This window comes from Actibacterium mucosum KCTC 23349 (genome assembly GCF_000647975.1).
Taxonomy (GTDB): Bacteria; Pseudomonadota; Alphaproteobacteria; order Rhodobacterales; family Rhodobacteraceae; genus Actibacterium; species Actibacterium mucosum.
Genome location: NZ_JFKE01000001.1, coordinates 54,530 through 109,226, shown reverse-complemented (window position 1 = coordinate 109,226; position 54,697 = coordinate 54,530). Strand labels below are relative to the sequence as shown.

General features: G+C 61.7%; 60 protein-coding genes and 1 pseudogene (2 of these 61 cut by a window edge). 36 read left to right on the top strand and 25 right to left on the bottom strand.

From position 1 onward, the window contains the following. The 14 genes and pseudogenes from ACMU_RS00605 to ACMU_RS00545 all read left to right on the top strand — a co-directional run. Positions 1-197, top strand: the 3' portion of a protein-coding gene (locus tag ACMU_RS00605) for a zinc-dependent alcohol dehydrogenase (RefSeq protein WP_152544469.1). The gene continues 853 nt to the left of window position 1, outside the view; only the last 197 of its 1,050 coding nucleotides appear in the window; the start codon falls outside the window, past its left edge; its stop codon occupies positions 195-197. Next, positions 194-1,720 (top strand): sugar ABC transporter ATP-binding protein, encoded by a 1,527-nt coding sequence (locus ACMU_RS00600; protein ID WP_035255210.1) that lies wholly within the window; start codon positions 194-196, stop codon positions 1,718-1,720. Before ACMU_RS00605 ends, ACMU_RS00600 begins: the two co-directional genes overlap by 4 nt. Further along, the gene (locus ACMU_RS00595) at positions 1,698-2,681 is read left to right on the top strand and encodes an ABC transporter permease (protein ID WP_035255209.1); all 984 of its coding nucleotides are present in this window, start codon (positions 1,698-1,700) and stop codon (positions 2,679-2,681) included. The genes ACMU_RS00600 and ACMU_RS00595 overlap by 23 nt, the downstream gene beginning before the upstream one ends. Before the next feature lie 70 nt (positions 2,682-2,751). Then, positions 2,752-3,750, top strand: coding sequence for a substrate-binding domain-containing protein (locus ACMU_RS00590; protein ID WP_081805334.1), 999 nt, complete (start codon positions 2,752-2,754; stop codon positions 3,748-3,750). 116 nt (positions 3,751-3,866) lie between these two features. Next, positions 3,867-4,577 carry a FadR/GntR family transcriptional regulator gene (locus ACMU_RS00585; RefSeq protein WP_035255205.1) on the top strand — a complete coding sequence of 237 codons (711 nt, stop codon included), beginning with the start codon at positions 3,867-3,869 and terminating at the stop codon, positions 4,575-4,577. Positions 4,578-4,594: 17 nt separating this feature from the next. Then, on the top strand, positions 4,595-5,425 hold the full coding sequence (locus ACMU_RS00580; RefSeq protein WP_035255202.1) for an SDR family oxidoreductase: 831 nt from the start codon (positions 4,595-4,597) through the stop codon (positions 5,423-5,425). 178 nt (positions 5,426-5,603) lie between these two features. Beyond that, positions 5,604-7,118: an aldehyde dehydrogenase (NADP(+)) gene (locus ACMU_RS00575; RefSeq protein WP_035255199.1), complete on the top strand. Its 1,515-nt coding sequence runs from the start codon at positions 5,604-5,606 to the stop codon at positions 7,116-7,118. A 45-nt stretch (positions 7,119-7,163) separates the two neighbouring features. Next, entirely contained in the window at positions 7,164-8,276 is a 1,113-nt protein-coding gene (locus ACMU_RS00570) for a capsular polysaccharide export protein, LipB/KpsS family (RefSeq protein ID WP_035255197.1), read from the top strand. A gap of 81 nt (positions 8,277-8,357) precedes the next feature. Beyond that, positions 8,358-9,380, top strand: a complete 1,023-nt coding sequence (locus ACMU_RS00565) for an aspartate-semialdehyde dehydrogenase (protein ID WP_035255195.1) — start codon at positions 8,358-8,360, stop codon at positions 9,378-9,380. A 131-nt stretch (positions 9,381-9,511) separates the two neighbouring features. Continuing rightward, positions 9,512-9,802: a hypothetical protein gene (locus tag ACMU_RS00560; RefSeq protein ID WP_236626155.1), complete on the top strand. Its 291-nt coding sequence runs from the start codon at positions 9,512-9,514 to the stop codon at positions 9,800-9,802. A 125-nt stretch (positions 9,803-9,927) separates the two neighbouring features. Next, positions 9,928-10,314, top strand: a complete 387-nt coding sequence (locus ACMU_RS00555) for a hypothetical protein (RefSeq protein WP_152544468.1) — start codon at positions 9,928-9,930, stop codon at positions 10,312-10,314. Between the two features lie 67 nt (positions 10,315-10,381). Continuing rightward, complete coding sequence (locus tag ACMU_RS00550) at positions 10,382-11,758, top strand: leucyl aminopeptidase family protein (RefSeq protein WP_035255190.1); 1,377 nt, start codon at positions 10,382-10,384, stop codon at positions 11,756-11,758. Further along, positions 11,755-11,910, top strand: a pseudogene (locus ACMU_RS19830) (NLP/P60 hydrolase); the annotation flags it as partial. The gene ACMU_RS00550 and the pseudogene ACMU_RS19830, both read left to right, overlap by 4 nt. Before the next feature lie 84 nt (positions 11,911-11,994). Further along, positions 11,995-12,495, top strand: a complete 501-nt coding sequence (locus ACMU_RS00545; RefSeq protein ID WP_236626181.1) for a C40 family peptidase — start codon at positions 11,995-11,997, stop codon at positions 12,493-12,495. Here ACMU_RS00545 and ACMU_RS00540 read toward each other — a convergent pair. Continuing rightward, positions 12,488-12,832, bottom strand: coding sequence for a DUF2794 domain-containing protein (locus tag ACMU_RS00540; protein ID WP_051587724.1), 345 nt, complete (start codon positions 12,830-12,832; stop codon positions 12,488-12,490). The genes ACMU_RS00545 and ACMU_RS00540 overlap by 8 nt on opposite strands. Positions 12,833-13,129: 297 nt before the next feature. Here ACMU_RS00540 and ACMU_RS00535 point away from each other — a divergent pair, with 297 nt between their 5' ends. The 4 genes from ACMU_RS00535 (at position 13,130) to ACMU_RS00520 (ending at position 15,976) form a co-directional block, all read left to right on the top strand. Continuing rightward, entirely contained in the window at positions 13,130-13,501 is a 372-nt protein-coding gene (locus tag ACMU_RS00535) for a YciI family protein (RefSeq protein WP_035255186.1), read from the top strand. Then, a complete protein-coding gene (locus tag ACMU_RS00530; RefSeq protein WP_081805332.1) occupies positions 13,440-14,717 on the top strand; it encodes an RNA polymerase sigma factor in 1,278 nt (425 codons plus the stop codon). Before ACMU_RS00535 ends, ACMU_RS00530 begins: the two co-directional genes overlap by 62 nt. Positions 14,718-14,803: 86 nt before the next feature. After that, positions 14,804-15,190 (top strand): VOC family protein, encoded by a 387-nt coding sequence (locus ACMU_RS00525; protein WP_051587722.1) that lies wholly within the window; start codon positions 14,804-14,806, stop codon positions 15,188-15,190. 135 nt (positions 15,191-15,325) lie between these two features. Then, entirely contained in the window at positions 15,326-15,976 is a 651-nt protein-coding gene (locus ACMU_RS00520; protein ID WP_035255184.1) for a DUF2461 domain-containing protein, read from the top strand. Here the strand turns inward: ACMU_RS00520 and ACMU_RS00515 are convergent. Both ACMU_RS00515 and ACMU_RS00510 read right to left on the bottom strand, forming a co-directional pair. Then, a complete protein-coding gene (locus ACMU_RS00515; protein WP_035255182.1) occupies positions 15,973-16,626 on the bottom strand; it encodes a pyridoxamine 5'-phosphate oxidase family protein in 654 nt (217 codons plus the stop codon). The genes ACMU_RS00520 and ACMU_RS00515 overlap by 4 nt on opposite strands. 69 nt (positions 16,627-16,695) lie before the next feature. Next, positions 16,696-18,351 carry a DUF6504 family protein gene (locus tag ACMU_RS00510; RefSeq protein ID WP_035255968.1) on the bottom strand — a complete coding sequence of 552 codons (1,656 nt, stop codon included), beginning with the start codon at positions 18,349-18,351 and terminating at the stop codon, positions 16,696-16,698. A gap of 91 nt (positions 18,352-18,442) precedes the next feature. On the opposite strand from ACMU_RS00510, the gene ACMU_RS00505 reads away from it, so the two are divergent. From ACMU_RS00505 to ACMU_RS00495, 3 genes are all read left to right on the top strand, one after another. Beyond that, a complete protein-coding gene (locus ACMU_RS00505; protein ID WP_081805331.1) occupies positions 18,443-18,883 on the top strand; it encodes a c-type cytochrome in 441 nt (146 codons plus the stop codon). A 68-nt stretch (positions 18,884-18,951) separates the two neighbouring features. Continuing rightward, the gene (locus ACMU_RS00500; RefSeq protein ID WP_035255181.1) at positions 18,952-20,064 is read left to right on the top strand and encodes an S-(hydroxymethyl)glutathione dehydrogenase/class III alcohol dehydrogenase; all 1,113 of its coding nucleotides are present in this window, start codon (positions 18,952-18,954) and stop codon (positions 20,062-20,064) included. A gap of 10 nt (positions 20,065-20,074) precedes the next feature. Continuing rightward, positions 20,075-20,668, top strand: coding sequence for an ATP-dependent Clp protease proteolytic subunit (locus ACMU_RS00495; RefSeq protein WP_035255179.1), 594 nt, complete (start codon positions 20,075-20,077; stop codon positions 20,666-20,668). A 3-nt stretch (positions 20,669-20,671) separates the two neighbouring features. Here the strand turns inward: ACMU_RS00495 and ACMU_RS00490 are convergent, their stop codons facing one another. The 3 genes from ACMU_RS00490 to ACMU_RS19390 all read right to left on the bottom strand — a co-directional run bounded on the left by ACMU_RS00490 (position 20,672) and on the right by ACMU_RS19390 (position 23,751). Continuing rightward, positions 20,672-22,816 carry a hypothetical protein gene (locus ACMU_RS00490; protein ID WP_152544467.1) on the bottom strand — a complete coding sequence of 715 codons (2,145 nt, stop codon included), beginning with the start codon at positions 22,814-22,816 and terminating at the stop codon, positions 20,672-20,674. Between the two features lie 65 nt (positions 22,817-22,881). Continuing rightward, on the bottom strand, positions 22,882-23,490 hold the full coding sequence (locus ACMU_RS00485; RefSeq protein WP_035255176.1) for a TetR/AcrR family transcriptional regulator: 609 nt from the start codon (positions 23,488-23,490) through the stop codon (positions 22,882-22,884). A gap of 111 nt (positions 23,491-23,601) precedes the next feature. Continuing rightward, positions 23,602-23,751 (bottom strand): hypothetical protein, encoded by a 150-nt coding sequence (locus ACMU_RS19390; RefSeq protein ID WP_161635600.1) that lies wholly within the window; start codon positions 23,749-23,751, stop codon positions 23,602-23,604. Positions 23,752-23,972: 221 nt separating this feature from the next. On the opposite strand from ACMU_RS19390, the gene ACMU_RS00480 reads away from it, so the two are divergent. The 4 genes from ACMU_RS00480 to ACMU_RS00465 all read left to right on the top strand — a co-directional run bounded on the left by ACMU_RS00480 (position 23,973) and on the right by ACMU_RS00465 (position 26,978). Further along, positions 23,973-24,902 carry an AEC family transporter gene (locus tag ACMU_RS00480; protein ID WP_035255175.1) on the top strand — a complete coding sequence of 310 codons (930 nt, stop codon included), beginning with the start codon at positions 23,973-23,975 and terminating at the stop codon, positions 24,900-24,902. Continuing rightward, positions 24,902-25,348, top strand: a complete 447-nt coding sequence (locus ACMU_RS00475) for a YaiI/YqxD family protein (protein ID WP_201769851.1) — start codon at positions 24,902-24,904, stop codon at positions 25,346-25,348. Before ACMU_RS00480 ends, ACMU_RS00475 begins: the two co-directional genes overlap by 1 nt. A 92-nt stretch (positions 25,349-25,440) precedes the next feature. Further along, complete coding sequence (locus ACMU_RS00470) at positions 25,441-26,070, top strand: HAD family hydrolase (RefSeq protein WP_035255174.1); 630 nt, start codon at positions 25,441-25,443, stop codon at positions 26,068-26,070. Continuing rightward, positions 26,067-26,978 (top strand): alpha/beta fold hydrolase, encoded by a 912-nt coding sequence (locus ACMU_RS00465; protein WP_035255173.1) that lies wholly within the window; start codon positions 26,067-26,069, stop codon positions 26,976-26,978. The genes ACMU_RS00470 and ACMU_RS00465 overlap by 4 nt, the downstream gene beginning before the upstream one ends. On the opposite strand, the gene ACMU_RS00460 is transcribed toward ACMU_RS00465, so the two are convergent. Further along, positions 26,975-28,213, bottom strand: coding sequence for an MFS transporter (locus tag ACMU_RS00460; RefSeq protein ID WP_035255171.1), 1,239 nt, complete (start codon positions 28,211-28,213; stop codon positions 26,975-26,977). The two genes, ACMU_RS00465 and ACMU_RS00460, sit on opposite strands and share 4 nt — an antisense overlap. 118 nt (positions 28,214-28,331) lie before the next feature. Between ACMU_RS00460 and zapE the strand changes: the two genes are divergently transcribed. Next, positions 28,332-29,408: a cell division protein ZapE gene (gene zapE, locus ACMU_RS00455; RefSeq protein WP_035255169.1), complete on the top strand. Its 1,077-nt coding sequence runs from the start codon at positions 28,332-28,334 to the stop codon at positions 29,406-29,408. 117 nt (positions 29,409-29,525) lie between these two features. After that, entirely contained in the window at positions 29,526-30,080 is a 555-nt protein-coding gene (locus ACMU_RS00450) for a carboxymuconolactone decarboxylase family protein (protein WP_035255168.1), read from the top strand. A 41-nt stretch (positions 30,081-30,121) separates the two neighbouring features. Here the strand turns inward: ACMU_RS00450 and ACMU_RS00445 are convergent, their stop codons facing one another. The 4 genes from ACMU_RS00445 to ACMU_RS00430 all read right to left on the bottom strand — a co-directional run bounded on the left by ACMU_RS00445 (position 30,122) and on the right by ACMU_RS00430 (position 34,385). After that, positions 30,122-31,144, bottom strand: coding sequence for an LLM class flavin-dependent oxidoreductase (locus tag ACMU_RS00445; protein WP_035255166.1), 1,023 nt, complete (start codon positions 31,142-31,144; stop codon positions 30,122-30,124). Between the two features lie 78 nt (positions 31,145-31,222). Then, positions 31,223-32,497, bottom strand: a complete 1,275-nt coding sequence (locus ACMU_RS00440; RefSeq protein WP_035255164.1) for a bifunctional folylpolyglutamate synthase/dihydrofolate synthase — start codon at positions 32,495-32,497, stop codon at positions 31,223-31,225. Further along, positions 32,494-33,441, bottom strand: coding sequence for an acetyl-CoA carboxylase, carboxyltransferase subunit beta (gene accD, locus ACMU_RS00435; protein WP_035255162.1), 948 nt, complete (start codon positions 33,439-33,441; stop codon positions 32,494-32,496). Before accD ends, ACMU_RS00440 begins: the two co-directional genes overlap by 4 nt. A 71-nt stretch (positions 33,442-33,512) precedes the next feature. Beyond that, entirely contained in the window at positions 33,513-34,385 is an 873-nt protein-coding gene (locus ACMU_RS00430; protein ID WP_035255160.1) for a CPBP family intramembrane glutamic endopeptidase, read from the bottom strand. 155 nt (positions 34,386-34,540) lie between these two features. On the opposite strand from ACMU_RS00430, the gene ACMU_RS00425 reads away from it, so the two are divergent. The 5 genes from ACMU_RS00425 to ACMU_RS00405 all read left to right on the top strand — a co-directional run bounded on the left by ACMU_RS00425 (position 34,541) and on the right by ACMU_RS00405 (position 39,600). Further along, positions 34,541-35,179, top strand: coding sequence for a hypothetical protein (locus tag ACMU_RS00425; protein ID WP_152544466.1), 639 nt, complete (start codon positions 34,541-34,543; stop codon positions 35,177-35,179). 134 nt (positions 35,180-35,313) lie between these two features. Next, positions 35,314-36,087, top strand: coding sequence for a DUF6478 family protein (locus ACMU_RS00420; RefSeq protein WP_035255154.1), 774 nt, complete (start codon positions 35,314-35,316; stop codon positions 36,085-36,087). A gap of 10 nt (positions 36,088-36,097) precedes the next feature. Continuing rightward, positions 36,098-36,472 (top strand): hypothetical protein, encoded by a 375-nt coding sequence (locus tag ACMU_RS00415; protein ID WP_035255152.1) that lies wholly within the window; start codon positions 36,098-36,100, stop codon positions 36,470-36,472. Positions 36,473-36,543: 71 nt separating this feature from the next. Beyond that, on the top strand, positions 36,544-38,568 hold the full coding sequence (locus ACMU_RS00410) for an NADPH-dependent 2,4-dienoyl-CoA reductase (RefSeq protein WP_035255149.1): 2,025 nt from the start codon (positions 36,544-36,546) through the stop codon (positions 38,566-38,568). A gap of 123 nt (positions 38,569-38,691) precedes the next feature. Further along, the gene (locus ACMU_RS00405) at positions 38,692-39,600 is read left to right on the top strand and encodes a LysR family transcriptional regulator (RefSeq protein WP_035255147.1); all 909 of its coding nucleotides are present in this window, start codon (positions 38,692-38,694) and stop codon (positions 39,598-39,600) included. Positions 39,601-39,603: 3 nt separating this feature from the next. On the opposite strand, the gene ACMU_RS00400 is transcribed toward ACMU_RS00405, so the two are convergent. From ACMU_RS00400 to ACMU_RS00385, 4 genes are read right to left on the bottom strand one after another with little or no spacing between them, the layout of a single operon-like run. Then, the gene (locus tag ACMU_RS00400) at positions 39,604-40,542 is read right to left on the bottom strand and encodes an OmpA family protein (protein ID WP_035255144.1); all 939 of its coding nucleotides are present in this window, start codon (positions 40,540-40,542) and stop codon (positions 39,604-39,606) included. Then, the gene (locus ACMU_RS00395; protein WP_035255141.1) at positions 40,539-41,114 is read right to left on the bottom strand and encodes a peroxidase-related enzyme; all 576 of its coding nucleotides are present in this window, start codon (positions 41,112-41,114) and stop codon (positions 40,539-40,541) included. The genes ACMU_RS00400 and ACMU_RS00395 overlap by 4 nt, the downstream gene beginning before the upstream one ends. Positions 41,115-41,127: 13 nt before the next feature. Next, entirely contained in the window at positions 41,128-41,832 is a 705-nt protein-coding gene (locus tag ACMU_RS00390) for a GNAT family N-acetyltransferase (protein WP_035255139.1), read from the bottom strand. Then, a complete protein-coding gene (locus ACMU_RS00385) occupies positions 41,829-42,557 on the bottom strand; it encodes a competence/damage-inducible protein A (RefSeq protein ID WP_035255963.1) in 729 nt (242 codons plus the stop codon). The genes ACMU_RS00390 and ACMU_RS00385 overlap by 4 nt, the downstream gene beginning before the upstream one ends. 46 nt (positions 42,558-42,603) lie before the next feature. On the opposite strand from ACMU_RS00385, the gene sfsA reads away from it, so the two are divergent. Beyond that, on the top strand, positions 42,604-43,314 hold the full coding sequence (sfsA, locus tag ACMU_RS00380) for a DNA/RNA nuclease SfsA (protein WP_035255962.1): 711 nt from the start codon (positions 42,604-42,606) through the stop codon (positions 43,312-43,314). A 54-nt stretch (positions 43,315-43,368) separates the two neighbouring features. Further along, the gene (gene map, locus ACMU_RS00375) at positions 43,369-44,214 is read left to right on the top strand and encodes a type I methionyl aminopeptidase (protein ID WP_407636975.1); all 846 of its coding nucleotides are present in this window, start codon (positions 43,369-43,371) and stop codon (positions 44,212-44,214) included. A 7-nt stretch (positions 44,215-44,221) separates the two neighbouring features. Here map and ACMU_RS00370 read toward each other — a convergent pair whose 3' ends face one another. From ACMU_RS00370 to ACMU_RS00360, 3 genes are read right to left on the bottom strand one after another with little or no spacing between them, the layout of a single operon-like run. Continuing rightward, positions 44,222-44,872 carry an HAD family hydrolase gene (locus ACMU_RS00370; protein WP_035255137.1) on the bottom strand — a complete coding sequence of 217 codons (651 nt, stop codon included), beginning with the start codon at positions 44,870-44,872 and terminating at the stop codon, positions 44,222-44,224. Positions 44,873-44,879: 7 nt separating this feature from the next. After that, a complete protein-coding gene (gene rsmD, locus ACMU_RS00365) occupies positions 44,880-45,446 on the bottom strand; it encodes a 16S rRNA (guanine(966)-N(2))-methyltransferase RsmD (protein WP_035255134.1) in 567 nt (188 codons plus the stop codon). Beyond that, positions 45,443-46,654, bottom strand: coding sequence for an NAD(P)/FAD-dependent oxidoreductase (locus ACMU_RS00360; protein ID WP_035255130.1), 1,212 nt, complete (start codon positions 46,652-46,654; stop codon positions 45,443-45,445). Before ACMU_RS00360 ends, rsmD begins: the two co-directional genes overlap by 4 nt. 85 nt (positions 46,655-46,739) lie before the next feature. Here ACMU_RS00360 and ACMU_RS00355 point away from each other — a divergent pair, with 85 nt between their 5' ends. Then, positions 46,740-47,228: a peroxiredoxin gene (locus ACMU_RS00355; RefSeq protein WP_035255127.1), complete on the top strand. Its 489-nt coding sequence runs from the start codon at positions 46,740-46,742 to the stop codon at positions 47,226-47,228. 16 nt (positions 47,229-47,244) lie between these two features. Here the strand turns inward: ACMU_RS00355 and ACMU_RS00350 are convergent, their stop codons facing one another. From ACMU_RS00350 to ACMU_RS00320, 7 genes are all read right to left on the bottom strand, one after another. Continuing rightward, the gene (locus ACMU_RS00350; protein ID WP_035255126.1) at positions 47,245-48,102 is read right to left on the bottom strand and encodes a mechanosensitive ion channel family protein; all 858 of its coding nucleotides are present in this window, start codon (positions 48,100-48,102) and stop codon (positions 47,245-47,247) included. Further along, on the bottom strand, positions 48,102-48,398 hold the full coding sequence (locus ACMU_RS00345) for a 4a-hydroxytetrahydrobiopterin dehydratase (RefSeq protein ID WP_035255124.1): 297 nt from the start codon (positions 48,396-48,398) through the stop codon (positions 48,102-48,104). Before ACMU_RS00345 ends, ACMU_RS00350 begins: the two co-directional genes overlap by 1 nt. Then, positions 48,395-49,600, bottom strand: a complete 1,206-nt coding sequence (locus tag ACMU_RS00340) for a GNAT family N-acetyltransferase (RefSeq protein ID WP_035255122.1) — start codon at positions 49,598-49,600, stop codon at positions 48,395-48,397. The genes ACMU_RS00345 and ACMU_RS00340 overlap by 4 nt, the downstream gene beginning before the upstream one ends. Positions 49,601-49,636: 36 nt before the next feature. Beyond that, positions 49,637-50,404 (bottom strand): glycerophosphodiester phosphodiesterase family protein, encoded by a 768-nt coding sequence (locus tag ACMU_RS00335; RefSeq protein ID WP_035255120.1) that lies wholly within the window; start codon positions 50,402-50,404, stop codon positions 49,637-49,639. Further along, the gene (locus ACMU_RS00330; protein WP_035255118.1) at positions 50,401-50,865 is read right to left on the bottom strand and encodes a RidA family protein; all 465 of its coding nucleotides are present in this window, start codon (positions 50,863-50,865) and stop codon (positions 50,401-50,403) included. The genes ACMU_RS00335 and ACMU_RS00330 overlap by 4 nt, the downstream gene beginning before the upstream one ends. Before the next feature lie 71 nt (positions 50,866-50,936). Then, on the bottom strand, positions 50,937-52,238 hold the full coding sequence (locus ACMU_RS00325) for an HlyD family type I secretion periplasmic adaptor subunit (RefSeq protein WP_035255116.1): 1,302 nt from the start codon (positions 52,236-52,238) through the stop codon (positions 50,937-50,939). Further along, positions 52,235-53,983 (bottom strand): type I secretion system permease/ATPase, encoded by a 1,749-nt coding sequence (locus tag ACMU_RS00320; protein ID WP_035255113.1) that lies wholly within the window; start codon positions 53,981-53,983, stop codon positions 52,235-52,237. The genes ACMU_RS00325 and ACMU_RS00320 overlap by 4 nt, the downstream gene beginning before the upstream one ends. Before the next feature lie 130 nt (positions 53,984-54,113). On the opposite strand from ACMU_RS00320, the gene ACMU_RS00315 reads away from it, so the two are divergent. After that, positions 54,114-54,697, top strand: the 5' portion of a protein-coding gene (locus tag ACMU_RS00315) for an MlaA family lipoprotein (RefSeq protein ID WP_051587720.1). Its footprint extends 181 nt past the window's final position; the window shows 584 of its 765 coding nt (coding positions 1-584); it begins with the start codon at positions 54,114-54,116; its stop codon lies beyond the right edge, outside the window.

The window sequence follows — 54,697 nt, the reverse complement described above, 5'->3', positions numbered from 1 at the left end:
ACCTGAGCGTCAAAGGCGCGCTGGGCAGCCCAGGTATCTGGCCCGATGTGATCAAGATGATCGAACAAGGCCGCGTCGACCCACTGGCGATTGTCAGCCACAGCCTGTCGTTGGACCAGTTCGAGCAGGGCATCGGCATGGTCAAGAATCACGAAGGCATCAAGCTGGTCGTGACACAAACGGAGACCGCGTCATGAGCGACACCCCCGCAATCGAAGGGCGCGGCCTGTCGAAAGCCTATAACGGTGTGACCGTTGTGCGCGACATCGATATCGCCGTGCAGCCCGGCCGCATCCGCGCGGTGATCGGCGAAAACGGCGCCGGGAAATCGACACTTATGAAGATGCTGACCGGCATCGTCGCGCCGACCGAAGGCCAGATTTGGCTGGACGGCAAGGAGGTGCGGTTCGACCGCCCGCGCGACGCCATGGATGCCGGCGTTGGAATCGTTCACCAGGAACTGCAGATCGTCCCCATGCTCTCAGTGGCCGACAACATCATGCTGGTGGGCGGGCCGGTGGCACCAAAAACCTATCGCGGTGCTCCGGCCGAAAAAACCTTTGTGCAGGGGCTGTTGGACCGGGTTGGTCTGAACGTACGCCCGGGCACGCTGGCCGCGCGCCTATCTGCGGCCGAAGGACAGCTGCTGGAAATTGCCAAGGCTCTGGCGCTGGACAGCAAAGTAATTGTGTTTGACGAGCCGACATCGGCCTTGCCACCCAACGACGTCGAGCGTCTGCTGACGCTGGTGGAACGCTTGCGCGCCGAGGGTCATGCGATCTTGTACATCTCGCACCACTTGTCCGAGATTAAGCGCATCGCAGACGACATCACCGTATTGCGCGACGGTGGGTTGGTGGGACATTACCTGTGCGCCGATCTGGAAACCGAGGACATGATCCAACTTATGGTGGATCGCCCGGTCTCGCTGTACGGTGCCATGCTGCCCAAGCCAACCAATACCCCGGTATTAGAAGTTACAGGCGTCGCCACCGACGCGGTGACCGACCTCAGCTTTACGCTGAACAAGGGCGAAATCATCGGCTTTGCCGGCCTTATCGGTTCGGGCATGCATGACGCGGCACAGGCTCTGGTCGGCGGCGATCGCTTGCGAGGTGGCACGATCAGGGTAAACGGCAAACCTGCGCGGATCGTGAATCCGGCCAGTGCAGCCGAACATGGAATCGTGATTGTTCCCGAGGAACGTAAGGTTCAGGGAATTCTGCCCAGCCATTCGGTACAGGAAAACTTCCATATCGGCCGTCACCGCAAGTTCACAAATGGTGGCATCTTGTCGCCACGTGCGATGCGGTCGAAAGCCAAGGAATTGGTCGGTGATTTCAAGGTGCGTCTTGCCAACCTGTCACAGCCAATCAGCACTCTGTCCGGTGGCAACCAGCAGAAAGTTGTGGTGGCGCGCTGCGTGCAGTCGAACCCCGATGTGTTGATCCTGGCCGAACCCACGCGCGGCGTGGATGTGGGCGCAAAGGACGATATTCACCAGCTGGTCCTGGACCTCGCGGCGCAGGGCACCGCGGTGGTCGTTGTGTCCTCGGAAATGGACGAGGTTCTGGCCCTGTCGCACAAGGTGGCCGTCTTCTCCGAAGGTCGCATGCAGGGCCTGCTCAGCCACGAAAATGCCTCGCCCACCGAGGTGATGAAACTCGCTACCCCCAAGACATCGAAGGAAAACGGCAATGGCCATGAACGCGCAGCCTGAGACGCAGGAAAACAACAGCCTGCTTGCCAATCTTTGGGAGCGGGCCAAGGATTTCCCTGAATCGCGCCTGATCCTGGCGATCCTGATCGGCGGCGCGCTGTTGGCTTGGCAGGCCGAGGTGTTTTTGTCAGGCCGCAACCTGCGGTCGGTGATGCTGGCCATTTCGTTCTCGGCGATTGCGGCAATGGGGCAGCTTCTGGTGATTCTCACCGGCCGGATCGACCTGTCGACGGGATCAACTATGGCTCTATCAGGAATGATCACGGCTCTATCTCTGGTTGCGGGCGTGCCGGTGCCGATTGCAATGGCCATCGGCATCTGCGTGGGTGGCATCGTGGGGTTCGTGAACGGCTTTATCTCGATGCGGTTTGGCATCTCGTCGTTCATCGTCACCCTGGGCACGTTGCAGGTGGCGCGCGGCATCACCGTGGGCCTGACCGAGGGCGACACGGTATCGGGCTTTGCCGACATATTCCTGTTCATCGGGTCAGGCCGGGTGGCGGGGTTGCCACTGCCTGTGTGGATCATGCTTGTGCTGCTGATCGGTTTCACCATTTTCCTGAAATACACCGCCACCGGCCGCGAGATTTTCGCCATAGGTGGCAACGAAACCGCAGCCCGCTTGGCTGGGGTTAAGGTTTCCCGCCTGCAAGTGCTGGTCTTCGTGATCGCTGGCATGATGGCGGGGCTGGCCGGCGTTTTGCTGACCGCGCGTCTGGGTGCGGCTGTGTCAAATGCGTCGGTCGGTTACGAGCTGATCGTGATCGCATCGGTCGTGATCGGGGGTGCCAGCCTGTCGGGCGGTGCCGGAACCGTGCTGGGTGTTGTTCTGGGTGCGATGCTGATCGGCATCGTCAACAACGCGCTGGTTCTGCTGGTGGTGCCGACCTACTGGCAGCAGACATTCACGGGGGCTGTGATTGTGGCCGCCGCACTGATCGATCAGATGCGGCGGCGCTAGGCGCCCAACAAATTACCAACGCGGCCGAATCTTGGAGGACAGGGCCGCATCAATCCAGTGGAGGACAACCATGACGAAGAAAACTAACATCTCGCGCCGCGATTTCCTAGGCACGATGACAACTGCAACCGTAGCGGGTGCCACGATGACCATGTGGGCCCCTAAAGAGGCACGCGCGGCCGGTAAAATGAACCTGGCATTTGTGCCCAAGGCGCTGAACAATCCGGTATTCGAAGTGACCCGTTGGGGCGCTGAAGACCGTATTGCCGAGCTGGATGGCGATATTTCGTTCCGCTGGGTTGGCCCGACAACCACGGATGCTGCTGCGCAGGCCCAAATCCTGGACGATCTGGTCATTCAGGGCGTGAACGGCATCTGCCTGTCGTGCAACGACCCCGATGCCCTGATCCCCGCGATCAACCGTGCCGTGATGGAAGGCGTGACCGTCATCACCTGGGATGCCGATTCGCCCAGCTCGAAGCGCGCAACCAACGTGTCGATCGACCAGGAAGCTGCTGGTGCCGAAGCCGGCAAAATCATCGCTCAGCTGGCGCCCAAAGGTAAGCTGGCCATCCTGACCGGCACCCCCGGTGCTCTGAACCTTGAGCAGCGTGTGGCGGGCTTCCGTTCGGTCGTGGATCAGCATGCCGACATCGAAGTGATCGCAACAGACCCCTGCAACGACGACGTGCAGCGCGCCGTTGAGATTGTCGAGCAGCGCATCAACGCGACGCCCGACCTGGCCTCGTACTTCTTCGTTGGCATGTGGCCCTTCTTTGCGGACCTGAAAACCATGCCGCAGTTGAAGGCTTTTGTGGATCGTGGCGGCAAATGTGTCTCGCTGGACGCGCTTGAAGGTGCTCTGAATGCAGTTGACCAGGGCTATTGTAACTCGCTTGTTGGCTACAGCTGGTGGGGCTTTGGCCGTACCGCAGTGGACGTCCTGGTCGCCAAGATCCGTGACGGTGTTGATCCGGCTGACCCGATGTTCACCGAGCTGTTCATCGTCGATGAAAGCAACATCGCGGAATACATGACGAAACAAGCCGAAACCGGCGGTCGTTTCTGATATCGTTGCACCGCCACGGGTTTTCCCCGTGGCGGTGTTTCCCCGCACTGCCAAGTATGCGATAGGATAAGCCTACAAACAGGCGAAAGAACGCAAACAACGCGCAGGAAACCAAGATGCCCCAGTTCAAGGAAATTCGTCGTACCGGACAGTTGCCCGATTTAATCGCGTCCGAGATCATGTCTCAGATCCTCGGGGGTGAACTGAAACCGGGTGACGTACTGCCAACCGAGGCTGCGTTGGCCGAGTCCTTCGGTGTCAGCAGAAACGTTGTTCGCGAAGCTATTGCACGGCTGCGCTCGGATGGGTTGATCGAGACCAAGCAAGGGCGCGGCGCCACCGTGCGGCCGCCGTCAGAACGCGAGACCTTCCGTGTCGACCTTTCAGCGTTGGAGGAAACAACCTCGTTGGCTGACCTGTTTGAACTGCGCGGGATACTGGAGATCGAGGCCGCCGGTCTCGCCGCCCAACGCCGTACCGAAGAAGACCTGACCCGCCTGCAAGCCGCCATCGACAACATGGCCGGGCAACAGGAATTCGATGAAAAACGGCTGGAGGCTGATGCTGAATTTCACCGTGCCATGGGCACGGCCACCAAGAACGCTTTTCTGGCGACGATCGTCGATTATCTGTCGTCGCGCCTGAAAGAAACCACCCGCGCCACCAATCGTATCTATCGCGACGGCGACCTGATCGCCGTGACCATTGGCGAACACGAAAAGATCCTTGCCGCCGTCAAGGCGCAGGACGCTCAGGCGGTACGGGAAGCCATGCAAGGGCATATCCGCGGCGCGGCCAAACGGCTGGGCGTGGATTTGCCCGACTAACACATTAGGAGGCCAAGATGCCGAACCACACCCCTGTACCCAACCGCTTCAAAGGCAAAGTGGCCATCGTGACAGGGGGGGCGAATGGCATCGGTCTGGCGATCGTCGAACAGCTGTGCCTTGAAGGCGCGCAGGTGGTGTTTTCCGATCTGTCTGCAGAAGATGGCGAGGCACGGGCGTCCGCGCTTTCTCAGGCGGGCCACGACGTGCGCTTTATTCAGGGCGATATGGGCGACGAAGCGTTTTGCGCAGCACTGGTTGATGGCGCGGTGCAGGCTTATGGCCGTGTCGACCTTTTGGTGAACAACGCTTTTGCCTTTGTCGCGGCTTCACTCGAGGCAAAGACCAGCGAATGGCAAACCTCTTATTTTGTCGGCCCTGTGGGCTTTGCCCGAATGATCCAGAACGCCACCCCGCATATGGCCAAAGCTGGCGGCGGGGCCGTGGTAAATATCGGCTCTATCTCGGGCCATATCGCGCAGAAGGACCGCTGGACTTACAACATGTCCAAAGGTGCAGTTGATCAGCTGACCAAGTGCGCTGCGCTTGATGTGGCCGAACACGGCATCCGCGTGAACTCCATCAGCCCCGGCTGGATTTGGTCGCGCGAGGTTCTGAACGCTGCCAATGCCGATGGCGGTGGACGCGAGAAGTACGAGCCGATCTGGGGCGCCTACCACATGCTGCGACGGTGCGGTGAAACGGTAGAAGTGGCGCGTGCCACGTTGTTTCTGCTTAGCGACGACGCCTCGTTCATCACAGGTACAGACCTGCCGGTGGATGGTGGCTATCTCAGTATGGGGCCCGAAGGGATCGGACAGGCTGGGCTGGTTGTGGGCGGCCAATAGGGCGCAAACGTAACCATTGCTCACATGCTGATCAGCTGGCGGAAATTGTGCGCGGAATGGACCACATGATCACCTGCAGACCCCTCTGTGCATTGTCAAACTGCGACATTTGTCCTACAACCCCACGAAACCCCTATTGGGTTCGGAATCTCCTCCATTATCCGCAAAGGATGCAATCATGACCTTCACCCCTCATGGTAATCACTTTATTGCGGGCGAGCTGGTTGGCGGCACCGCCAAATTCTCCAGCGAGCCGGCCACTGGCGACGCGCATCAGTTCTCGGTAGGCACTGTCGAACTGGTCAACAAAGCTGTTGAAGCTGCGGAAGAGGCGTTCTGGTCGTTCGGATACTCGACCCGCGAAGAGCGCGCTGCATTCCTGAACACCATCGCCGACGAGATCGACCTGCGCGGCGACGCAATCACCCAGATCGGTTCGGAAGAAACCGGCCTGCCCGAAGCGCGCCTGATCGGCGAGCGGGGCCGCACCGTTGGCCAGCTGCGCCTGTTTGCGTCGCATATCCTGGCCGGTGACTATCTGGACCGCCGCTATGACGAGGCGCTGCCTGACCGTGCGCCGCTGCCCCGTCCCGATCTGAAGATGGTTCAGCGCCCCATCGGCCCGGTGGCCGTGTTTGGCGCGTCGAACTTCCCGTTGGCGTTTTCGACTGCCGGGGGCGACACCGCCGCCGCGCTGGCTGCCGGCTGCCCGGTTGTGGTCAAAGGCCACTCGGCCCACCCCGGCACCGGCGAGATCGTGGCCGAGGCCATCCGCGCCGCGGTTGAGAAATGCGGCATCCACCCCGGCGTGTTCAGCCTGATCCAAGGCGGCAAGCGCGACGTGGGCACCACGCTGGTGCAGCACCCGCTGATCAAGGCCGTGGGCTTCACCGGCTCGCTGGGCGGTGGCCGGGCGCTCTTTAACCTTTGCGCCGCGCGCCCCGAGCCGATCCCGTTCTTTGGCGAGCTTGGCTCGGTCAACCCGATGTTCCTGCTGCCCGAGGCCCTGTCGGCCCGCGGCGCGGCGATCGCCGAAGGCTGGGCCGGGTCGCTGACCATGGGTGCGGGCCAGTTCTGCACCAACCCCGGCATTGCCGTGGTGATCGAAGGCGACGACGCAAATGCCTTTGCCGCCGCTGCCGTCAAAGCGTTGGAGCCGATGGGTGCACAGACCATGCTGACCGATGGCATTGCCGCCGCTTACCGCTCGGGTCGCGACGCCATTGCCGGTACCACTGGTGTGCAAGAGCTGCTGACCAGCACCTGCGACCTGCGCAACGCCACGCCGTATCTCTTTGAGACCACCGGCGCCGAATGGCTGGAGAACGAGGTTCTGGGCGAAGAGGTGTTCGGCCCCCTGGGTCTGATCGTCCGCGTCAAGGATGCTGACGAGATGCGCGCGCTGGCCAAATCCCTGCAGGGTCAGCTGACCTGCACCCTGCATATGGATGACGGCGACACCGAATTGGCCGGCACCCTGATGCCGATCATCGAACGCAAGGCGGGCCGCCTACTGGCCAACGGCTTCCCGACCGGGGTTGAGGTGTCGGATACCATGGTGCATGGCGGGCCTTACCCGGCCTCGACCAATTTCGGCGCTACGTCGGTTGGCACGCTGTCGATCCGCCGCTTCCTGCGCCCGGTCTGCTATCAGAACCTGCCCGATGCGATCCTGCCCGGCGATCTGAAGTAAGCAAAGCACTGGCATGGGGGCGGCGGCTGCGATAGCACTGCCCCCATGATCACCTACCTGGCGGGGTATTCCCGCAAGAAAGACAGCGTTTTTGAATCTGTGGCCCACGCCGATGGCGGTGGTAAGCGGCTCCGTACGATTCCGCTGAGCTTTCGCGGTTTTCCTGAGACATCCGAACGAACCAATGCGGCGCTGGCCGTGGCCAAGCGGCAACCCAAAGGTCTGGGCCGCGTCCTGAAACGGTGGCTGATCGCGGCGCAGTACAACGGCGCACGGCGGTATTTTACGCGGCATTCGGCGCATGTGGCTGTCTGCTGGAATGGGCTTACGGGATCACGCCGGGCCTTTATGCAAGGCGCGCGAGATGCGGGCGCCAAGACGCTTTATACCGAGCTTGCGCCCTTTCCCGGCCGCGTCACGCTGGACCATACCGGGGTGAACTCCGCCAACAGTCTGCCGCGCGACCCTGCCTTCTACCTGACCTGGGCCGACAGGCCCGACCGCCAAGGCGAAGGCTGGCGAGCGCTTGGCGCAAACCTGACCGCGCGCGCTTCGCGACGGGCCGATGTAGGGCAGGCGGGCGGCGCCGACCTGCAGGCCGCCGGGCCGTTCCTGTTTGTGCCGTTGCAGGTGCCCAATGACAGCCAGATCACCCTGTTTGGCGGTTGGACGGGGTCCGTGCCTGCCATGATCCGCGCGCTGGATGCAGCCGCCGAGGCGTTGCCCGATGGCTGGCACATCCGCATCAAGGAACACCCCTCGGCCAAGACACCTATGACCGAGGTTCTGGCCCAAACCGGCCCGCGTATCGTGGTCGACAACCAGACCGACACTTTCGCGCAGGTCGCTGCCAGCCGGGGCGTGATCACCATCAACTCGTCCGTTGGCCTGCAGGCGTTTTTCTATGACAAGCCCGTGGTCGTGCTGGGACAGGCGTTTTTTGCGCTGCCCGGGCTGGCCACCACGGCGGATGGCCCGGACGCGCTGCGCCAGTGTTTTGCCGGGGCTGATACCCTGACCTTTGACCCGGCCTTGCGTGCCGCATTCATGAATTACCTCGATCAGGTCTACTACCCCCGCGCAGAACCTGCCGATGACGGCGGATTGATCGTGAACCCGGATGATATTGCCGCAAAACTGGCCGCGGCGCGGGCCTAACCGCGCCATGCCCCTTTCCCTTGGCCGCCCTTTGCGCTAAGGCTCCGCGCCGTGTCATCCTGACCGATAGGAGATCCCGAAATGGGCTATAGAGTTGCCGTTGTCGGCGCCACCGGAAACGTGGGCCGCGAAATGCTGAACATCCTGGCCGAGCGTCAGTTCCCCGTGGACGAGATCGCCGCCATCGCCTCGCGCCGGTCGCTGGGGTCCGAGGTCAGCTTTGGCGACGAGACCCTGACCACGGTTGATATCGACACGTTCAACTTCGAAGGCTGGGATATCGCCCTGTTCGCCATCGGGTCCGAGGCCACCAAGAAATATGCCCCCAAGGTTGCCGCTACCGGCTGTGTGGTCATCGATAACAGCTCGCTTTATCGCTATGACCCGCTGGTGCCGTTGATCGTGCCCGAGGTGAATGCCGACGCGATCGAGGGGTACAAGAACAAGAACATTATCGCCAACCCCAACTGCTCGACCGCGCAGATGGTGGTGGCGCTGAAGCCGCTGCATGATCGCGCCAAGATCAAGCGGGTGGTGGTCAGCACCTATCAGTCGGTCTCGGGCTCGGGCAAGGATGCCATCGACGAGCTGTGGAACCAGACCAAGGGCATGTATGTGCCGGGTCAGGAAGTGGAGCCTGACGTTTATCCCAAGCAGATCGCCTTCAACGTGATCCCGCATATCGATACCTTCCTGGAAGACGGCCAGACCAAGGAAGAATGGAAAATGGTCGCCGAGACGAAAAAGATCGTCGACAAATCCATCAAGGTCACGGCCACCTGCGTGCGCGTGCCGGTCTTTGTTGGCCATTCCGAGGCGATCAATATCGAGTTCGAGGAATTCCTGGACGAAGATGAAGCCCGCGACATCCTGCGCGAAGCACCCGGCATCATGGTTGTCGATAAGCGCGAGGATGGCGGCTATGTCACGCCGGTGGAATGCGTGGGCGACTTTGCCACCTTTATCAGCCGTATCCGTCAGGACAGCACATTGGACAACGGCCTGAACCTGTGGTGCGTGAGCGACAACCTGCGCAAAGGTGCCGCCCTGAACGCGGTGCAAATCGCCGAGGTTCTGGCCAATCGGGTGCTGAAAAAGGGCTGAGCCCTTTTCTCGCCTATCGGTTTTCAAGTTGGGGGCTGGTCTTTTGGATCAGCCCCTATGCTTTTGCGCCGGATTCATTTCTTTCGAATCACGCAACCATAATCATGTCCCGTTTGCGAGTGGAGGAGATTATGGACGGACCAGCGACCAAAGAACTGCAGTATCAAAACGCCTGGGCAAGTGCACGTATGGCCAGCCGACTGGATACGGAAATGGCGGCTTTGTTACGCATTTCTCTGCTGCCAAGTTTTGAAACGGCCAATTCCTGGAGCGAGTTGAAACTCGCCTTGGCAAGCAAAGGGTTTTACTTGCGACACGCGCAAGATTTGCTGAAGCTGTGCGACAGTATCAGCCACATAGAAATCTGCACGACTCAATTCCTTGGCGTTCCCGCAGACGAATTGCAACAGCGGCTGCTATGAAGACCCGGCCAATTTCGTGCGAAATTGCAAGAAATTGGCGGTGCTTTTCGTACTCGCAGCAACACTTCGTTGACCGCCTTTGCCTAGGTTGCCCACGTGGGGTGGAATTTGGTGTGGAGGACTGCATGCTGGCAGGAGTCAAAATGCTGTGCTGCGACGAACCGTTGGGGATGGATCCTGAACGTTTGGCGGCACTTTACGTGGAAATGGGCGAAACGGCCGCCAATGCCGCCGTGTCGCGCGCGTTACGTGATCTTTCCGACGCGATGGAACAGCTTCGCTGTGACATGTCATTTCGAGCCCCTGCCGAGGTGTTGTGTCAATCTTCTCACAAAATCCGGGACATTGCCGAGCCACTGGGCCTTACCACTTTGGCCGTATCTGCCGCCAACGTTGCCGATGCCGTGATCAGCGGCGACACCGTTGCAACCTTTGCGACCCTCGCGCGGTTAGAGAAGGTGGCGAACCGTTCCCTCAAAGTGGTTTGGGACATTCACGATCTTTCCGACTGAAACCTGATTGCGTGTGCGGCCCACGCCGGTAAGCTGATCCCAGTTTCAGCAACGAAGATCACACCACATGAAGTTTGCCGCACCAGACTCTCAAGCTATCAGCCTGTACATCCTGACTTCGGACGAGGTGGATGGCTGGAAAGACAGCCTCAGCGATGCCGCCCGTAATTGGGTTGAGGCCAACGGTTTCACTGGCGGCTTGGGGCAACACTGCATTTTGCCGTCTGAAGGCGGGGAAATTGCTGGCGTTGCAATCGGTGTCGGGTCTGAACCGTCCTTGAAACGCGGGCGATTTCCGGTTGCAAAGGCTGCTGCCAATTTGCCCGAAGGGACCTACCGGTTGGCAATGGTGCCGCGCCTGCTGAATGTAGAGAACGAGGCCCTTGGCTGGCTGTTGGCCCAGTATCGGTTTGATCGTTACGCTAAGAAAACTGCAATGCCCGCGCGGCTGATAGCCCCCGAAGATGTCGACGCCGCACGGGTAGAGGCGATTGCTGCCGGCGAGGCCCTGACACGCGACCTGATAAACACGCCGGCATCAGACATGGGGCCCACGGCCCTGCAATCGGCTGCGGAAACACTGGCAGCGGAATTCGGGGCAACGGTCAAGGTGACGACCGGCAAAGCGTTGTTGTCGGAAAACTTTCCCATGATCCACACCGTTGGCCGCGCCGCAGCGGACGCGCCGCGCCTGATTGAAATGAAATGGGGCGATGCTGGCCCCCGGCTGACACTTGTTGGCAAAGGCGTATGTTTCGACACGGGCGGCCTGAACCTGAAACCGGGCGCGTCCATGGGCCTGATGAAAAAGGACATGGGCGGCGCGGCGACTGTTCTGGGGCTGGCGTGCATGATCATGGCGCTGGACCTGCCGTTGCAATTGCGGGTGCTGGTCCCGGCGGTAGAGAACGCGGTGGCGGGCAACGCCTTCCGCCCGCAGGACATCCTGACTTCGCGCAAAGGTCTGACGGTCGAGATTAACAACACCGATGCCGAAGGGCGCTTGGTTTTGGCCGACGCACTGGCGCTGGCAGACGAGGAACCGACAGACCTGATCGTGTCTATGGCCACGTTGACAGGAGCGGCTCGCGTGGCTGTCGGCCCGGACCTTGCGCCGTTTTATACCGACAGCGACGACACAGCACAGGCTTTATCGCAAAGCGGTGCTGCGGTTGCCGATCCTGTCTGGCGTATGCCCTTTCACGCCCCTTACGAAGCAATGATCGAACCCGGGATTGCCGATCTGGACAACGCGCCCAAAGGCGGGTTCGCCGGGTCGATCACCGCGGCACTGTTCCTGCGACGGTTTGTCGAACGCGCGCCGTATCTGCATTTTGACATCTATGGTTGGCAACCATCGGCGGCACCGGCACGCCCCAAGGGTGGCGTTGGCCAAGGTGCGCGCGCCTTGCTGGATGCGCTGCCAAAGCTGTTAGACCTGTGAGGGCGTCGATCACGGTGTCGGTCGCTAACCTTTGCGACACACCCAACGGTCGACGCGAGCGGCAACTGATGCTGGGCGAGATCGTGGAGGTGGGGGCGTCGCGGGACGGCTGGGCGCAGGTTGCAGCCGCTAAAGATGGCTATGGTGGGTGGGTGCAAGACACGGTTCTTGGGCCACCGTTTGACGCCACACACCGCGTCAGCGTATTGGCCAGCCACCTTTACCCTCGTCCCGACATGAAATCTGGAAACGAGACTTGGGTGAGTTTTGGCAGCCGAATGCGTGTTGTTTCGGCTGACGGGAATTTCTTCGAAACCCACGACGGGCGTTACATTCCCAAACCCCATCTAAGGCCCTTAAACGCGCCATTTGCTGATCCGGTAACCGTCGCGCAGATGTTTTTTGGAGTACCGTACCTTTGGGGGGGGAATTCGGCGATGGGGATCGATTGTTCGGGGCTGGTGCAAGCGGCACTCGTTGCTGCCGGTATCGATTGTCCGGGCGACAGCGGTCCGCAGGAAAATGCGCTTGGAACGCCACTTGCGCTGGGTTCAAAACCACAACGCGGTGATCTGCTGTTTTGGAAGGGCCATGTCGCTATTGCCGTTGATCATGACACACTGATCCATGCCAATGCGCATCACATGGCGGTGGCTTACGAGCGGATTCCAGATGCGATTCAGCGAATAGAAAGCCAAGGCGATGGGCCGGTGACGGCCCATAAGCGCCTCATTTGATCGCGCGGATCAGCTTTTTCTCGAGGACCCGCAGCACTGTACGCAGGTCTCCTCCGCGTTTCAGGATCTGCCCGTCCATGCCGATGACGGCATACATGCCCTGTTTGTTCCGCAATTTGGGGCGCTTCTCGATGCGATAAATCGGATGCTCGGCCGTGCGACGAAAGATGGAGAATACGGCCACTTCACGTAAGGACGAGATTCCGTAATCGCGCCATTCGCCTGCGGCCACCATACGGCCATATACCCCCAGGATAATGCCAAGTTCCTTACGGTGGTAATGCACAAGCTCGACCGGTTTGGCAGAGTTCTGCGGCGGCAGTTGTTGAATGGTCATGGGGGAAATTTGCCCACGAATCCCTTCCAAATCAAGCTTTGCCCCGCAATTGCCACAAAAAGACCGCGTGATTTCCCATGGTGCACCCATCGGCTGCCCAGATTGAACGCGATAACATGCCCATAGCAAGATTGTTTGCCCGATACCGTGCGTTTTTAGCCCCCACCCAGTGCGCGGTATCGGGCGGCAAGTTGAAACCGGCCCATCTGAGGCCGGTTTTTCTTTGTCTGTGCTGTCGGGTCTCGCCAAGCTGAAACGTCCTTGGCATGATTGACCCATATTCAGCAGAGGCATGGCATGTATTTTTCGATTTTGATTTACGGTGAAGACGGTGCGTGGGAGCAATTGCCACCCGAAGAACAGCAAAAGGTCATGGAAGGGCACAAAGCGCTGCAAAAAGCACTGGGCGAACGCGGGCCGTTTGCCACGGCCAAGCTTATGGGTGCTTCTGCCGCAGTGACGCTGCAACCGGTGACCGAAGGGGCCGATGCATTGGTGCTGGACGGGCCATTTGCTGACACCAAAGAGCGGTTCTTGGGGTTTTATGGCGCAGAATTCGAAGATTTGGATGAAGCGATCCGGTTTGCTCGGTTCCTGAGCTCGGCCTATGCGCGGATCGAGGTTCGGCCGGTGGAATGGGCCGGCGGCGTGTTGGCTCAGGAGGCCTGAGATTTCCACCTGGCTCGACGCCCAGTTTGCGCGATGCCGTCCTCGCGCCATCGCGGCGCTGACCCGGCAATTTCGCGATATCGACCTGGCCGAGGAGTCGTTCTCTGACGCCTGCCTGCGCGCGGTCACCAGATGGCCGCAAGACGGACAGCCCGACGACCCGTTTGCCTGGCTGCTGGTCACGGCACGCCGGGCGGGGATCGATCGGTTGCGCAAAACGCGGCGTGCCATGGCGCATGTCGAGGCCGAAATGGCAAACGAACCGGAATTCACCATGCCAACCGCCGACGATCTGCGCGATGACGTCTTGCGGTTGCTATTCATCTGCTGTCATCCGGCTCTGCGCCGACAGGACCAGTTGGCGTTGGCCTTGCGGGTTGTGGTCGGGATGAGTGTGGCCGAGATCGCCCGCGCCTTTCTGGTGAACCCCCGCACGATGGAACAACGACTGACACGCGCCAAACGCACCGTTGCCTCGAACCCTGTACCGTTCGAGACACCCGCGCCGGCGGAGCGTCTGAAACGTCTGAACGACGTTTCAACCATGGTCTATCTCCTGTTCTCGGAAGGGTGGTCCACCAGCGCGGACACCGTTCAGGTAAAGCTGCCGCTGTGTCACGAAGCGATCCGTCTGGCGCGGCTGTTGCTGGATCTGTTCCCCGGCATGGCCGAGCAAATGGGCCTGTTGGCGCTGATGCTGTTCCAACATGCGCGGCTGGATGCCCGGACAGATCCGCAAGGCAAACTTGTACCGATCGACGAACAGGATCGCAGCAAATGGGACAAGGTGTTGATCAACGAGGCGCGTGCATTGCTGCAAAAGGCAGCACGCCACGGCCCTCCTGGCGCGATGCAGTTGCAGGCGGCTATCGCCGGTGTCCATGCTGTGGCCGTGTCGGATTCGGAAACCGATTGGGTGCGGCTGGGCGATCTCTATGCCGCGCTTTATGCCTTGCAACCCACACCGGTGGTGCGCCTGAACCAAGCCGCGGTTTTACAAAAAACTGATGGGCCGGCGGCGGCATTGGCAATGCTGGAGCCCCTTGTAGAACCGTTGAGCGCCTATCGCTGGTTTCACAGTATGCGCGGTGCGTTGTTGCTCGAAACTGGCGACAAACCCGCCGCGCGTCTGGCATTTGAGCGGGCAATGGATCTGGGTCCTACAGCGCCCGAAGCACAGAGCCTGCTTGAAAAAATTGCGCTCTGCCAAAAATAATTTCCACCACCTGTCGGAAAGGGCCGATCCGGCGCGTCCTTGGGGTGCTGGCGCGATGGCCAGCGGTACCAACAGGAGAAACTGAAATGCCCGATACGACCATGACCACACCCGGCAATGCAGGCTGGATTGGATTTTCCGGCCCCGACAATGCCAAGGCAAAAGCGTTCTATGCCGATGTTCTGGGTTGGCAGATCAACGAAATGCCGATGCAGGATGGCTCCAGCTATTCCGGGATCTTTGTGAATGACGCCCCCATTGGTGGCTTTTCCCCGATGCCCGAAGACAGCGGCGCCTGGACCATTTTTGTGACCGTGACCGATGTCGACGGGGCCACCAAGAAGGCCGAGGAACGGGGCGCACAGATCCTCAACGGGCCGATGGACATGCCCGGCGTTGGCCGAATGACCACAATCATCGACCCACAGGGCGCGCGGATTGCGATGATCACCTATGAAAGCATGCAAGGCTAATGCATTGGGCCGGGTACAATACCCGGCCCGTTCATCCGCAGAGGACCACATGGTATTTCAACTCACCTATACCTTTCTTTTCACCACCAAATTTCCGCGGCCCATACTCTGGGTGTTCAACACAAGGGGTGCGTCATGAATTTTTCCGCCTTTTCCAAGGATGTTCCCGCCTTTCTGACCGAGCTGAAAGCCAACAACAGCAAGGATTGGTTCGCTGCCAACAAGGCGCGGTACGACGCAGGCATCAAAGCCCCGGCGCAAGAGTTTGGCGCGGCGATGTGCGAGGTGTTGGAGCAAGCGACGGATTTACCGCATAGTGCCAAGTTGTTCCGGGTTTATCGCGATGTGCGGTTTTCCAAGGACAAGACACCCTATAATGCCCATTTGCACATGTCTTTCACGCCCAACACCGGGCAGGAATCGCCACCAATGTGGTTTTTCGGTCTTGGAGTTGATCGGTTGTCGCTGGGTTGTGGCGTGTTTGGGTTCGACAAACAAAGCCTTGGTGCGTTTCGTGACCGGGTCGCAGGGCCGGACGGGGCAGAGTTGCAAACCGCTTTGGACAAATTGGCAGGCGCGGGCGTGCGCTTGTCCGAGCCTGACCTGAAACGCGTGCCCGCGCCGTATGACAAAGACCATCCGCATGGTGCATTGCTGCGCCGCAAGGGCCTGTCCGCCTGGCTGGATGTTGAGGATCGCGCAGTGGTGACGCGGCCGGGGTTGGTCGCGTTCACTTTGCAGAACCTGCTGCTGCTGCGCCCCGTCTTCGACTTCTTGCGCGCTTAGTACATCGTGCGCTGATACTCGTCCTCAAGGTCGGCATCGATCTTGTCCATCTCTGCCTTGTTGTCGGGGGCGCCGGTGGTCTGGTCCAGGATCATTTTGGGCAATGAGGGCATCTCGGCCCGGTCCTGCTGTTGCGTCGGTTCCCACAGTTTCGAACGGCGAAATGCCTTGGCGCAATGCAGGAATACCTCGTCGATCCGCACCACGATTGCAACGGTTGGGGTGCGGTCGTTGACGGCCAGCAAGGCCAGCAACGCGGGGTCGCGGCTGAGCTGCGCCTTGCCGTTCACCCGTACCGTTTCGTCATAGCCGGGCACCATGAACAAGATCCCCACGGCCGGGTTCGCCACGATATTGGCCAGCGTGTCCAGCCGGTTATTGCCGGGCCGGTCGGGGATCAGCAGGGTCTGATCATCCAGTACTTTCACGAACCCGCGCGGATCGCCGCGGGGGCTGACATCGGCCTGACCGTCCGGTGTCTGCGTGCCGATGCACAGGAATGGCGAGCGGGCCAGAAAGTCGCGCATATGCGCATCCAGCTGCGGCAGGGCTTTCTTGATTGCGATGTCATGGGTGGGCGGGAACAGGTCCCGCAGGTCTGTTTCAGACGTCACCAGATATTCCGGCCGCAGGGTCGTTTCGCGTGTCATTCCTCGTGTCCTCCCAGCAAGAGCAATGTGGGAAGTATATTAATTTTGCTGCTAAAGTAAATGACAGTATCAGGCAAATTGCCCTTGGCAAAACCAACCCGAGGACATCGTGCCGCCATGGGCATAATACAGCCACAACCGGGCACCGGTTTCGGTGTCCACACGCCAATAATCCCGTGTGCCACTGCGCCAGTCGGGATCGTCCAGCCACCATTCGGGCGCGATGCGCTCGGGGCCGGTGGCGGCTGTCACGCGGAACGCTTGCCGCCGCCAGCGGAAACTTTCGGGCAGTTGCGGCACATCGGGCGCGGTGACGGGTTCGGGGCGGTTGATCAACATCGGGCGCGGGTTGGGCAGGCGCGGCCAGTCGGTGCAGGGTTCCGACCACGCGGCGGCCAGGGTCTGATACGCCTTTTCGGGGATGTGGCTGTCGCCGGGATGGTGGCGGGTGATGCGTTCCAGCCCCACCCGCGCGCCGATGCGCCCGATCAGGTCGGTCAGCCGGTTGTCCTGTGTCAGGCGCTTTTGCGCGGCGGCGGTGGCCTCTAGGTGGCCAGCATGCTGACGGGCGTGCAGGGGTTCGGTCACATGCGCCTCAAGCCGCATGCGGTCGATCCCGAACCCGGCATCCACATCGCCCAGCTTCATCATCAGCAAGGGGCGGATGCGGTGCGGGTCGGCGCTGGGCCGGGCCAGCCCAACCTCCAGCGCCTGCATGGTGTGATCGGATCGGAACAGCTGCAACCGCACCCGCCGCGCGCCGCGCCCTTTCTGGGTCAGCCGGTCGCAAAGCGGCGGCAGCAGCCGGTCAATGCCGGCCAGCACGTCCTCTTCCAGCCCGATCGGGTCGGGCAGGGTCAGGCGAGTGGCGAAATGATGCGGCGGGCGGGCGGGCGACACCGGCTCGGGCTCGACCCCCAGCGCCTGATCCAGCCGCCGCATCACCGGTTGACCGAACCGCCGGGCCAGCGCGGCGCGCGGCATGCCGATCAGGTCGCCCACCTGCCGCAGGCCCAGCCGGGCCAGCGCGGCCACGTCATCCTCGGCGATGCGCAGCGCGGCCAGCGGCAGCGGCGCGATGGCCTGGCGCGTCTGGCCGGGGGCGGCGATGTGGTGCTGCGCGTTGCCCGGCGCGCCCAGTTGCGGCGGGGTGCCGCCGCGTTCCCAGTTGCGGCGCTTGGCGGCGCGCGACCGGGTGGCGCGGGCCTCTTGCGCGATGTCGTCGCCACTGCGCGCGTTGCCGGCCGCACGGCCCGCGAACCGCGCCAGCGCCCAGGCCGCGCCCACCGTGTCGGCAATGCCCGCCTGCATCGTCAGGCCCAGATCGGCGCAATCCTGTTCGACCTGCTGCACCAACGCCTCTTCGCCGCCAAACAGATGCGCACAGCCGGTCAGGTCGATGATCAGCCCCGCCGGCGGTTCCTCGGCCACCCAGGGCGAGAACTTGCCGGCCCAGCGGCGCAGCGTGGTCAGGAACAGCGCCTCGGCCTGCGGGTTCGACAGCCGCGTGTGCAGCGCGGGGCACAGCGCCTGTGCATCGCGCAGCGGCTGGCCGCGGGTCAGGCCCTTGGCCTCGGCCTCGGGGTTCAGGGCAAAGATCACCTGCATGTTGTTCACGTCGCGCAGCACCGCAAACGGGCCCGGCGGCAGGCCGCGGTCCATCCGCAATAGCCGCTCGGCCGCAAGGCGCGGAAACCAGACAGAGAGGATTCGACGGTGAGGCATGGCAGAAATGTTCACACTTTGTTCCAATTTAATCACCCCGTTGTGCAGAGTCGAGTCTTGCTGCGCCAAGTATGTGGGATAGACTGCGATCATGCGGATGAAACCCATTGCCATGATCCTTGGCCTGACAGCCAGCGCCGCGTTGGCCCATAGCGGTGTGAAAAACCCTGCAGTTCAGGCGCGCATGAATGCGATGATGGACATTGCGGGCGCAACAAAAGTGCTGGGCGACATGGCCAAAGGGGTCCGCGCGTTTGATGTAACCGCCGCTCAAGCCGCTGCCGCGCAGATCGCAGAACAGGCGACCCAGATGCCCACGCTGTTTGCTGTCCCCGAAAACGACCCCAAATCCGAGGCCGCGGCAGCTATCTGGCAGGATTTCCCCGATTTCAGCGACAAGGCCAAGGCATTGCAGGACGCGGCCCAAGCCGCGATGCAGATCGACACGCCTACGGCTCTCCAAGCCAGCATGGCTCAAATCGGTGGCACCTGCACGGCGTGCCACCAAGCTTACCGGATCACCGGCAAATAAGCCTGCGTCGTTGCAATAGAACCGCGTATCGCGCAGGCTTGCCTTAACGTCAAAGGGAGGGAAGACAGATGCGCACCAAGGCAGCCGTGGCCCTTGAGGCCGGCAAACCAATGGAAATCATGGAGGTGAACCTCGACGGTCCCAAGGCGGGCGAGGTGCTGATCGAGATCAAGGCCACCGGCATCTGTCACACCGATGAATTCACCCTGTCGGGCGCCGATCCCGAGGGGATCTTTCCCACCATCCTGGGGCACGAGGGCGCGGGCGTTGTTCTGGAGGTTGGCGAAGGCGTCACCAGCCTGCAACCCGGCGATCATGTCATCCCGCTTTACACCCCCGAATGCCGGGAATGCGAATATTGCCTGAACCCGAAAACCAACCTGTGCCAAAGCATCCGCAGCACGCAGGGACAGGGCCTGATGCCCGATGGTACCACGCGGTTTTCCATGCTGGATGGCACGCCGATCTACCACTACATGGGCTGCTCGACCTTCGCCAATCACACCGTGATGCCCGAGATCGCGCTGGCCAAGGTGCGCAAGGACGCGCCCTTTGACAAGATCTGCTATATCGGCTGCGGCGTAACCACTGGGATCGGCGCGGTGATCAACACCGCCAAGGTCGAGATTGGCAGCCGTTGTGTTGTGTTCGGGCTGGGCGGGATTGGCCTGAACGTGATCCAGGGTCTGCGCATGGCCGGTGCGGATCAGATCGTGGGCGTCGACCTGAACCCGGCCAAGGAAGACATGGCCCGCTATTTCGGCATGACCGACTATGTGAACCCCGAAGATGTCAAAGGGGATATGGTGGCCCATCTGGTTGAATTGACCGGCGGCGGGGCGGATTACACGTTTGATGCCACCGGCAATGTTGACGTGATGCGCACCGCGCTGGAAGCCGCCCACAAAGGCTGGGGCGAAAGCGTGATCATCGGCGTTGCGCCGGCGGGGGCCGAGATCTCGACCCGGCCGTTTCAGCTGGTCACCGGTCGGGTCTGGCGCGGCACCGCCTTTGGCGGTGCCAAGGGGCGCACCGATGTGCCTAAAATTGTGGATTGGTACATGGATGGAAAGATTGAGATCGACCCGATGATCACCCATGTATTGAACTTGGAGGAGATCAACAAAGGGTTTGATCTGATGCACGCCGGTGAAAGCATTCGCGCCGTCGTGGTGTATTGAGGAGACGGGGATGCAATCGACATTATTGAACGACACCGACGCCGCCAAGGACGAAGGGCCCGGCGCCTCGATTCAGGGCCTGTTTTTCAAGAGCCGCAACGTGATTGTTGCCGGCGAGATCAACGACAAGCTGGCCCAAAAGACCGTTACGCACCTGTTGGCGCTGGCCGAAGAAAGCGATGATCCGATCAACGTGTTCATCAGCTCGCCGGGCGGTCATGTGGAATCGGGTGATATGGTGCATGATGTCATCAAGTTCATCCGCCCAACCGTGCGCACCATCGGGTCGGGCTGGGTGGCCAGTGCGGGGGCGCTGATCTTTGTGGGCGCGGCCAAGGAAAACCGGTACTGCCTGCCCAACACACGGTTTTTGCTGCACCAGCCTTCGGGGGGTATTGGCGGCAAAGTCACCGACATGCAGATCCAAGCGGAACAGATCCGTCAAATGCGTGAGCGGTTCGAACATTTGTTTGCCGAGGCAACGGGACAGACGGCCGAGAAAATTGCCGCGGACACTGCACGGGATTTCTGGCTGACCACCGACGAAGCACTGGAATATGGCCTGTTGGGGCAAGTGATCCGCACGGTTGACGAATTGCGCTAGGCATTATTGCCGACAGGTGCAGGTGCCAGCCCCCGTGGCGACCTCCAATTGTTCGATCAGGGCGGCCACTTCGGCCTCGATCGCGATGTATTTGAGGTTCAGCGCCTGGAAATAGGCGCTGGCCTCAACCCAGGACGAAAGCTCGTCCATTTCGGTCCATGTGTCTGTCAGCAAGGCCAGATCCACAACCGAAACCCCAATCTGGACAGATCCCAACATCAGCGAGGCCATACCGGGGACTTTGCCAAAAACCCGCGCGAAATTGGGGGCAGCGGCCTGAACCGCGGCCGAGCCCGCAACACCTTCGGCCAGTATGTCCGGGATAAGGAAGATGGCGCGTGATTGTGCATTGGACAGAACAACCTCGCTGGCCCGAAAGCTGAGCGCGTCCAGCCAGTCAACGATCAGCCCCTCTTTCTTTTCACGCGGCAACGGTTTGCCACCTACGCCAAGAATGGTCTGCAAAGCACTGGGCAGTTGCCCCGTAAATGCCTTGAAACGTTCCGTAGCGATTTTTTCGACGGCCTCGGTGACAATCTGTGTTTGGCTGCTGAGTTCGGCGATCTCTGCCGCGCGCAGTTTAAATCCGGCATGGGCTTGCTTCAGGTCTGCTAATGTATCCAAATCTGCCTGCCGCGCGCTGCATTGCGTCGACTGAATCAGCTGTTTGGCGGCGGGATAAATTCGGCCCAGATCGTTACCGCCGGTTTCGGACGCGGATTTCAGATAAGCGTCAGGTGACTTGTTGGCTGCCATCTGGTCTGTCATCAGTCGAATGCGATATGTCTGCGCCTCGTTGATGACCAAGGCCTTTTCCGGGCCGGGATAAAGACGTTTGCCCGGCATGGCCGCCACCGAAGAGGCCAGAACGCGCAACGCATTTCCCAATCCTTCAGGATCAATGGCGGACATCTTTGCCGCATAGGCGCCGTCGCAATCCCGCAAATGCACGGTGTCAGAAACACGGCCAAGCCGCACCCATCCTTCGGCCTCGCCGTAACCCTCGACCTCGGCCGTGATTTCGGGCCGCGCATCGACATTTGTCGGAACGTCGCCCCAAAACTTCAACTCCTGCCGGAACAATCCCCCGTTTGGAGCAAGGTCGCACAAGATTTCCGTGGCGCTGACCGAGGTGCAGGCAGGTGGATCCTGAACGAGGTTCAACGGTTGCTCGGCCATGATCCGGGTGCGGATCTGCGTGATCGGCTGTGCACCAATATCCCGCGCTTGAAAAACCAGTGTTTCCTTCAACGCACCACGCGGTTGGCGCAACGGCGCAATAGGGGCCGCTTCGGTCGTTCCCCCGGCTTCAAGATACAGGTCGGCGGCCATTGGCCGTCCGGCGATTTCCAGATCGATATAAAACTGTTGGCCCCCGACATGAAGTACATGCGTTCCTGGTTGATAACCGGGGAATATAACGACTTCGACGGACAGGAACTCTCCCTGCTCGTCTTTGTCCCGACCCACGCTGGCGGCATAAAGGCCCGGTGAATTTTCAAATGCGGCCGCGTGCCAGCCCCACAGGTCATTGCCGCGAAGCTTTAGGTAAAATCGAGGGCGGTTGCCGGGTGCCGTTACCCGTTTCGGCCAATCGTACCGGTTCCATTGCAGCGTCGCGACGATGCGATTGGCCGAAACCGGTGTGACCTTAACGGCATGCCTGCTGGTCAGCTCGATTCCGGTAAAGGTCGGAACCACACGGCGCCACGTCCCGTTCCCGGTCCAGCCGCGATATTCCCACTGTCCTGCCATGCTGTTCGCACCGGTCACACGAATTTGTTCGGTGCCACCCCAGTGGCCCATGATTCCATAGCCGTGCAGCACGGTTGCGCTCATTCCGTCGGCGGAGGGTTCGAACTTCTGGACAAATCCATAGGCCAGATTAGCGGTTTCACCGCCACTGAACCACCATTCCTCCGGCTCGCGTACAACCATACGATAGTTACACGAATCCAACGCGTCGCGTTCGCAAACGGCTGCGCGGTTTCGAAAGATGCTGATCCGGGCTTCGGTAAGCCGGTCTTCCTGAATGCCTGTCCAATTGACGACCCAATTTCCTTCGAGGCCCAGGAATTGACCGTTCGGTGATTGGGCGGCGGCAATGCCAGCCATGAACATCCATAGAAATCCGAAAACAACGCGCATCAGCCCACCTCCCATAGCGGTTGGTGTAGTCTAACGTTGCTTGGCCGATTTTAGGAAGGTTTTGGTCAGGCGCCGTAGCGCGCCATGAACAGGTCAACCGCCCCTTCGACAATCTCTTGTCGTTCCGTGTCCGAGAATTCGGTCTGCACGCCCGTCAGAATCCGCGCGAAAATGCGGGTTTTGCAAAGCTCGGCAAACTGGTCAGCAGCCAGGGGAATGTTGTCGATCTTCAACTGCCCCGCCTCAACAGCCTCTGTCAGGTAGCGTGTTAGGCGTTCGCTGACCAACCCCGGGCCGGATTCGTAGAATTGCTTGCCTAGTTCCGGAAATCGTTTGGATTCCGCAGCACAAAGGGTCAGAACCGTAATGCCCAGCTGCGATGTCAGGAAACACATGATCCGCTCGCCCGCCATCCGCAGCGCCTGGTCGGCGGGAATGTCGGTCCCGATCAGGACCATCACCTGATCGGCTTGTCGTTCGCACTCGACCCGCGCAACTTCCGCAAACAAAAGCCGCTTGTCCGGGAAATAGCTGTAAAGCGTGGCTTTCGAGACACCGGCGGCCTTTGCAATGTCGTCAACACTCGCACCTTCGAACCCTTCTTTCAGGAACACCTCACGGGCGCCTTCAAGTACCTGATCGAACTTGCGGCCTTTTTTGATTGCGACATCCATTGGCGTGTGTTGGTCCTCTCCCAGTGACAGGGGAGTAATATAAACCAACCGGTTCACTTTCGGCAAGTCGATGCCGCAAATGTGTACAACAAATCTGCCGGAACGATCAGTTTATTTGCCGTTCTGGTCCGGTTCGGCCGGCGTGTCGATGGGAGGATATTGAAGATGCGGGAAAGTCATCCCCGGGAACCCAAACGCACTTGCACTGTTTGCAGCAAGGCCCACGGTCAGGGCTGCGATCAATAGGATAGTCTTGGTCATGGTATCGGCTATTTTGAACTGAACGGTTTAGTATTTATTTGCGGTTAACTGATATTTCAAGTTCTCTACGCCCAACTGCGGCAATTATTCCCTGCCGACCAAAATATGTCGGTGGCACCGACGTCTGGCGGCCCAAAGGCACCTGTGAAAAGGGCGGATAATCTTTGCACTAAGGGATATTGCGGATTGCCCAACGCGTTTTCGGTGGCTAGAGGGGGGGCATGCTGGCCATCTTTTTGGAAACATTACCCTTCTTTGCGTTGATCGGCCTTGGCTATGCCGCAAGGCGTACCGCGTTCTTCAGCGAGGAGGCGACTGCCTATCTGACGCGCTTTGTGTTCTACTTTGCGCTGTCTGCGATGTTGTTGCGGTTCTCGGCTACATTGGACATCGGCGCGCTGTTCAGCTGGGATTTTGTCTGGGCCTATTTGTCGGCGTCGGCGCTAATATACGCGTTGGTGGCTGGTGTGGCGTTGGCGCGCGGGCGCCCCCTTGAGGAAGCCGCGTTCGAGGGGCAGTGCAGCGTCATCGGCAATGTCGGCTTTCTGGGCATTCCAATGCTTGCGCTGCTCATGGGGGAAGCGGCAGTGGGGCCGGTGATGTTCGTGCTGTCCATTGACCTGATCGTGTTCGGCAGCCTTGTGGTGGCCGTGGTGAATGGCGCACGCGATGGGCGCATGTCACTGGGCATGCTGCGCAGCATCGGGTTGGGCTTGTTGAAAAACCCCATGATCATGTCCATCACACTTGGCTTGCTTTGGGCACGGACAGGGATGGCAATTCCGGGGCCGGCGGATCAGTTTCTGTCGATCCTCGGCGCAGCGGCCACGCCGGGGGCGCTCTTTGCCATTGGCGCATCGTTGGCCAGCAAATCGGCGGAACGGATCGAGGTGGCAAGCTGGCTGTCTTTTGCGAAGCTGGTACTGCATCCTGCTGCCATCGCCGTGGCGGTTCTTTTCATCTTCGATGTCGACAACTACGCGGGGGCGGTCATGATCGCCTGCGCGTCTTTGCCGGTTGCGGGCAATATCTTTATCCTGGCACAGCACTATGGCGTGGCACCGCAACGTGTCTCGGCCTCGATCCTCGTCTCGACCGTTGCCAGCGTGGTGACCGTATCACTGGTGATCGGCTGGTTGGTGCAGGTCTGATGATCTTTGTCGACGCGGATGCCTGCCCAGTTAAGGCCGAGGTCGAGCGTGTGGCGACCCGCCACCGGGTCGAGGTTCGGATGGTTGCCAACGGAGGGCTCCGTCCGTCAAACAACCCGTTGGTGCAGATGGTCTATGTGCCTGACGGCCCGGACGAAGCGGACAAGTGGATCGCCGAACGCGTTGGCAAAGGCGACGTGGTTGTGACCGGAGATATCCCTTTGGCGGCCAAATGCGTAGAGGCCGGGGCGCAAGTATTGCGCCATAACGGCGAGGTGATCGCTGCCCATAACATCGGGCCCATGTTGGCCTCGCGCGATTTGATGGCAGATCTGCGCGCCGCCGACCCGTTCATGCAAGGCAAAGGGCGCACCTTTTCCAAGGCCGATCGGTCTCGCTTTTTGACCGCACTTGAGGCCGCGCTGCAAAAGGCGGCGCGGGCATAATCCCCCTTTCTTTTTAGGTCACGTCCCGGCACATTCGCAGAGAACGGGCGCGGGATATTTCAGCGCCGTGACCGAATTTCGCAGGAGCTTTCATGACCCGACCCGAAGCCGTCGTTTTCGACATTGGCAATGTCTTGCTGCATTGGGATCCACACGCGTTCTATGACAGGGTGATTGGCCCTGAACGCCGGGCCGCGTTGTTTGCGGCGGTCGATCTGGACGGGATGAACGAACAGGTCGATCTGGGCGCCGATTTCCGCGCCACGATCTATGCCAAGGCCGAGGAACACCCAGATTTCGGCGACGAGATTCGTATGTGGCACGACCGATGGATTGAAATGGCCGAGCCGGGGATCGATCATTCGATGCACCTGATGCGCACCCTACAGGGGAAGGGCGTTCCGGTATTCTCGCTCAGCAACTTTGGTGTGGACAGTTATGTGGTGGCGGCACAACGCTATCCGATCCTGAACGAATTTGACCGCGACTTCGTTTCGGGCCATCTGAAGATGATAAAACCCGACGCCGCAATCTACGAGGTATTGGAAACACAGTCGGGCGTTGCGCCTGGGGCACTTCTTTTCACCGATGACCGGGCCGACAATATTTCTGCGGCCCAGGCACGCGGTTGGCGAACCCATTTGTTCGAGGGCCCCGAAGGTTGGGCCGCTCGGTTGGTGGCCGAGAGCCTGTTGACGGCGGAAGAGGCCTCCATGCCATGATCTGGCTGGCGCTTGCGATCTTGGTTCTTTGGCCACTGGCCGCGCATCGCTTGCGCAAGCCAGTGGGGGACACGGCGCGCAGCCGCGCCAGCGGGCAGTTCGCGACCTTGTCGATGGGGTTGACGCATTATGACTGGAACGGCCCAAGGGACGGGCGGGTTTTGGTGGCAATCCACGGTTTGACCACGGCCGGGTATGTCTGGGATGCGGCCCTGCCCGAGCTGACGCGCATGGGCTATCGCGTCTTGCGCTATGATCTGTACGGCCGTGGTCTGTCGGATGCGCCTGGTGGTGCGCAGGATTCCAACTATTTCACCGTGCAGCTGTCCGAATTGTTGCATGATCAAGGGATCGGCGGGCCCATATCCCTGATCGGTTATTCCATGGGCGGGGGTATCGCCACGTCTTGGGCTGCTAGGAACCCCGACCGTGTCGAAGAACTGATGTTGGTTGCCCCTGCCGGTTTGGGTCGCGTTGGCGGGCCTTTTGCCAGGTTTTGCGCGGGCATCCCGGTCATCGGCGACGGGGTGATGCGTGCGCTGGGCGGCATTGTTTTACGTTTTGGCTTTGTGCGTGCGGCCCGGTCGTTCCCCGACTCCACCCCACTTAGAAAGCAATTGGCCGAAACGCGCGTGCGGGGTTTCCTGCCCGCCGTGCTCAGCAGTTATCGCAACATGCTTGCCGAAGATCAGGCTGGCCTGCATGCCGAACTGGCTGCGCGCAGCATTCCGGTCTTGGCAGTTTGGGGCGGCAACGACAAGGTGATCCCTGCGACGTCTACTGGTCGGCTGGCTCAGATCAACCGGCAAGCACGACAGGTCTCGATCCCCGACGCCGGGCATGGTTTGCCGTACACGCATCCTCGTGAGCTGCGCGAGGCGGTGCAGACTTTTTTGCGCGGCGACTAGGCCGCCGCCGCAATCGGCCCGCGTTTCTCGCGGATTGGCAGGTGTACAATCGCCGAGAACGCGCCAACACCGACGCCAACCCACCAGACAAGGTCGTAATTGCCGTAGATGTCATAGAGCTTGCCGCCCAACCAAACGCCCAGGAACCCGCCGATCTGATGTGACAGGAACACGATGCCGTAAAGCGTGCCCATATAACGCAGTCCGTAGATATGCGCGACCAGTCCCGACGTCAGCGGCACCGTCGCCAGCCAAAGCGCGCCCATCGCGGCCGAGAAGATCAGAACCGACGTCGGGGTGATGGGCATAAGAATAAACAGAGCGGCCACAATTGTGCGGCCCGTATAGATCAGCGCCAGAAGGTACTTCTTCGAATACTTCTTGCCCAGCCACCCGGCTGTGATGGTGCCCACGATATTGGCAAGGCCAATCAACGAGATCGACACCGCCCCCAGCGCCGAAGTGGTTGAAATTCCCATCGACGCCAACGTGCCAGTGGGATCAATCTGCCCACAATACTCGGTCACGAATGCCGGAAAATGGGCGGTGATAAAGGCCAGCTGATAGCCGCACGAGAAGAACCCCAGAAAGATCAGGGAATAGGACGGGTCGCGAAAGGCACGGCCCAGAATCACGCCCATGCTCTCCTCAAGCTCGGCCTTGGTGGCGGCCTTGGGGCTGCGCATCATCGGCAGTACAAAAAGCGTTGCCAAAATCGCAGCCGCGAAAACCAAAAACACCGATTGCCAGCTGAGGAAACCCAGCATCCATTCGGCCAGAGGCGCACCAAAGACCTGCCCGGCGGACCCGGCCGCGGTGGCGATACCCAAGGCGATGGAGCGATTCTCGTCACTTGCTGCGCGGCCGACGACCGCAAGGATCACGCCAAAGCCGGTGCCTGCCACGCCAAAGCCCACGAGAACCTCAAGCATCTGGTGTTGCAACGGTGTGACCGCCATCGATGACAGCACCAGACCCGCGGCATAGACAAATGCGCCAAGGATGATGGCGCGCCGATCGCCCAGACGTTCGGCAAAGGCTGCAAATATGGGTTGCCCGATGCCCCAAGCCAGGTTCTGGATCGCAATCGCAAGCGAGAAATCCGAACGCAGCCAATTGAACTCTTCCGCAATGGGGATCTGGAACACACCGAAACTGGCGCGCACAGCAAAGCTGATCATGATGATGACGCACCCGGCAATCAGAACCGGGGTAAACAGAGGCGCGCGTTGCATGGGGTTCCTCCACCTTTTGCTTGGTCAGCATGTGTGACCTATGCGCGCGGGTCAAATCATTTTCCGTGATATGCGCAAACAGCTTTTCTTATCCGGTCGTGGGGCTTAGATCACCCGCATGACCTTGTTGGACGCCTATACCGCCCGCGTTGAGGCGGGCGAGATCAATCACGACCCTGCGCAATTGGCCGTGGTCGAAGCGTTGGAAACCGTGCGGGCCGGGCTCGCAGCGGTCGAGGCGCCGCGCCGGGGACTGGGCTTATTCCGCAAGAAACCTGCGCCTGTACGCGGGCTTTATGTCTGGGGCGGGGTGGGGCGCGGCAAATCCATGTTGATGGATTTTTTCTATGACCACGCACCGGTGGACGCCAAGCGCCGGGTGCATTTCCACGCCTTTATGCAAGAGATCCACCGCGACCTGCACGCGGTGCGCGAAACCGGGGCCGAGGATGCGCTGAACGTGGTGGCCGAGGGCGTGGCCGAGGGGCTGCAACTTTTGTGTTTCGACGAGATGCAGATCACTGACATCACCGATGCGATGATCGTGGGCCGCCTGTTCGAGATCCTGTTTGCCAAAGGGGTGACGGTTGTCACCACGTCGAACCGGGTGCCCGATGACCTGTACAAGGACGGGTTGCAGCGCGACCGTTTCCTGCCCTTCATCGAGGTGATCAAGGCACAGCTGGACGTGTTGCACCTGCAGTCCCAGACCGATTATCGCCAGAACCGCCTGACCGGCGCGCAGGTGTATTTTGCCCCCGCCGACGCCACGGCGCGCGGTGCAATAGATGCGATCTGGTCCGATCTGACCGGCGGCGCGGGGCAAAAACTGACCTTGACGGTGCAAGGCCGCGCCGTGGACCTGCCGGCCTTTCACAACGGTGTGGCGCGGGCGCAATTCTGGGATCTATGCGGCCGGATGCTGGGCCCGGCCGATTACCTTGCCATCGCCGAGGCGGTGCGGGTGCTGATCCTGGAAGACATCCCCCAACTGGGCCGCAGCAATTTCAACGAGGCCAAGCGGTTTGTCACCCTGATCGACGCGCTGTACGAGGCGCGCGTGCGCCTGATCGCCAGCGCCGCAGCGCAGCCCGAGATGCTGTATGTCGAAGGCACCGGCGCGTTCGAGTTTGAGCGCACCGCAAGCCGACTGCGCGAGATGCAGGACAAGGAATGGGGGCGCGAGGTGGGCTGACAGGAACGTGATGGCGTGATTTTGGTCAGATGTGTACATATGGGTTCTTATTTTGTACATGTATGAACATTGAGTCGCTCGGCTCAACTTGTTCAACCAAGAATCGAGACCTCCTTCATGTACACCTACCACACCCCCGACACCGCCCCCCAAGCCTCGCTGTCGCTGCTTGAAGCGTCGCAAAAGGCCTATGGCTTTCACCCGATGCTGCATCGCGTGATGGCCGAGGCGCCGATCAACTATCAGGCTTACCTCGACACGTTCGGGCTGTTCACCGAAAAGGGCACCCTGACCCCGACCGAGCAGCAGGTGGTGATGATGACGGTCAACGTGATCAACGAATGCCATTACTGCACCGCCGGGCACACGATGCTGATGAAGATGCTGAAGGTTGACGAAGACGTCATCGAGGCGCTGCGCGAGGGCGCGCCGCTGGCTGATGCCAAGCTGGAAGCGCTGCGCGTCTACACCAAGGGTCTGGTGGAACAGCGCGGCCATATCGGTGACGACGCGCTGCAGGCGTTTTTGGATGCCGGTTACACCAAGGCGCAGTCGCTGGAGGTGATCGTGGGTATTGCCACCAAGACCCTGTCGAACTTCACCAACGCGCTGGCCCACACAGAGATCGACGAACCGGTAAAACCCTTCGCGATCGATTTCGCCGCTGAATGATCGAACGGGCGGCCCCTGCACGGGGTCGCCTACTTCTTGGCTCAGGCCAGCATCTCGCGCACTATGGGGATCACCTTGGTGCCATAAAGCTCGATACTGCGCATCGCCAGATCATGCGGTAAGGGCCCTGAGCTGTATTTCATCTCGAACCGGTCGGCGCCCAGCGCCTTGACGTTGCGCGCGATCTTGGCGGCCACGGTTTCCGGGGTGCCGACATAAAGCGCGCCATGGGCGACCTCGGCCTCGAACTGGTCGCGTGTGGTGGGGGGCCAGCCACGCTCGCGCCCGATGCGGCCATGCAGGGTGCTGTGATGCGGCCACAGCTCTTCCTTGGCGCTGTCATCGCTGAGCCCGATATAGCCCGGCGAATGGATGCCCAGCGGTTTGGGCGCCTTGCCGGCTTGCTCATACGCCTGATGGTAAAGGTCGACAAACGGCCGGAACCGCGCCGGGTTACCGCCGATAATCGCCAGCATCAGGGGCATGTCATAACGCACCGCGCGCACCACCGATTCCGGGCTGCCGCCCACGCCGATCCAGGCGCCGAGGTTTTCGGTGGGCGGATAGACGCGCTGATCCTGCAGCGGCGGGCGGGTGCGGCCCGACCAGGTGACGGCCTCTTCGGTCAGCAGCTTGTGAAAAAGGTCCAGCTTGTCTTCGAACAGCACCTCGTAATGCTGCAGGTCAAAGCCGAACAGCGGGAAGCTTTCGGTGAAAGACCCGCGGCCAAGGATCACCTCGGCCCGGCCATTTGAAAGGGCGTTCAGGGTGGAAAACCGCTGAAACACGCGGATCGGGTCATCCGAGCTGAGCACCGTTACGGCGGTGCCAAGGCGGATGCGTTCGGTGCGCGCGGCGATGGCGGCCAGAACCACCTCGGGCGCGGAGACGGCGAAATCGTCGCGGTGATGTTCACCCACGCCGAAGAAATCGATGCCAACCTGATCGGCCAGCTCGCCCTCGGCCACGACATTGCGCAGCACCTGATCATGGGGCAGCAATTCGCCATCCGGCCCAAAGGTCACGTCGCCAAACGTGTCGATCCCCATTTGCAGTTCGGCCATCTGTGCCTCCGTCCTTTTCAGCGTGGGGCTAATGTAGCCTATGTCGCGCCGCCTGCATCCCCGCAGGGCGCACGAGGTCTAAGCGTTATCGCGCAGAATCTGGCCGGCCAGGTAGAGTGAGCCGCAGATCAGGATACGCGCCGACGGGTCGCGCGCGGTGATGGCGGCGATGGCGGCGGCGGGGTCTGCAACTTCGACTGCGTCGATGCCGACCTCGCGGGCCGCGGTCGCGGTTTCAGCGGCAGAAAGTGTTGCCGTTTCACCGGGGATCGACACCGCATGCAGGCTGTGCGCCAACGGGGCCAGCGGTGCCATATATCCGGTCACGTCCTTGGTGTTCAGCATGCCGCAGATCAAGTGCAGCGGGCGGGCGGGCAGACGGCCCAGCGCCTCGGCAATCGCCATACCGGCGGCAGGGTTGTGCCCGCCATCCAGCCACAGCTCGGCCCCCTTGGCGGCTGCGACCAGCGGGCCATTGCGCAGCCGCTGCATCCGGGCGGGCCACTCGGCGCGGGTGACGGCGGCCTCGCACGCCGCGTCGTCAAACCCCAGCGCCCGCAGCCCGGCAATGGCGGCCCCGGCATTCATCACCTGATGCGCGCCCAGAAGGTTGGGCAGCGGCAGGTCCAAAAGGCCGGTTTCATCCTGAAAGACCAGCCGCCCGTGTTCCTCGTACACATGCCAGTGCTGACCATAGGCTAACAGCGGCGCGCCAAGACGGGCGGCGCGGGCCTCGATCACATCCATCGCGTCGTCGGCTTGCGGGCCAACCACGCAGGGCACGCCGCGCTTGAGGATCCCGGCCTTTTCGCTGGCAATCTCGGCCAGGGTGGTGCCCAAAAACTGCTGATGGTCGATGGAGACCGGCGTGATCACCGTCAGGGCCGGGCGGTTGATCACATTCGTGGCGTCGAGCCGCCCGCCGAGCCCAGTTTCGAGCAACGTATAATCGGCCGGGACGCGGGCAAAGGCGAGAAGGGCGGCGGCGGTTGTAATCTCGAAATAGGTGATGGGATCGGGGCCATTGGCGGCCTCGCATTCCAGCAACATCGCCTGCAACGCGTCTTCGGAGATCAGATCACCGGCCACGCGGATACGCTCGTGAAACCGGGCCAGATGCGGCGAGGTATAGGCGTGCACCGATTTGCCCGCCCCTTCGAGCCCGGCGCGCAGCATCGCCTGGGTTGAGCCCTTGCCATTGGTGCCGGCGATATGGATCACCGGCGGCTGCCTGTCCTGGGGGTTGTCCAGGGCCGACAGCAGCGACCAGACACGATCCAGCGTCAGGTCGATCACCTTGGGGTGCAGCGCCATCAGCCTTTGCAGGATGACGTCGCTGTGTTGCGGTGTCACGGCTTGGGCTCGGCTTCGGGGGCAGTCACGGCCGCCTCGGCGACGGGTGCGGCCTCGGGGGCTTCGGGCGCGGGCAGGTTGCCCTTGATGGCGGGCGGCTGGTTCATCAGCATACGCAGGATGGTAATCAGCTCTTCGCGCATCTCGGTGCGGGGCGTTACACGGTCCAGCATGCCGTGATCCAGCAGGTATTCCGCCCGCTGGAACCCTTCGGGCAGTTTTTCGCGGATCGTCTGTTCGATCACGCGGGCTCCGGCAAAACCGATCAACGCATTTGGTTCCGAGATATGCACATCGCCCAGCATCGCATAGGACGCCGTCACGCCACCTGTGGTGGGATGTGTCAACACCACCACATAAGGCAATCCAGCCTCTTTCACCATTTCCACAGCAACCGTGGTGCGCGGCATCTGCATCAACGACAGGATGCCTTCCTGCATGCGGGCGCCACCGGCGGCCGAGAACAGCACGAAGGGCTTGCCCGTGGCCACGGCGCGCTCGGCCCCGGCGATAATGGCGTTGCCCACATACATGCCCATCGAGCCGCCCATAAAGCTGAAATCCTGCGCGGCGGCCACGATCGGCAGCGCGCCGATCTCGCCCTCGGCCACCAGCATCGCGTCGCGTTCGCCGGTTTTCTTCTGCGCGGCCTTCATGCGGTCGGGGTATTTCTTCTGATCGCGGAACTGCAGCGGGTCGTGGATGGGCTCGGGCACGTCGATCTCGTTAAAGACGCTGCCATCAAACATCGCCGCGAACCGTTCGCGCGGGGTGATGGCCATGTGGTGGCCGCAATTGGTGCAGACGTTCTGATTATCGCGCAGCTCGCGGTGGAACAGCATCGTGCCGCACTCGTCGCATTTCGACCACAGGTTCTCGGGCACTTCGCGGCGCGAGAAGATCGAGTTGATGCGGGGGCGGACGTAGTTTGTAATCCAGTTCATGCGGGCAATGGCCTATTCGTCAACGGTCACGTCGAAATAAGCCGCAGAATCGGAAAATGCAAACTCATCCGTCATGAAAACCGCGATCGAAGCACCCTCCAGGTGATCATCATGGCGACGGTATCCAAGACCAGGGCGGTCATAATGGGGCCCGCCTCGGAAATAGAAAAGGGCGTGACGTACAACGCCAACCCCGAAAGGCTGCCCTTGATGCCAAAAAGCAGAATGGCCACGATATTGTTGGTAAAGTGCAGGGCAAGCGCGGCACCAAGGTTTCCGGTCCTTTCCGTCAGATCTGCAGCGATCAGGGCAAAAACAAACGTGACGGCAATAATCCCCCACGCAAGCGACTGCGCCTCGGGGTCGTAATGCAGCAATGCAAACCCAACGGCGGGCAGCCCCATCCAGACCACCCGCGCCGAGAACCGAGCGGCCAGCTGCTGCATCAGGTATCCGCGAAACACCAGCTCTTCGGCCGAAATCTGAATGAACAACAACAGCAGGGCCAATGGCAAAAGGCTCAGCCAAACACCCGGCGCGAGGTTTGGTTCTGCGTCGAACATGACAAAGCCCAAACCCATGTAGACGGCATAGAGCGGAACAAGCATGGTCATGGCCCGCGCAAAGTCCCGCCATGTGACCGCCCATCCGCCCAACAGGCTGCGCAATCCGCGCCTGTGAACCGCCGCGGCCAGAATCGCAGCGGCTGCCATGGGAATGAAAGTGCCGAGCAAGACCAATGACGATTCGGGCGATTGCTGGTCGGTGCCGTTGAAGACGCCGCGAATCCACGCAGGGTCGCTGAATTTCGAGATCGCGTAGAACAAGATGACCAGAACGCCGATGGTTACAGTCATCAGCACCACCAACCCAAGCAACAGCCGCCAGACCTGAGGATAGGCGCGGGCTGGTGCCAGGAAGGAGTCGAAGTTCGAATTGTGCAAGGTCTGCCCCCGAAATCTGCGCTTCGTCGTGAAATCCCCACCAAAATGGGTCTGTGTGTTTTAAGGCGCTTGAGATGCTGCTGCGGCCTCGCTATTCGCAACATAGGACTCGCATTGCCAGGGATCGAGAACAATGTTCGCGGATACGACCCAACATGCCTAGGTTGGCGCGCTTCATTGGCCGTGCTTTCGCGGTGCTGTCACCGTTGGTACTGGCGGGCTGCCTTGGCGATATCAATGGCACGGTCCCGGCCGCAGTGACACGCAGTGTAATGGACGGACAGGTGGTCGTCGCCGGCCCCGACGGATACTGCGTCGACCCACGTGCGACCCGCGAAAACCGGGATGAGGCCTTCGTGCTGTTGGCCAGTTGCAGCAGTGTCTCGGCAACACCCTCAGCCACCGCGCCATTTGCCAAATCACTGATCACTGTGACGGTAACGCGACCTGCACAAACGGGCGAGTTTGACGCGTCTTTGTCCGGTGCCGAGGCGTTCTTTCGCTCAAGCGACGGCCGCTCGGCAATTGCAATGGATGGCGACCCTTCGGGTGTCAGCCTCGTCTCAACCGAAACCACGGATGACATGTTTGTTCTGCAGGCAGAGCTGTCAGACAATGGTCGGGCCGAAGGGTTGGGACGCAACCAATGGCGGGCAATTTTCGTGGTAAATGACAATTTGCTGTCGGCCTCGGTTATGTCCTTGGCCAGTTCAGAACTCAGCGCGGAAACCGGTATGGCGATTTTGCAGGCGTTGGTGCGAAAAATTCGCGCGACTTCCCCTAAGGCAGGGTAACAGCGGAAAAAATTGTGCCCAAGTTTTCGTTGAAGTCCTTGAAACAGTGGCAACAACATAGGATGAATTGTTCACAATTCGGCGATACAACATTGTAGCGCAATAACAATCAGTGTGACTGGGGCGACAGGGGAATGGCGAACGGGTTCGCTTCTATTTTGGACCATTTTGTTCAGCGTGTTGCGCTGCGCCGTTGGCGGCGCAAGGCCAATCGTGCCCCGGTGATCAGCCTGAGCACTTTGCGTCAGCAAAGGTCCAGCGCAAGGATGCTGCGCCGCCAACTGAATCGCGTGATCCATCAGGCGGATGCACGGCTGACCCTGCCTTTGATCGGCAGCAACTCGTTTCAAAAACCACTGGGATCAGATTGGGCCCATCGGCCCGAGCTTTGGCGCGAACAACTGACGCGGCAAGGGGCCTCGGCGGTTGAGTCTGCCACCGAATTCGGTGCTGAAACCAAGATTTTCCACGATTGCAACGTGTCCGAGCTGACATTCCGGCAAATCAGAAACGTCCGCGAAGAAGACCTTGCGCCCTTCGGAACCAGCCTTGAAGTGTTCAGTTTCGATGGCTCTTTCCTGTCTTTGGTGGTGGAATTGCCGGACAATGCGACCGAAGGCCTGACCAAGCGCCATCTTGTCCGGCTGGAAGCCATCATCGAGCTGGAAAAGCCGCTGGAAATTTTTGCGCGCCTGAACGTGAAACACGGGCCCAATACCGAACAAGTGGTCCGCGAGTTACCATTGCGTGACGGGCGCACCATGGTGGAGTTCGACCTGGCCTATACCAATCTGAACGAAAAACGCGTCGAGCGTATGTGGCTGGACCTTATCTTTGAGGGGCCGGAATTGAACCAGATTATCATTCGCGATCTGGCGCTCAGCCGCCGACCGCGGGCCGAGTTGTAGGGGTGCCGAGATGACGGATTTGATCCTGACCAAGAAACGTATCCACGCTGGCGTTTGGGAAGGCATTCTTACCGGCACCGACGGTGTCGAACCAGAGCTGACCGTTTCGCATCTGGGGCAAACCGTTGAAGGCGTCGTTGTGGCGCCTGATCCCGACAACGAGGGGCAATACCTGGTGGCTGTTGCAATCCCGGTCGAGGTTCTGACCGACGGTGTGCAAAGTTTTGTCATTCAGGACAAAGTCACCGGAGACAGGCTTTCCTCGTTTGCGATTGTCACGGGCGAGCCTTTGGAAGACGATGTCCGGGCCGAGGTTGATATGCTGCGGGCTGAACTGGACATGCTGAAAAAAGCGTTCCGCCGTCATTGCCTGGAGACGATGTAAAACACTGACGCAGCGTTGCGCGTGACTCCGGCGGCAATCGGGATAATCCTCGGCCGCCAACGGAGGACCGCATGACCCAATATCCAAATCTTCTCGCCCCGCTGGACCTTGGCTTTACCACGCTGAAAAACCGCGTGTTGATGGGCTCGATGCATACCGGGCTGGAAGAGCGCGGCGACTGGAACCGGGTGGCCGAGTTCTATGCCACGCGGGCCCGCGGTGGCGTCGGCCTGATGGTCACGGGCGGCATGGCCCCCAATGCCGAGGGCGGTGTGTTCCCCGGCGCGGCGGGGCTGTTTTCGGACGAAGACATTGCCAACCACCGCATCGTCACCGACCGGGTACACGACGCGGGCGGCAAGATCGCGATGCAGATCCTGCATGCCGGGCGTTATGCCTATGGCCCGGAATGCGTGGCCCCCTCGGCGATCAAATCGCCGATCTCGCCCTTTCCGCCGCGTGAACTGGACGAGGCCGGCATCCAGAAACAGATCGACGATTTCGCCACCGCCGCCGCGCGCGCCCGCGAGGCGGGGTATGACGGGGTCGAGGTGATGGGCTCGGAAGGGTATTTCCTGAACCAGTTCATTGCCACGCATACCAACAAGCGCACCGACGGCTGGGGCGGGTCGTATGAAAACCGCATCCGCCTGCCGATTGAGGTTGTGCGCCGTGTGCGCGAAGCGGTGGGTGAAGATTTCATCGTGATCTATCGGCTGAGCATGATTGATCTGGTCCCCAATGGCTCCACCTATGGCGAGGTGGTGCAACTGGCGCAGGCGATTGAAGAGGCGGGCGCCAACATCCTGAACACCGGCATTGGCTGGCACGAGGCACGGGTGCCGACGATTGCCACCTCGGTGCCGCGCCGCGCCTTTGCATGGGTCACCAAGAAGCTGATGGGGCAGGTGGGCATCCCGGTGATCACGTCGAACCGGATCAACACGCCCGAGGTTGCCGAAGAGGTTCTGGCCGAAGGCTGCGCCGACATGGTGTCGATGGCCCGGCCGTTCCTGGCCGACGCGGATTTCGTTGCCAAGGCCGAGGCCGGGCAGGCCGCGCAGATTGCCCCTTGCATCGCCTGCAACCAGGCCTGTCTGGACCATACGTTTGGCGGCAAGATCTCGACCTGTTTGGTGAACCCGCGCGCGTGCTTCGAAACCGAGTTGGTGGTGGAACCGGCCAAGACGGCAAAGTCTGTGGCCATCGTGGGGGCGGGGCCTGCTGGGCTGTCGACGGCGCTGACGGCGGCCGAGCGTGGCCACAATGTCACCCTGTTCGACAAGGCCGATCAGATCGGCGGGCAGTTGAACATGGCCAAGATGGTGCCGGGAAAAGAGGAATTTCACGGGCTGGTCGCTTGGTTCGCCACGATGGTTGATCGGGCCGGGATCACCCTGCAACTGGGGCATGAGGTGTCGGCCGACGACCTATCCGGGTTCGACGAGGTGGTGATTGCCACCGGCGTTCTGCCGCGCGATCCGGGGATCGACGGGCAGGACGGGCCGAATGTTCTGAGCTATATCGACGTTCTGCGCCACAATGCGCCGGTGGGCGACAAGGTCGCGGTGATCGGCGCGGGCGGTATCGGGTTCGATGTGTCCGAGTTTCTGGGTGTCGATCACTCGCCCGCCACCGACCTGCCGGCGTGGCTGAGCGAATGGGGGGTGACCGACCCGGCGGCGCATCGCAGCGGCCTGTCACCCGACGGTCCGCAACCAACGCCGGCCCAACGCCAGATCACCCTGCTGCAACGCAAGGCCGAGGCACCGGGCAAGCGGTTGGGCAAAACCACCGGCTGGATCCACCGCGCAACGCTGAAAGCCATTGGCGTGCAGATGGTCGGCGGGGTGAATTACGAGGCGATCACCGACGCGGGCGTGATGGTGTCATCGGGCGAAGCGCGCGAGAACCCGCGCCTGATCGAGGCCGACACCGTGGTGCTGTGCGCAGGGCAGGTGCCGCTGCGCAGCCTGGCCGACGATCTGGCTGAACGCGGCATCACCGCCCACGTGATCGGTGGCGCCGACGTGGCCGCCGAACTGGATGCGAAGCGCGCGATAGATCAAGGCACAAGTCTGGCGGTAACGCTCTAATCCCCGTTTCCAATGGCTCCACATTCCAATTGAAACCCTGATATTGTCAGCGGTCCGTCCCATTCCTGCCCGATTTCGCCGGGATAACGTTTCTCAAGTTTTTGTGACGACGAAGGGAAGCAGATGGACCGACTGACGGAAATGGAAGCCTTTGCCACGGTTGTGGACCAAGGCGGGTTCACCGATGCTGCCAAAAAGATGGGCATTTCCAAATCTGCCGTGTCCAAACACGTGTCGTCGCTCGAGGCACGTCTGGGCGCGCGTCTGCTGAACCGGACTACGCGCCGCGTCAGCCCGACCGAGATTGGCCTGGCCTATTACGACCGCGCGCGCCGCGTTCTGAACGACGCGGGCGAGGCGGATGCGCTGGTGACATCGATGCAATCGGCGCCCTCGGGGCTGCTGCGCATTTCGGTCGCGACCGATTTCGGCGTGAACTATCTGTCGCCGGTTCTGGGCGATTTCCTGCAACGTTACCCTGAGATCACGGTGAACATGGTGCTGAACAACCGGTTTGTCGAGCTGATCTCGGAAGGGTTCGACATGGCCATCCGCGTCGGTGAGTTGGAAGACAGCACCCTGCGCGCGCGCAAGCTGACCGAAACCAGCAAGCGGATGATCGGCAGCCCGGAATACTTCGCCAAATACGGCCGCCCGGAAAAGATCGACGATCTGAACGAACACAAGCTGCTGCACTATTCCAACCAAGCCAGCGGCAATGTCTGGCGCCTCACCGCGCCTTCGGGCGAAAAGCGTCAGGTGCGCACCGCCGGCTGGCTGACGGTGAATGACGGGCAATCGCTGCTGAACGCCGCAATCTCGGGCCTTGGTATCGCCAACTTGCCGACCTTCCTGTTTCAGGAGGCGATGGAGCAGGGATTGGTGGAAGAGGCCATTCCCGATCTGCCGATAGAGCCCCTGGGCATCTACGCCGTTTATCCGCCGGGGCGGTTCACGCAGCCCAAGGTGCGTGCCTTTATCGACTTTCTGGTTGAAAGCTTCGCCCAGCCGCCCAGCCCGGAAATCTGGTAACCGCTACTCGATTGTCGCCAGGATAACCTCGACCCGACGGTTCAGGCTGCGGCCATCGTCGGTCAGGTTGCTGGCCAGCGGCGACAGAAACCCGATGCCTTGCGCAGCCACCTGCGCGCGGGGCACACCGTGATCTTCCATCAATCGCTGCATGACCGAGGCCGCGCGTCGTTTCGACAGCGCAATATTGTTTTCCAGGCTGCCCTCGGCATCGGTGTGGCCTACCAGAACAATCCGCCTATCGGGATGTGTTGAAAGATAGTCGGCAAGCTCACCCAGCGACGGGTAGGCCCCTTCGGTCAGCTGTGACGACCCCCGTTCAAACGTCAGGTCCAGCAGTACGGCCCGCCCGATCTCGTCCAACTGATAGGCAAGGGGCTGATCCACGGTTGTGGCCAGCGTAGGGGCGGCTTGTGTGCTCTTGGTCGAGGCCGCAGCCACCGGCGTGGATTGATCCGCAGGGCCAACGTGGATCAGTTGCACATAGGCGCGTTGCGCCGTGCGCGAGACCAGGAGACTGACGAATTGCGGCTCTATCCCGTCGGTCAGACGGGCGGCCAAAAAGCGATAGTCGCCCAGGTCGACATGCAGATGTGGCTCGGTCAGCGTGTCGGTGCCATAGCGGAAGTCGAACCCGCCGCAACTGCGCGCCTCGCATTCGAACAGCACGTCGAACCCGGCGGCATAAAGCTGCTGGCGCAGCGGTTGCAGGATTTCCAGCGTAGTGGTGGCCGGCGTTGCATCTGCCTGCCAGGCCTGTCGGGTCACCGTGCCTTCGACAGAAACAGTGGGCACTGCGGTGCCGTCCCAGGCGGCGATGGGCATTGCATAGCTGCCCATCGGTTCGGTTGCATCAAAGCTCAGCGCCGCAGTTTCGGGGAATTGCAGCCCCTGCGCCGCCGCCAGGCCAGGCAGCAAAAGGAAGGGCAACGCGCGGATCATCGGGCGGCCCCATGGTATTCATCATTGGGCTGCATGTTTACCGCCGACGCGACGCGGTTCGACATGTTGAAAAACCCCGTGACCGAGGCGATGTCCCAGATGTCGCGGTCAGTGAACCCGTGATCGCGCAAGGCTTGTCGGTCAGATTCTTCAACCGTGGCCGAGCGTTCCGTCAGCAGCGCGGCGAAGTCCAGCATCGCGCGCTGCCGGTTGGTCAAAGGCGCCATGCGGTAGTTCATGACCAGCGCCTCGCCCAGCTTCGGATCTCCCGAGATCTGGCGCACCGCGGCGCCATGGGCGACCTGGCAATACCAGCACCGATTGATCGACGACACGACCACCGCGATCATCTCGCGCTCCAGCTTCGACAGGCCGCTATCGGCCAGCATCACGTCGTTATACATCGCGGTAAAAGCGTTCAGCTTGTCGATATCAAACGCATAGGCGCGCAAGACATTTGGCACCAGCCCAAGCTTTTCGGCGCAGAGGTCAAAATACGCCTGCGTGTCCTCAGGAAGCGGCGAGACCTCGTCAAGGGTCAGCGCCGTGGGCCGTTTTTCGCCTTTGTTCAACTGCGCCTGCCTCTCAGGGCGTTGCTTTGAAACGATAATGATAGTGTCCCACAACCGTCAGCCCGAGGGAAGCATAGAGTGCGCGTGCAGCGGTGTTTTGCCGGGTGACAAGGATGGCGAAGGTTGATGCGCCTTCATCTTGTGCCCAGATGGCTGCGCGCCCCATCATCTTGTGGGCGACGCCTTGCCGGCGGCTGTCCTGTGTCACCTCAACCGCGTGGATCATGGCGGTGTCGCGGTCGATGGCGGCAAAGGCGGCGCCGGCCACGCGGTTGCCCGCGCGCCCCATGATCGCGGTCTTGGGAGTGGTCACACGGTCCATTACGGCCCGCCGTTCCGGACCAATTCCGCCGGCCTCCCACACTTCGATCTGCGATTCCATCGGTGGCCAGATGGTGAACGCGCCAAACGGCGCCGGGCGCGGTGGGGTCACCCGATCCACCGGCGCGGTCATCAGCAATGTCGGGTCTTTCAGGGCGTAACCGCGCGCGTCCAGCTCGGCGTCCAGCGCGCCCTCCCACGGGCGCAACATGAACAGGTTGCTGCCCGCGGCCTCGGCCTGATCGATATCCCGCGCCGTCACGTCGCCGGTGGCCGTCGTGGCCGACACGCGATTGCCCGCGCCCGCGCCATCGCGCAGGGTCCATGGGCCAAGGCTGCGCACCTGTGCGGCGGGCCATGTGGCCGCAATGGAGTCGTACAGCGCGCGGTCGGTCACGCAGGCAGCCCGGCAATCGCGGCAAGCTTGGTCATAGCCGCATCCAGACGCCCGGCATCGGTGCCCCGGATCACCACATTCACGCCGTAAATGCCGTTCTGCTGAAACGGGTAACTGCCGATGGACAGGTCCGGGAACTCGGCAGCCAAGGCCCCCAACGGCTCGGCGATCGAGCCCTCGCCCCGGTTGATCCGCAGGCTTTGGCTCAACATCGGCACGCCGCCGGTCAGCGTCGGCACAAGCGAGGCCACCATGGCCTGAAACACCGACGGCACCCCGGCCATCACATGCACGTTTTCCAGCGAAAATCCCGGCGCGCCCGAGACCGGGTTTTCGATCAGCGCCGCGCCATCGGGAATGCGCGCCATGCGCAGACGGGCGGCGTTCAGCTCGGTCCCCATCGCGTCATAGCGCTCCTGCAGGATGGCGCGGGCGTCGTTGCGCACATCGATCCCCACGCCAAAGGCGGCGGCGATGCAATCGGCGGTGATGTCGTCATGGGTGGGCCCAATCCCGCCCGAGGTCACCACATTGTCATAGGCCCCGCGCAGCGCATTCACTGCGGCGATGATGGCGTCGCGATCATCCGAGACAATGCGCACCTCTTTCAGGTCGATGCCAACCTTGGTCAGCTCACCCGCCAGATAATGCATATTGGCGTCGCGTGTGCGGCCCGAAAGGATCTCGTCACCGATGACAAGCATCGCGGCGGTGGGGTTGGGCATGGCGGGCATCCTTGAGCTGTGTCGGCCCCCGGTATAGGCAATGGGCATGCGCTTTCAAACCCCTCTGATCCCCGCGCGTCTTGTGCGGCGGTACAAACGCTTTCTGGCCGACGCGGTGTTGGAGGACGGGCGCGAGATCACCGCCCATTGCGCCAACCCGGGCTCGATGATGGGGCTGGCCGACCCCGGCGCCCGGATCTGGCTGGAGCCCAATGACGACCCCAGGAAGAAGCTGAAATTCGGCTGGCGGCTGGTGGATCATGAAAACGGCCATTTCACCGGGGTTGATACCAGCCTGCCCAACCGGGTGCTGCGTGCGGGGTTGCAGGCGGCGCAGGTGCCCGGCCTGCCACCCTATGACACCGTAAAGCCCGAGCAGAAATACGGCGAAAACAGCCGGATTGACTTCCTGCTGACCGGCGGGCCGAAACCGGTGTTTGTGGAGGTCAAAAGCGTCACCTTGTCACGACAGCCCGGGTTGGCCGAGTTTCCCGACAGCGTGACCGCGCGCGGCACCAAGCATCTGGGTGAACTGGCGCAGGTCGCGCAGGATGGGGCGGTGGCGGTGATGCTGTACCTTGTGCAACGCACGGATTGTACACGGATGCAGCTGGCCGATGACATTGACCCCAAATACGCCGCCGCTTTTGCCGAGGCACGCGCAGCAGGGGTGCAGGCCATGGCCATTGGCACCGCCATTTCGCCCGATGGCATCACGTTGGGCGACAAAATTGAACGCATCGGCAACGCCGCGTAAACCGGGGGGCTGGCACTTTCGGGCGCGCAGGACTATCTAAGGGCAGAGATTTTGATGGAGGCTGGCTTGGACGAAGGCATGCACGAGCGCCGCACAAAAGAAGGCATTCGGCTTTATGAACCCGGCGATTTCGCCGGAATGCATGCGGCTGGCCGTCTGGCGGCGCAGATCCTGGACGATATCGCCGAACATGTGGCACCCGGCGTCGGCACGGGTGATCTGGACGCGCGGATTGAACAGGCGGTGGATGACGCGGGCGCACGCTCGGCCACCATCGGGTACAAGGGCTATCGCCACGCCAGTTGCATCAGCACCAACCACGTCGTCTGCCACGGCATCCCCGGTGCCAAGATCCCCGGCCGCAGCAATGACCAGCTGCGCGAGGGCGACATCGTCAATATCGACGTCACGGTGATCGTTGATGGCTGGTATGGCGACAGCAGCCGCATGTATGTGGCCGGCAAGCCCAAGAAGTTTGCCGAACGCCTAATTCAGGTGACCCACGATTCCCTGATGAAAGGGATCGAGGCGGTTAAACCCGGTAACACCTTTGGCGATATCGGCCACGCCATCCAAAGCTATGCCGAAAGCCAGCGGATGAGCGTGGTGCGCGATTTCTGCGGGCACGGGCTGGGACAGGTGTTCCACGCCCCGCCCAATGTGCTGCATTATGGCCGCCCGGGCACGGGGCCTGTGTTGCAGGAAGGCATGTTCTTCACCATCGAGCCGATGATCAACCTGGGCCGCCCCGAAACCCGCGTTTTGTCGGATGACTGGACGGCCATCACCCGCGACAAATCGCTGTCGGCGCAGTTTGAGCACTCGGTTGGCGTGACCGCCGACGGGGTTGATATCTTCACCCTGTCACCGGGCGGAAAGTACCACCCAACCTGGGGGTGAAACGGGCCTAGACGCCCAGTTTCGCACGCAGTTCTGCCATCGAGGCCACCGGAATGGCCCCGTGTGGGGTCAGGCGCGCCGGGTCCGAGCGTTCGGCATAGCCAAAGCAACGAATGCTCGCACGCTGCGCCGCGATACAGCCCGAGGGGCTGTCATCCACCACCACGCAATCGGCTGGCGCCACGCCCAGCTGCTCTGCCGCCAGCAGATACAGATCGGGTTCGGGCTTGGGTTTCGCATGCACATGGGCCGAGAACATGCGCCCCGCGAACCGGTCCCACAACCCATTCTGGCCCAGCGTGATCTGCATCTTGTCCATGCTGCCGTTGGAACCCACCGCATAAGCAATGCCGCGCGCATCCAGCGCGTCCAGCACGCCCAGAACCTCGGCAACAAGGGGTGTTCCGGCGCGCAGCCGGGCGTAAATGGCGGCATAGATCTGATCGACCCAGTCATCGGGCAGCGCCGCCCCCATTTCGCGCGCCGTGTCACCCACACCGGCAATGGTGCCGCCCACAAACAGCTCTTCGATGCGGTCACGCGGGATATGCAGCCCGTGTTGGGCCAGGTTTTCGTGCAGGATGTCGTTGGTGATCGGCTCGCTGTCGACCAGAACGCCGTCACAGTCAAAGATCACGGCCTTGGGGGGATGTGTCATGGGGTGGTCATTCCTCGTCGGCCTGAAGGATGGTGATCAACGTGTCGCCGTATTTACGGCTGTCCAAAACGGACAGTCCGGCGGGCGGGGTGATGGGGGAATTATCCTCCCACACGATCAGGGCGCCGGGCGCGACCCAGCCGCCCGAAAACGCGGCGCCCATCGCCCGTTCGCCCAGACCTTTTCCATAGGGCGGGTCAAGGAAGATCAGGTCAAACGGCGCGCCCCGAACCTCGCCCAGCTTGGTGGCATCGCGACGGAAGATCTTGGTCACGCCTTCGGCTTTGCACTTGCCCACATTCTCGCGGATCAGGGCACGCGCCTTGCCGCCATCGTCGACAAAGGTCACGTGTGCCGCGCCGCGCGACAGCGCCTCAAGCCCCAGCGCGCCGGTGCCGGCAAACAGGTCCAGTACGCGCGCGCCGTCGACCGGATCGCCATAGCCGCCGTTCAAAAGCAGGTTGAACAGGCTTTCGCGCACCCGGTCGGTGGTGGGGCGCAGATGCGCGCCCGCATCGCCCTTGCCGACCGAGGCCAGCGCCAGCCCGCGATGTTTACCCGCGATGATCCTCATGCCCTCAGCAACGCCTTCAGGTCGGTTGCCGGATCGGCGATGGTGCCAGCGTCGGGCGATTTGCCGGCCTCGATCAGGCGTTTGCCAACCATGTAGGCGCGCGGGTCGTTCATCGCGTCGACCGCCAGCAGCTGCACACCCGCATAATACCAATGCGACAGGGCCGCGTCGGTGTCGCCATGGCGGATCGCCACCTTGTCGTAACCGGTGTTCAGCCCCGCGATTTGCAGTTTCACGTCATACTGATCTGACCAGAACCACGGTTTCGGGTCGTAATCCTTGCCCGCGCCCAGCATGTTTTCGGCCACCAGCTCGGCCTGATCAATGGCGTTCTGCACGCTTTCCAGCCGGATGCGGGTGCCGCGATGGGGGAAGCTGGCGCAATCGCCCGCGGCCCAAACGGCCGGGTCGGAACTGCGCCCCTGCGCGTCGACAGCGATACCGTTGTCCAGTGTCAGGCCCGCACCCTCGGCCAGATGTGTGGCCGGGGCCACGCCGATGCCCACGATCACCACGTCCGTATCGATCACCGAACCATCGGTCAGCTCGGCGCCGGTCACGCGGGTCTCGCCCAGCAGGCGCGTCAGGCCCACGCCCTCGCGGATGTCCACGCCATGGCTGGCATGCAGCTTGCGGAAATAGGTGCTGGTCTCGGGCGCGGCGACCCGTTGCAGGATGCGCGGCGCCATCTCAACCAACGTCACGTTCATGCCGCGCTGGGCGGCGACGGCGGCGGCCTCCAGCCCGATATAGCCGCCCCCCACGATCAGAACGCGGCCGCCTTCGGTCATGGCCGGGGCCAATGCGTCGGCATCGGCCAGATCGCGCATCACATGCACCCCGCGCAGGTTGCCGCCAACGGTATCCGGCAGGCGGCGCGGGGCGGCACCGGTGGTCAGGGCCAGCTGGTCATAGGCAAACGCCTTGTCGCCCACATGCACCTGCCGGGCCTCGCGATCGATCCGCAGGGCAGATGACGACAGGTGCAGCGCGATGTCATTTTCGACGTAGAACGCTTCGGGGCGGAAAAACAGCCGCTCCAGCTCCATCTCGCCTTTCAGATAGGCCTTGGACAGGGGCGGGCGCTGATAGGGCGGGGCGGGTTCCGCGCCGATCAGGGTCAGGGGGCCGTCAAAGCCAAGGGCGCGCAGTTTCGCCACCAGGCTGAAACCTGCCTGCCCGGCCCCGATCACCACGATTTCTGCCATGTCCCGCGTACCTTTATCTGGTCTCGTTTGCGGCGGACCCTATAACTGACAGCATTGGAAACGCAATGTTTAAGGAGCGCGCGGAATGACCATTGCAGTCGGAGAAAAATTGCCCAACGCAACCATGGTGACCATGGGTGCAGAGGGCCCCGAAGAAGTTCAGCTGTCAGACAAGCTTGCCGGTCGCAAGGTGGCGCTGTTTGGCCTGCCGGGCGCCTTTACCGGCACCTGTTCCACCCTGCATGTGCCCAGCTTCATGCGGGTGATGGATCAGCTGAAGGCCAAGGGCGTGGACGAGGTGATCTGTGTGTCGGTCAACGATGTTTTCGTGATGGACGCATGGGGCAAAGACACTGGCGGGGCCGAGGCCGGGATCACCTTCCTTGGCGACGCGGCGGCCGAGTTCACCAAGGCCATCGGCATGGATTTTTCGGCCCCGCCCGTGGGTCTGATCGACCGGTCCAAGCGGTTCACCATGCTGGTCGAGGATGGTGAGGTGAAGGTGCTGAACCCCGAGCCGTCGCCCGGCCAGTGTGATATCTCGTCCGGCGAAACGCTGCTGGACCAGATCTAAGGCATAATGCCCGGCGTTATTCGCCGGGCTTTTCCATGATGATGGTGCGGGTGGGGAACGGAATATCGACCCCGCCGGCATCCAGCGCCTCTTTGACCTTGCGCTTCATCTCGGCCTGATAGGTGAAAAATTCGCCCGCATCGACCCAGACGCGCACCAGAAAATCCACCGAGCTGGCGTTCAGGTTGTTGACCTGAATAAACGGCTCGGGCTCGGCCATGGACCGTGGGTCGGCCATGATGGTCTCAAGGATGATCCTTTGCGCATCGGCCAGATTGGCGCCGTATCCCACGCCAAACTCCCACTCGGCCCGGCGCAGCGGATAGGCCGAATAGTTGACAATGGTGTTGCCCCAGACCTGCGCGTTGGGCACGATGATCTGCACATTGCCGATCGAGGCGATCTCGGTAAAGTTCAGCGTGATGTTCTTCACGGTGCCCATCTGGCCGCCGACCTCGATGAAATCTCCCAGCTTGAAGGGCCGGAACAGGATGATCATCACCCCGGCGGCGACGTTGGACAACGTACCCTGCAACGCCAGACCAATGGCCAGACCGGCGGCACCGATGACCGCAACAAACGATGTCGTCTGCACCCCGAACGTGTTCAGCACAAACAGCCCGGCAAAGATCAGGATCGCATAGCGGATGATCGCCGACAGGAACATAAACAGCGTGTCGTCCAGGCTTTCGTATTTCAGGCCCAGATGCTTGATCCGCCCGCTGGCCCAGCGTGACACGATGAAGGCCGCCAGAAGAATACCAACGGCCGCCAACACGTTGCCGGTGAACGTGGCCAGCAGGTCGGGGTTCAGAATGTCGGCCAGCGATTTGCCGTAGATAAACGGCGTGGTGTAAATTGCGTTGAAATCCATCAGCTGCTCAATGCGTCCATCTTCTTGGCCAGTTTCACGTCCAGCGCGCTGAGCCCGCCGGCGTCATGCGTGGTCAGCGTAACCTCGACCGTTTTGTAAACATTCGACCATTCGGGGTGATGCACCCATTTTTCCGCCCAAAGGGCAACCTGGGTCATCCAGCCAAAGGCCTGAATAAAATTCTTGAAGACAAAGGTTTTGGTGATGGCGTCACGGCCTTCAACCTGCGCCCAGCCGCTGTCAAACAGCGCGGGCAGGTCGGCGTCGCGTTCGGCCTGGGTCAATTTATCGGTCATTCCTGTTCCTCGCCGGTGTTTCGGAACGGCCCGTACGAGGTCAGAATTTCGATCTCTTCGCCCACCGCGTTTTGTTCCGCATCCAGAAATTGTCTGATCGCTTTAGCAAAGCCCTGATCAGCAATCCAGTGCAGTGAATGGGTGTGGACCGGCATATATCCGCGCGCCAGCTTGTGTTCGCCCTGCGCGCCGGCCTCGACCCGGGCCAGGCCGTGGGTGATGGCAAAGTCGATGGCCTGGTAATAGCAGGCCTCGAAATGCAGGCAGGGGTGATCCTCGATCGCGCCCCAATAGCGGCCGTAAAGCGTCTCGCGCCCTATGAAATTCAGTGCCCCGGCGATATAGGTGCCGTCGCGTTCGGCCATGACCAGATAGATGTCGTCGCGCAGCACGTCCTGCGCAATGTCGAAAAACGCGCGGGTGAGGTAGGGCGAGCCCCATTTCCGCGCGCCGGTGTCCTGATAGAAATGCCAGAACGCGTCCCAGTGTTCCGGCTGAATCGCGTCGCCGGTTAGCCCGTGGATGGTGCCGCCAAAATCCTGCGCGGTGCGGCGTTCCTTGCGAATGTTCTTGCGTTTGCGCGACGACAGCGCGCCAAGGAAGCCGTCGAAATCGGCGTAATTGTCGTTCAGCCAGTGGAACTGTTGCGAGTACCGCCGCATCAGACCCATGGCCTCGCCGTCCTGCGCCTCGGCCTCGGTGCAAAAGGTGATATGCAGCGACGAGATCTCGTTATTCGCGGCCACCTGCACCGCGCCCTGCACCAGCGCGGCGCGGGCGGTTTCCTCGAACCCCGGGCGGGCCAGCAGCCGACGCCCGGTGGCCGGTGTGAAGGGCACGGCCATCTGCAGTTTCGGGTAATACCGCCCGCCCGCGCCTTCATAGGCATGCGCCCAGTTCCAGTCGAAGATATACTCGCCCTGACTGTGGCTTTTGGCATAAAGGGGCGCCACGCCGATCACCTGCCTGTCGACCCGCGCGATCAGATAGCTGGGTTGCCAGCCGGTGCCGCGACCAACCGAGCCGCTATCCTCCAGCGCTTTGAGAAACCGGTGCGTGGTAAACGGGTCCAGCGGGCGGCCGCCATCCGCGGCCTCGGGCGCGGCGCAGGCATCCCACGTTTCGGCGTCGATTTGGCTCAGCGAGCCAATCGCCTCAATCTCGATCTGTGCCTGCACACCACTGTCCTCTTGGCCGGTCATCTGGTCAGACTATACCTGTGCCCGGCGAGCGCCGTTTCAACCTTGGGTGAGCGGCGCGGCATAGGCTTCGAAGGTGATGTTGTCGGCAATTTCGCGGGCCTTTGCCTCTTCTTCGGGCGACCGGATGGTCCAGCACAGGATCGGCACACCGGCCGCCTTCAGCGCGGCAATGCGCGGCATCGGCAGGTCGTTATGCCCGTGGCTGACGAAGCTGGCGCCCACACGGTCGAAATCGGCAATCTCACGCAGTTCGGCGCGGCGCGCTTCGGGCAGCAATTGCCAATGCTCGGGCGCATAGGCGCATGTGGTCAACCCGCGCGGAATGTCGGGCAACAGGTCGGCCAGTGCGGCCACCGAATGCGGGTTGAACGACATCAGCGCCACGTCGCCGGTGTACCCGCGCAAGGTTTCGGCAATCGCACCCTCCAGCGGCCCAACATCCGGGCCCATCGCGCCATCCTGATCCTTCACCTCGATCAACAGCGGCACCTGACCTGCAACCAGATCCAGCACTTGTGCCAATGTCGGCACCGGGCCGCCGCCGATCAGGCCCAGATCGGCCAGTTCCGCCGCGGTTTTGCCGGCCACAGGCCCCTTGGTGCCGGTCAGCCGTTCCAGATCGTAATCGTGAAACACCATCGGCACGCCATCGGCCGAGGGTTGAATGTCGATCTCGATCCCATAGCCCGCATCCACCGCCGCCTGAACGGCGGCCAGCGAGTTTTCGGGGCGACCCGCGGGCAGGTCATGATAGGCGCGATGCGCGATGGGCGTGGTCACGAACGACCGGGGCAGGGCGGTCATAGGATTTCAAAGATCCCTTCGATCTCGACCGCCACGCCAAAGGGCAGTGACGCGGCCGAGACCGCCGACCTCGCGTGGCGGCCCGCTTCGCCCAGCGCTTCGACCATGAAATCCGACGCGCCGTTGATCACCTTGGGCTGGTCGCCGAAATCGGCGGTGGAGTTCACGAACCCAACCAGTTTCACAACCCGCACCAACCGGTCCAGATCGCCCCCACAGGCGGCTTTGACCTGCGCCAGCAGATTGATCGCGCAGACGCGTGCGGCGGCGGCACCGGCGTCGACGTCCATGTCGTCGCCCAGCTTGCCGGTGATCATGCCGCCCGCATCCATCGAGATCTGGCCCGATACATAGACGGTGTTGCCGGTGACCACGAAGGGCACGTAATTGGCCGCAGGCGCCGGGGCGTCGGGCAGGGTCACGCCCATTTCGGACAGACGGGTTTCGAACGTGCCAGCCATGGGCGGGGCCTCCTTGGTGTTTGGAATCAGCCGCAGGCTAGCCCGCGCGCGCGCGCCGGAAAACCGCCAAATCAGCTTTCGCGGAAGGCGCGGTTAAAATAATCCGTGAGCGGTTTGACCAAATAGGCCAGCGGCGTGCGGTCAGCGGTGCGCACGAAGGCCTCAACCGGCATGCCGGGCACGATCTTCAGATCGCCGAGTTTCTCAACCTCGCCATCGTCCAGCACGAACTCGGCCCGATAAAAACTCGCCTGCGTCCGTTCATCGGTAAAGGCATCGGCCGAGACCTGCGTGACGGTGCCCTGCAACTCGGGCGTGGTGCGCGCATCAAACGTGGCGAACCGCAGGCGCACGGGCTGGCCCACGAACACCTCGTCGCGGTGGATCGGGTCCACCCGGCCCGCGACCACAAGCGGGCGGTCCTGCGGCACCAGGTACAGCACCTCGTCAGCTGGCCGGATAACCGAGCGCGGGGCAAACACCGCCAGCCCGTAAACGATGCCCGAGACCGGCGCGCGGATCTCCAACCGGTCCAGCTGTTGTTTCAACGCCTGGCGACGTTCCTTCATCTCCAACTCGCGATATTGCAGATCGCGCAGTTGGGTGATGGCCTCTTCCTGTCGGGCGGTGCCCAGTTTCAGGATCTCGATCTCGATCTCGGTGATGCGGCCACGGGCCTGCGCGGCCGAGGCTGTCAGCTCGCCCACCTGGCCCTCCAGACGCGCCGCCTCGCGTTGCAGGCTCAGCACGCGGCTGGCCTGTGCCAGACCTTTCTCCAGCAGGCTCTGCAGGTCGCTCAGTTCCTGCCCGATCAGGTCGCGCTGTTGTTCCAGCGCGGCTTGTTGTGCCTCGATTCCACGCACCTGATCGGTGATCTGCACGCGGCGTTCGGCCAGTTGCTCGGCCTCTTTGGTCAGGCTGGCCGCGCGGGCTGTGAACAGGCGCGTCTGACCTTCGGCCAGTTCCGCCACATCCGGCCGCTCTGCGATCAGGTCCTGAAGCTCGGGGTCAAAGGACACCGCATCGCGCCCATCGCGCTCGGCCGACAGGCGACCCCGGCGTGCCATTAGTTCGAACAACTGCCCCTCAACAATCGCCAGTTCCGAGGCCAGAACCGTGGGGTCCAGACGGATCAGCACGTCACCGGCGGCGACGCTCTGGCCTTCCTCGACCTCGACAATCTCAACCACGCCACCATCGGGGTGTTGAACAACCTGCCGGTTCTGGTCCACCTCAACCTGCCCCGGCGCGATGATCGCGCCCGAGATATTGGCGATGACCGACCAGGTGCCAAAACCGCCCACAAGGCACAGCAGCGCCACAAAGCCCAGGATCATCGGCCCGCGCGCGGACCATGTGGTTGGCTGGGTCATGTGACGCCTCCTTGCCCGCGCGAGTTCTGGATCTGCGCGTGGTTTTTCACTGCACTTTTCAGCACCTCGTCGCGCGGGCCAAAGGCCTTGCGCGTGCCGCCGTCCAGCACCAGCAACGTGTCGCATTCCTGAATGGCGGCGGGGCGGTGCGCCATGATCATCACCGCGCCGCCGGCCTCTTTCATCCGGCGGATCGCGGTGTTCAGCGCCTGGCTGCCATCGCTGTCGAGGTTCGAGTTCGGCTCGTCCAGCACCAGGATCACCGGGTCGCCATACAGCGCGCGCGCCAGTCCGATGCGCTGCATCTGCCCACCCGACAGGCGCCCGCCGGCGGCCGACACGCGGGTGTCATAGCCATTGGGCAGCCGCACGATCATGTCGTGGGCGTCGGCTTTCTTGGCCGCCTCGACTACCTTGGCCGAATCCGGTTGCAGCGACAGTTTGGCGATATTCTCGGCGATGGTGCCGTCAAACAGCGTTACCCGTTGCGGCAGGTATCCGATATGGCTGCCCAGCACATCCGGTTCGAACTGATCCAGCGCCGCACCGTCCAAACGGATGCGCCCACCCGCCGCGCGCCACGTGCCGGTGATCGCGCGCGCCAGCGTGGATTTGCCCGAGCCCGAGGGGCCGATAACCCCAAGCGCCTGACCGGGCTGCACGTCAAAGGAAATCATCCGCAGCGATGCCTGCTGCTCGCCCGGCGGCACCACGGTCAGTTGCGACACTTCCAGCTTGGCCTTGGGGCGCGGCAGGGCGGTGCGCGGCGCCTCGGGCGGGATCTCGCCCAGCAGGGTTGTCAGGCTGTTCCAGCCCTTGGCGCCCGCCTGAAACACCTGCCACTGGCCGATGGCCTGTTCCACCGGCGCCAGGGCCCGGCCCAGCATGATCGACGCGGCGATCATGCCGCCCGCCGTCATCTTGTCCTGCAACACCAGATAGGCCCCCAGGCCCAGCATCGCCGATTGCAAAAACATCCGCAGCGTTTTGGTCAGCGTGGTGAAGGTGCCGCCCAGATCGGCCGATTTTACCTGCAATTCCTGCGCTTTCTTGCGCGCAATTTGCCAGCGTTCGAAGGCGGCGGTTGCCATGCCAAGGCTGCGCACGGTTTCGGCATCGGTGCGCAGCATACCGGCCATGTGATCGGCCTGCGCGGCGGTCTGCGCGGCCTGCAGGCCCGGCGCGCGGCTCATCCAGCGGTTCAGCAGCGCGATAAAGATCAGCGTCCCGCCACCCACAACCGCCAGCATGCCCAGCCACGGCTGAAAGATGAAAATGCCCATCAGAAAGACCGGCGTCCACGGAATGTCAAAGAACGCCAGCAACACCGGCGACGAGATCAGCCGCTGCACCGCGTCCAGCTCGCGCAGGCCGTTTTCCGACATATCCTCGTTGCGGCCCAACGCGGCCTGACGCAGCACGGCGGAAAAGACGCGCCCATCCAGCAGGGCCTGAAACCGCGCCCCGGCGCGCGCCATCACGCGGCCACGAGCGTAATCAAGCAGCCCCATCATCAGGAACAGGAACGCCACAAGGATCGACAGCGCCAGCAGCGTTTCCTCGGACCGGCTGCCCAGCACACGGTCATAAACCTGCAGCATGAAGATCGGACCGGTCAGCATCAGCAGGTTCACGAACACCGAAAACAGACCCACTGCCAGGAACAGCCGGTTGCCGCTGGCGCGCGCCTCGCGCAGCTCTGCCAGGCCCTTTTGCTGCTCGCGTTGTTGCTTTTGTGTTGCCATCTGTCTTACCCGCCTGCGCGATTTATTGCTTCAAAACCACATTCTTCGTGCATTATACGCATAGCCTATAGGATTCTTCGCACCCCAACCTATGTTGCGCAACAGTTACCTAAAGTCTTTGGGGCACCCAATGTTATTTGCCAACTCTATTTCTCGGATCGGCGCCAAAACTCTGATTGCTGTTTCAGCCCTTGCTGCCCTGGCCGCCTGCACAGGCCCGCGGGACAGCACCGGTATCTTTGACCCGTACGAGACCGCAAACCGCGAACATCATGAAACCAACAAGCAGTTGGACACCCACGTGGCGAAGCCGGTCGCGAATGCCTATGGCGAGGTTGTGCCCAACCCCATCCGTACCGGCGTCAGTAATTTTGCCCAGAACCTTGCGTTGCCGGGCATGGTCATCAATGACCTGCTGCAGTTGCGCATCGACGACGCGGCCAGCAACACGTCCCGGTTCCTTGTGAACTCGACCATTGGCCTTGCCGGTGTTCTGGACCCCGCGGATGCCATGGGCGTTCCCGTGCGTGAAAGTGACTTTGGCGAAACCCTGCATGTCTGGGGCGCGCGGGAAGGCGCCTATATGGAACTGCCGGTGCTGGGCCCGTCGACCGAACGCGACGCCATTGGCAAAGTGGTGGATTTCGTGATCAGCCCGACACGCGTTCTTTTGCCCAGCGACGTGCGCACGGCACAGACGGTGACCGGGGTCGC

Coding starts and splice junctions, on each gene's coding strand:
- ACMU_RS00515 (WP_035255182.1), bottom strand. CDS start 16,626: ATGACACGCGAAACGACCCTGCGGCCGGAATATCTGGTGACGTCTGAA.
- ACMU_RS00405 (WP_035255147.1), top strand. CDS start 38,692: ATGGACCGACTGACGGAAATGGAAGCCTTTGCCACGGTTGTGGACCAA.
- map (WP_407636975.1), top strand. CDS start 43,369: ATGGAGGCTGGCTTGGACGAAGGCATGCACGAGCGCCGCACAAAAGAA.
- zapE (WP_035255169.1), top strand. CDS start 28,332: ATGACCTTGTTGGACGCCTATACCGCCCGCGTTGAGGCGGGCGAGATC.
- ACMU_RS00420 (WP_035255154.1), top strand. CDS start 35,314: ATGGCGAACGGGTTCGCTTCTATTTTGGACCATTTTGTTCAGCGTGTT.
- ACMU_RS00490 (WP_152544467.1), bottom strand. CDS start 22,816: ATGCGCGTTGTTTTCGGATTTCTATGGATGTTCATGGCTGGCATTGCC.
- ACMU_RS00510 (WP_035255968.1), bottom strand. CDS start 18,351: ATGCCTCACCGTCGAATCCTCTCTGTCTGGTTTCCGCGCCTTGCGGCC.
- ACMU_RS00550 (WP_035255190.1), top strand. CDS start 10,382: ATGAAGTTTGCCGCACCAGACTCTCAAGCTATCAGCCTGTACATCCTG.
- ACMU_RS00445 (WP_035255166.1), bottom strand. CDS start 31,144: ATGGCCGAACTGCAAATGGGGATCGACACGTTTGGCGACGTGACCTTT.
- ACMU_RS00530 (WP_081805332.1), top strand. CDS start 13,440: ATGCGCGGATCGAGGTTCGGCCGGTGGAATGGGCCGGCGGCGTGTTGG.
- ACMU_RS00320 (WP_035255113.1), bottom strand. CDS start 53,983: ATGGCAACACAAAAGCAACAACGCGAGCAGCAAAAGGGCCTGGCAGAG.
- ACMU_RS00360 (WP_035255130.1), bottom strand. CDS start 46,654: ATGGCAGAAATCGTGGTGATCGGGGCCGGGCAGGCAGGTTTCAGCCTG.
- ACMU_RS00585 (WP_035255205.1), top strand. CDS start 3,867: ATGCCCCAGTTCAAGGAAATTCGTCGTACCGGACAGTTGCCCGATTTA.
- ACMU_RS00415 (WP_035255152.1), top strand. CDS start 36,098: ATGACGGATTTGATCCTGACCAAGAAACGTATCCACGCTGGCGTTTGG.
- ACMU_RS00330 (WP_035255118.1), bottom strand. CDS start 50,865: ATGGCTGGCACGTTCGAAACCCGTCTGTCCGAAATGGGCGTGACCCTG.
- ACMU_RS00595 (WP_035255209.1), top strand. CDS start 1,698: ATGGCCATGAACGCGCAGCCTGAGACGCAGGAAAACAACAGCCTGCTT.
- ACMU_RS00580 (WP_035255202.1), top strand. CDS start 4,595: ATGCCGAACCACACCCCTGTACCCAACCGCTTCAAAGGCAAAGTGGCC.
- ACMU_RS00555 (WP_152544468.1), top strand. CDS start 9,928: ATGCTGGCAGGAGTCAAAATGCTGTGCTGCGACGAACCGTTGGGGATG.
- ACMU_RS00525 (WP_051587722.1), top strand. CDS start 14,804: ATGCCCGATACGACCATGACCACACCCGGCAATGCAGGCTGGATTGGA.
- ACMU_RS19390 (WP_161635600.1), bottom strand. CDS start 23,751: ATGACCAAGACTATCCTATTGATCGCAGCCCTGACCGTGGGCCTTGCT.
- ACMU_RS00325 (WP_035255116.1), bottom strand. CDS start 52,238: ATGACCCAGCCAACCACATGGTCCGCGCGCGGGCCGATGATCCTGGGC.
- ACMU_RS00540 (WP_051587724.1), bottom strand. CDS start 12,832: ATGACCATTCAACAACTGCCGCCGCAGAACTCTGCCAAACCGGTCGAG.
- ACMU_RS00335 (WP_035255120.1), bottom strand. CDS start 50,404: ATGACCGCCCTGCCCCGGTCGTTCGTGACCACGCCCATCGCGCATCGC.
- ACMU_RS00450 (WP_035255168.1), top strand. CDS start 29,526: ATGTACACCTACCACACCCCCGACACCGCCCCCCAAGCCTCGCTGTCG.
- ACMU_RS00495 (WP_035255179.1), top strand. CDS start 20,075: ATGCAATCGACATTATTGAACGACACCGACGCCGCCAAGGACGAAGGG.
- ACMU_RS00355 (WP_035255127.1), top strand. CDS start 46,740: ATGACCATTGCAGTCGGAGAAAAATTGCCCAACGCAACCATGGTGACC.
- ACMU_RS00565 (WP_035255195.1), top strand. CDS start 8,358: ATGGGCTATAGAGTTGCCGTTGTCGGCGCCACCGGAAACGTGGGCCGC.
- ACMU_RS00575 (WP_035255199.1), top strand. CDS start 5,604: ATGACCTTCACCCCTCATGGTAATCACTTTATTGCGGGCGAGCTGGTT.
- ACMU_RS00600 (WP_035255210.1), top strand. CDS start 194: ATGAGCGACACCCCCGCAATCGAAGGGCGCGGCCTGTCGAAAGCCTAT.
- ACMU_RS00560 (WP_236626155.1), top strand. CDS start 9,512: ATGGACGGACCAGCGACCAAAGAACTGCAGTATCAAAACGCCTGGGCA.
- ACMU_RS00345 (WP_035255124.1), bottom strand. CDS start 48,398: ATGACCGATAAATTGACCCAGGCCGAACGCGACGCCGACCTGCCCGCG.
- ACMU_RS00520 (WP_035255184.1), top strand. CDS start 15,326: ATGAATTTTTCCGCCTTTTCCAAGGATGTTCCCGCCTTTCTGACCGAG.
- ACMU_RS00465 (WP_035255173.1), top strand. CDS start 26,067: ATGATCTGGCTGGCGCTTGCGATCTTGGTTCTTTGGCCACTGGCCGCG.
- ACMU_RS00590 (WP_081805334.1), top strand. CDS start 2,752: ATGACGAAGAAAACTAACATCTCGCGCCGCGATTTCCTAGGCACGATG.
- ACMU_RS00485 (WP_035255176.1), bottom strand. CDS start 23,490: ATGGATGTCGCAATCAAAAAAGGCCGCAAGTTCGATCAGGTACTTGAA.
- ACMU_RS00425 (WP_152544466.1), top strand. CDS start 34,541: ATGCCTAGGTTGGCGCGCTTCATTGGCCGTGCTTTCGCGGTGCTGTCA.
- ACMU_RS00505 (WP_081805331.1), top strand. CDS start 18,443: ATGCGGATGAAACCCATTGCCATGATCCTTGGCCTGACAGCCAGCGCC.
- ACMU_RS00400 (WP_035255144.1), bottom strand. CDS start 40,542: ATGATCCGCGCGTTGCCCTTCCTTTTGCTGCCTGGCCTGGCGGCGGCG.
- ACMU_RS00460 (WP_035255171.1), bottom strand. CDS start 28,213: ATGCAACGCGCGCCTCTGTTTACCCCGGTTCTGATTGCCGGGTGCGTC.
- ACMU_RS00480 (WP_035255175.1), top strand. CDS start 23,973: ATGCTGGCCATCTTTTTGGAAACATTACCCTTCTTTGCGTTGATCGGC.
- ACMU_RS00385 (WP_035255963.1), bottom strand. CDS start 42,557: ATGCCCAACCCCACCGCCGCGATGCTTGTCATCGGTGACGAGATCCTT.
- ACMU_RS00475 (WP_201769851.1), top strand. CDS start 24,902: ATGATCTTTGTCGACGCGGATGCCTGCCCAGTTAAGGCCGAGGTCGAG.
- rsmD (WP_035255134.1), bottom strand. CDS start 45,446: ATGAGGATCATCGCGGGTAAACATCGCGGGCTGGCGCTGGCCTCGGTC.
- ACMU_RS00410 (WP_035255149.1), top strand. CDS start 36,544: ATGACCCAATATCCAAATCTTCTCGCCCCGCTGGACCTTGGCTTTACC.
- ACMU_RS00370 (WP_035255137.1), bottom strand. CDS start 44,872: ATGACACATCCCCCCAAGGCCGTGATCTTTGACTGTGACGGCGTTCTG.
- ACMU_RS00500 (WP_035255181.1), top strand. CDS start 18,952: ATGCGCACCAAGGCAGCCGTGGCCCTTGAGGCCGGCAAACCAATGGAA.
- ACMU_RS00545 (WP_236626181.1), top strand. CDS start 11,995: ATGAAATCTGGAAACGAGACTTGGGTGAGTTTTGGCAGCCGAATGCGT.
- ACMU_RS00350 (WP_035255126.1), bottom strand. CDS start 48,102: ATGGATTTCAACGCAATTTACACCACGCCGTTTATCTACGGCAAATCG.
- ACMU_RS00470 (WP_035255174.1), top strand. CDS start 25,441: ATGACCCGACCCGAAGCCGTCGTTTTCGACATTGGCAATGTCTTGCTG.
- ACMU_RS00340 (WP_035255122.1), bottom strand. CDS start 49,600: ATGACCGGCCAAGAGGACAGTGGTGTGCAGGCACAGATCGAGATTGAG.
- ACMU_RS00535 (WP_035255186.1), top strand. CDS start 13,130: ATGTATTTTTCGATTTTGATTTACGGTGAAGACGGTGCGTGGGAGCAA.
- sfsA (WP_035255962.1), top strand. CDS start 42,604: ATGCGCTTTCAAACCCCTCTGATCCCCGCGCGTCTTGTGCGGCGGTAC.
- ACMU_RS00570 (WP_035255197.1), top strand. CDS start 7,164: ATGATCACCTACCTGGCGGGGTATTCCCGCAAGAAAGACAGCGTTTTT.
- accD (WP_035255162.1), bottom strand. CDS start 33,441: ATGAACTGGATTACAAACTACGTCCGCCCCCGCATCAACTCGATCTTC.